The sequence below is a fragment of the Streptomyces sp. NBC_00984 genome (assembly GCF_045162475.1).
In the GTDB taxonomy this organism is placed as follows: domain Bacteria; phylum Actinomycetota; class Actinomycetes; order Streptomycetales; family Streptomycetaceae; genus Streptomyces.
Window position 1 is genome coordinate 748,961 of sequence record NZ_CP108734.1, and the last position, 57,671, is coordinate 806,631.

The 57,671-nt window shown below is 70.7% G+C and carries 40 protein-coding genes, 2 pseudogenes and 1 riboswitch (2 of these 43 running past the window's edge); of the genes and pseudogenes, 15 read left to right on the forward strand and 27 right to left on the reverse strand.

Annotated elements, in window-relative coordinates; translation table 11 throughout:
- The 3 genes from OG520_RS03140 to OG520_RS03150 form a co-directional block, all read left to right on the forward strand.
- Window positions 1-191 carry the final stretch of an MFS transporter gene (locus tag OG520_RS03140; RefSeq protein WP_406012082.1) on the forward strand. Its footprint begins 1,060 nt before the window's first position, so 191 of the gene's 1,251 nt are visible here — the last part of the coding sequence; its start codon lies off the left edge, out of view; the stop codon is at window positions 189-191.
- An 84-nt stretch (window positions 192-275) separates the two neighbouring features.
- Entirely contained in the window at window positions 276-2,102 is a 1,827-nt protein-coding gene (locus tag OG520_RS03145) for a protein kinase domain-containing protein (protein WP_406012083.1), read from the forward strand.
- A gap of 45 nt (window positions 2,103-2,147) precedes the next feature.
- The gene (locus OG520_RS03150) at window positions 2,148-3,026 is read left to right on the forward strand and encodes an NmrA family NAD(P)-binding protein (RefSeq protein WP_399330022.1); all 879 of its coding nucleotides are present in this window, start codon (window positions 2,148-2,150) and stop codon (window positions 3,024-3,026) included.
- A 24-nt stretch (window positions 3,027-3,050) separates the two neighbouring features.
- On the opposite strand, the gene OG520_RS03155 is transcribed toward OG520_RS03150, so the two are convergent.
- The 6 genes from OG520_RS03155 to OG520_RS03180 form a co-directional block, all read right to left on the reverse strand.
- Window positions 3,051-4,253 carry a cytochrome P450 gene (locus OG520_RS03155; RefSeq protein ID WP_406012084.1) on the reverse strand — a complete coding sequence of 401 codons (1,203 nt, stop codon included), beginning with the start codon at window positions 4,251-4,253 and terminating at the stop codon, window positions 3,051-3,053.
- Window positions 4,254-4,319: 66 nt separating this feature from the next.
- Complete coding sequence (locus OG520_RS03160; RefSeq protein ID WP_399330020.1) at window positions 4,320-5,375, reverse strand: MDR family NADP-dependent oxidoreductase; 1,056 nt, start codon at window positions 5,373-5,375, stop codon at window positions 4,320-4,322.
- Window positions 5,372-7,096, reverse strand: coding sequence for a phytoene desaturase family protein (locus OG520_RS03165; protein WP_406012085.1), 1,725 nt, complete (start codon window positions 7,094-7,096; stop codon window positions 5,372-5,374). The genes OG520_RS03160 and OG520_RS03165 overlap by 4 nt, the downstream gene beginning before the upstream one ends.
- 20 nt (window positions 7,097-7,116) lie before the next feature.
- Entirely contained in the window at window positions 7,117-8,799 is a 1,683-nt protein-coding gene (locus OG520_RS03170) for a phytoene desaturase family protein (RefSeq protein WP_406012086.1), read from the reverse strand.
- On the reverse strand, window positions 8,789-18,226 hold the full coding sequence (locus OG520_RS03175) for an amino acid adenylation domain-containing protein (protein WP_406016411.1): 9,438 nt from the start codon (window positions 18,224-18,226) through the stop codon (window positions 8,789-8,791). The genes OG520_RS03170 and OG520_RS03175 overlap by 11 nt, the downstream gene beginning before the upstream one ends.
- 99 nt (window positions 18,227-18,325) lie before the next feature.
- Complete coding sequence (locus tag OG520_RS03180) at window positions 18,326-19,183, reverse strand: sterol desaturase family protein (protein WP_406012087.1); 858 nt, start codon at window positions 19,181-19,183, stop codon at window positions 18,326-18,328.
- Between the two features lie 479 nt (window positions 19,184-19,662).
- Between OG520_RS03180 and aroQ the strand changes: the two genes are divergently transcribed.
- Window positions 19,663-20,301 carry a gamma subclass chorismate mutase AroQ gene (gene aroQ / locus OG520_RS03185; RefSeq protein ID WP_406012088.1) on the forward strand — a complete coding sequence of 213 codons (639 nt, stop codon included), beginning with the start codon at window positions 19,663-19,665 and terminating at the stop codon, window positions 20,299-20,301.
- Between the two features lie 157 nt (window positions 20,302-20,458).
- On the opposite strand, the gene OG520_RS03190 is transcribed toward aroQ, so the two are convergent.
- A complete protein-coding gene (locus OG520_RS03190; protein ID WP_406012089.1) occupies window positions 20,459-21,967 on the reverse strand; it encodes a glutamate synthase subunit beta in 1,509 nt (502 codons plus the stop codon).
- 256 nt (window positions 21,968-22,223) lie between these two features.
- Between OG520_RS03190 and OG520_RS03195 the strand changes: the two genes are divergently transcribed.
- Entirely contained in the window at window positions 22,224-22,814 is a 591-nt protein-coding gene (locus OG520_RS03195) for a lytic polysaccharide monooxygenase (protein WP_399330015.1), read from the forward strand.
- 198 nt (window positions 22,815-23,012) lie between these two features.
- Here OG520_RS03195 and OG520_RS03200 read toward each other — a convergent pair whose 3' ends face one another.
- Window positions 23,013-24,695, reverse strand: coding sequence for a hypothetical protein (locus tag OG520_RS03200; RefSeq protein ID WP_406012090.1), 1,683 nt, complete (start codon window positions 24,693-24,695; stop codon window positions 23,013-23,015).
- Window positions 24,696-24,792: 97 nt separating this feature from the next.
- The gene (locus tag OG520_RS03205) at window positions 24,793-28,158 is read right to left on the reverse strand and encodes a glycosyl hydrolase (protein WP_406012091.1); all 3,366 of its coding nucleotides are present in this window, start codon (window positions 28,156-28,158) and stop codon (window positions 24,793-24,795) included.
- A 212-nt stretch (window positions 28,159-28,370) separates the two neighbouring features.
- Between OG520_RS03205 and OG520_RS03210 the strand changes: the two genes are divergently transcribed.
- Window positions 28,371-29,387 carry a LacI family DNA-binding transcriptional regulator gene (locus OG520_RS03210; protein ID WP_406012092.1) on the forward strand — a complete coding sequence of 339 codons (1,017 nt, stop codon included), beginning with the start codon at window positions 28,371-28,373 and terminating at the stop codon, window positions 29,385-29,387.
- Window positions 29,388-29,414: 27 nt separating this feature from the next.
- Here OG520_RS03210 and OG520_RS03215 read toward each other — a convergent pair whose 3' ends face one another.
- Window positions 29,415-30,290, reverse strand: coding sequence for an EamA family transporter (locus tag OG520_RS03215; protein WP_406012093.1), 876 nt, complete (start codon window positions 30,288-30,290; stop codon window positions 29,415-29,417).
- Between the two features lie 3 nt (window positions 30,291-30,293).
- On the opposite strand from OG520_RS03215, the gene OG520_RS03220 reads away from it, so the two are divergent.
- Window positions 30,294-30,425 carry a hypothetical protein gene (locus tag OG520_RS03220; RefSeq protein ID WP_406012094.1) on the forward strand — a complete coding sequence of 44 codons (132 nt, stop codon included), beginning with the start codon at window positions 30,294-30,296 and terminating at the stop codon, window positions 30,423-30,425.
- A gap of 139 nt (window positions 30,426-30,564) precedes the next feature.
- Here OG520_RS03220 and OG520_RS03225 read toward each other — a convergent pair whose 3' ends face one another.
- The 3 genes from OG520_RS03225 to OG520_RS03235 form a co-directional block, all read right to left on the reverse strand.
- Window positions 30,565-31,218: an HD domain-containing protein gene (locus OG520_RS03225; protein ID WP_406012095.1), complete on the reverse strand. Its 654-nt coding sequence runs from the start codon at window positions 31,216-31,218 to the stop codon at window positions 30,565-30,567.
- Between the two features lie 77 nt (window positions 31,219-31,295).
- Window positions 31,296-32,375, reverse strand: a complete 1,080-nt coding sequence (locus tag OG520_RS03230; RefSeq protein WP_406012096.1) for an NAD(+)/NADH kinase — start codon at window positions 32,373-32,375, stop codon at window positions 31,296-31,298.
- 234 nt (window positions 32,376-32,609) lie between these two features.
- On the reverse strand, window positions 32,610-34,007 hold the full coding sequence (locus OG520_RS03235; protein ID WP_399330008.1) for an APC family permease: 1,398 nt from the start codon (window positions 34,005-34,007) through the stop codon (window positions 32,610-32,612).
- A 359-nt stretch (window positions 34,008-34,366) separates the two neighbouring features.
- Between OG520_RS03235 and OG520_RS03240 the strand changes: the two genes are divergently transcribed.
- Window positions 34,367-34,684 (forward strand): hypothetical protein, encoded by a 318-nt coding sequence (locus OG520_RS03240; protein ID WP_266430696.1) that lies wholly within the window; start codon window positions 34,367-34,369, stop codon window positions 34,682-34,684.
- Window positions 34,685-34,701: 17 nt separating this feature from the next.
- On the opposite strand, the gene OG520_RS03245 is transcribed toward OG520_RS03240, so the two are convergent.
- The gene (locus tag OG520_RS03245; protein ID WP_406012097.1) at window positions 34,702-35,265 is read right to left on the reverse strand and encodes a TetR/AcrR family transcriptional regulator; all 564 of its coding nucleotides are present in this window, start codon (window positions 35,263-35,265) and stop codon (window positions 34,702-34,704) included.
- Window positions 35,266-35,351: 86 nt separating this feature from the next.
- Here OG520_RS03245 and OG520_RS03250 point away from each other — a divergent pair, with 86 nt between their 5' ends.
- Window positions 35,352-36,509, forward strand: coding sequence for an FAD-dependent monooxygenase (locus tag OG520_RS03250; RefSeq protein ID WP_406012098.1), 1,158 nt, complete (start codon window positions 35,352-35,354; stop codon window positions 36,507-36,509).
- 39 nt (window positions 36,510-36,548) lie between these two features.
- Here the strand turns inward: OG520_RS03250 and OG520_RS03255 are convergent, their stop codons facing one another.
- Entirely contained in the window at window positions 36,549-37,037 is a 489-nt protein-coding gene (locus tag OG520_RS03255) for a transglycosylase SLT domain-containing protein (protein ID WP_406012099.1), read from the reverse strand.
- A gap of 4 nt (window positions 37,038-37,041) precedes the next feature.
- Window positions 37,042-37,228: riboswitch (cyclic di-AMP (ydaO/yuaA leader) on the reverse strand.
- Between the two features lie 647 nt (window positions 37,229-37,875).
- On the opposite strand from OG520_RS03255, the gene OG520_RS03260 reads away from it, so the two are divergent.
- Window positions 37,876-39,546 carry an ABC-F family ATP-binding cassette domain-containing protein gene (locus OG520_RS03260; protein ID WP_406012100.1) on the forward strand — a complete coding sequence of 557 codons (1,671 nt, stop codon included), beginning with the start codon at window positions 37,876-37,878 and terminating at the stop codon, window positions 39,544-39,546.
- Between the two features lie 84 nt (window positions 39,547-39,630).
- On the opposite strand, the gene OG520_RS03265 is transcribed toward OG520_RS03260, so the two are convergent.
- The 3 genes from OG520_RS03265 to OG520_RS03275 all read right to left on the reverse strand — a co-directional run bounded on the left by OG520_RS03265 (window position 39,631) and on the right by OG520_RS03275 (window position 41,499).
- On the reverse strand, window positions 39,631-40,305 hold the full coding sequence (locus tag OG520_RS03265) for a DUF305 domain-containing protein (RefSeq protein ID WP_406012101.1): 675 nt from the start codon (window positions 40,303-40,305) through the stop codon (window positions 39,631-39,633).
- 105 nt (window positions 40,306-40,410) lie between these two features.
- The gene (locus OG520_RS03270) at window positions 40,411-40,746 is read right to left on the reverse strand and encodes a hypothetical protein (RefSeq protein ID WP_399330002.1); all 336 of its coding nucleotides are present in this window, start codon (window positions 40,744-40,746) and stop codon (window positions 40,411-40,413) included.
- Window positions 40,747-40,947: 201 nt separating this feature from the next.
- On the reverse strand, window positions 40,948-41,499 hold the full coding sequence (locus OG520_RS03275; RefSeq protein ID WP_399330001.1) for a DinB family protein: 552 nt from the start codon (window positions 41,497-41,499) through the stop codon (window positions 40,948-40,950).
- A gap of 60 nt (window positions 41,500-41,559) precedes the next feature.
- Here OG520_RS03275 and OG520_RS03280 point away from each other — a divergent pair, with 60 nt between their 5' ends.
- A complete protein-coding gene (locus tag OG520_RS03280; RefSeq protein ID WP_406016412.1) occupies window positions 41,560-42,543 on the forward strand; it encodes a helix-turn-helix transcriptional regulator in 984 nt (327 codons plus the stop codon).
- Window positions 42,544-42,564: 21 nt separating this feature from the next.
- On the opposite strand, the pseudogene OG520_RS03285 reads toward OG520_RS03280, so the two are convergent.
- Window positions 42,565-42,798: pseudogene (locus OG520_RS03285) on the reverse strand (heavy metal translocating P-type ATPase); the annotation flags it as partial.
- Here OG520_RS03285 and OG520_RS03290 point away from each other — a divergent pair.
- Window positions 42,794-42,928, forward strand: a pseudogene (locus OG520_RS03290) (transcriptional regulator); the annotation flags it as partial. The pseudogenes OG520_RS03285 and OG520_RS03290 sit on opposite strands and share 5 nt — an antisense overlap.
- Window positions 42,929-42,944: 16 nt before the next feature.
- Here the strand turns inward: OG520_RS03290 and OG520_RS03295 are convergent.
- The gene (locus OG520_RS03295) at window positions 42,945-43,784 is read right to left on the reverse strand and encodes an alpha/beta fold hydrolase (protein WP_399330000.1); all 840 of its coding nucleotides are present in this window, start codon (window positions 43,782-43,784) and stop codon (window positions 42,945-42,947) included.
- 57 nt (window positions 43,785-43,841) lie between these two features.
- Between OG520_RS03295 and OG520_RS03300 the strand changes: the two genes are divergently transcribed.
- The 3 genes from OG520_RS03300 (at window position 43,842) to glpK (ending at window position 46,862) form a co-directional block, all read left to right on the forward strand.
- Window positions 43,842-44,315: a MarR family winged helix-turn-helix transcriptional regulator gene (locus OG520_RS03300; RefSeq protein WP_406012102.1), complete on the forward strand. Its 474-nt coding sequence runs from the start codon at window positions 43,842-43,844 to the stop codon at window positions 44,313-44,315.
- A 137-nt stretch (window positions 44,316-44,452) separates the two neighbouring features.
- Entirely contained in the window at window positions 44,453-45,298 is an 846-nt protein-coding gene (locus OG520_RS03305; protein WP_399329998.1) for an MIP/aquaporin family protein, read from the forward strand.
- 46 nt (window positions 45,299-45,344) lie between these two features.
- Window positions 45,345-46,862 (forward strand): glycerol kinase GlpK, encoded by a 1,518-nt coding sequence (glpK, locus tag OG520_RS03310; RefSeq protein WP_406012103.1) that lies wholly within the window; start codon window positions 45,345-45,347, stop codon window positions 46,860-46,862.
- Between the two features lie 60 nt (window positions 46,863-46,922).
- Here the strand turns inward: glpK and OG520_RS03315 are convergent, their stop codons facing one another.
- The 7 genes in view from OG520_RS03315 to OG520_RS03345 are tightly spaced (at most 59 nt apart) and all read right to left on the reverse strand, a layout consistent with a single transcriptional unit that may run on beyond the window.
- Window positions 46,923-49,196, reverse strand: a complete 2,274-nt coding sequence (locus tag OG520_RS03315) for a M20/M25/M40 family metallo-hydrolase (protein ID WP_406012104.1) — start codon at window positions 49,194-49,196, stop codon at window positions 46,923-46,925.
- Window positions 49,193-50,947 (reverse strand): AMP-binding protein, encoded by a 1,755-nt coding sequence (locus OG520_RS03320; RefSeq protein ID WP_399329995.1) that lies wholly within the window; start codon window positions 50,945-50,947, stop codon window positions 49,193-49,195. The genes OG520_RS03315 and OG520_RS03320 overlap by 4 nt, the downstream gene beginning before the upstream one ends.
- Window positions 50,944-54,255, reverse strand: a complete 3,312-nt coding sequence (locus OG520_RS03325) for an amino acid adenylation domain-containing protein (RefSeq protein WP_406012105.1) — start codon at window positions 54,253-54,255, stop codon at window positions 50,944-50,946. Before OG520_RS03325 ends, OG520_RS03320 begins: the two co-directional genes overlap by 4 nt.
- Window positions 54,252-55,067, reverse strand: coding sequence for a class I SAM-dependent methyltransferase (locus OG520_RS03330; RefSeq protein ID WP_406012106.1), 816 nt, complete (start codon window positions 55,065-55,067; stop codon window positions 54,252-54,254). Before OG520_RS03330 ends, OG520_RS03325 begins: the two co-directional genes overlap by 4 nt.
- Before the next feature lie 11 nt (window positions 55,068-55,078).
- Window positions 55,079-56,152, reverse strand: coding sequence for an ornithine cyclodeaminase family protein (locus OG520_RS03335; RefSeq protein ID WP_406012107.1), 1,074 nt, complete (start codon window positions 56,150-56,152; stop codon window positions 55,079-55,081).
- A gap of 59 nt (window positions 56,153-56,211) precedes the next feature.
- Window positions 56,212-57,438 (reverse strand): MFS transporter, encoded by a 1,227-nt coding sequence (locus OG520_RS03340; protein ID WP_399329991.1) that lies wholly within the window; start codon window positions 57,436-57,438, stop codon window positions 56,212-56,214.
- A gap of 2 nt (window positions 57,439-57,440) precedes the next feature.
- Window positions 57,441-57,671, reverse strand: the final stretch of a protein-coding gene (locus tag OG520_RS03345) for a pyridoxal-phosphate dependent enzyme (RefSeq protein WP_406012108.1). The gene runs 837 nt beyond the window's last position; the window shows 231 of its 1,068 coding nt (coding positions 838-1,068); the start codon falls outside the window, past its right edge; its stop codon occupies window positions 57,441-57,443.

Sequence of the window (57,671 nt, forward strand, 5' to 3'; positions counted from 1 at the left end):
CCGGGATCTCCGTGCCGGTGGTCGGGGTCGGCGCCATGGCCACCTGGCTCGGACTGCGTCAGGCCGGGCTGATCTTCACGGGCTGCGTGATGCTGCTGGCGGCGGGCGCGGGCACGTACGCCGCGCGCAGGCTGCCTCGGAACCCGGATCTGCAACCGGGCCCGTCGCCCACAACGTCCTCCCGGTTCTAGGCACTTGGTCGGAACGGGCGCCGACAGTCCGTCCTTGTATAAGGTGCCGTTCGATATCGGCGTTCTGCGTGGGAGACGTAAGTGATGAGTGGTCAGCAGCCAGACCCGGGAAGGGCCTCTCAGGTCTTCCAACCGCTCGATGGAGACGACCCGACCACCATCGCCGGATACCGGCTCGCCGCCAAGCTCGGCGCGGGCGGTATGGGCAAGGTGTACCTGTCGTACACACCCGGCGGGCGGCCCGTGGCCATCAAGGTGATCCGGCCCGAGTTCGGCGAGGACGCCGAATTCCGCCGCCGGTTCGCCCAGGAGGTGCAGTCCGCGCAACGCGTGCAGGGTTTGTTCACCGCACCGGTCATCGACGCCGCCACCGACGCCGCGCAGCCGTGGCTGGCGACCGCGTACGTGCCGGGCCCCTCGCTCGCCGACGCGGTCGTCGCGCATGGGGCGCTGCCCGTCGAGACGGTGGTGCTGCTGATCGCCGGCATGGCCGAGGCACTGCACGTCATCCACGGCGCGGGCATCGTCCACCGTGACCTGAAGCCGTCCAATGTGCTGCTCGCCGCCGACGGTCCCCGCGTCATCGATTTCGGTATCGCCCACGCCGCCGACGCGACCTCGCTCACCGGCAGCGGCGTCACCATCGGCACCCCCTCGTTCATGGCACCGGAACAGGCCGCCGGCCGCAAGGTGACCCCGGCCACCGATGTCTTCGCGCTCGGCCAGGTGGCGGCGTACGCGGCGACGGGGGCCCCGGCATTCGGCGAGGGGACCTCGCACGGCGTTCTCTACCGGATCGTCCATGAGGAGCCCGACCTCACCGGCGTCCCGGAGCGGCTGATGGAACTGGTCGCCCGTTGCCTCGCCAAGGACCCCGCGGCCAGGCCGTCGATCGCCGAGGTCATCGCGCTCTGCCAGTCCGCGAACGCGGAGACGGTGCTGCGCCGCCCCGAGGACTGGCTGCCGGCCCCGGTCACCGCCGACATCACGGTGCGCGCGGCGGCCCCGGCGCCCGTCCAGACCCCGCCGCCGCCGGCCTCCGCGCCGCCCGTGGCCTACTCGCCGACCACGCCGGTGGCCCCGAACACCCCGCCACAGGGCTACGGTCCGCCCGTGGCGTACCAGCCCACTCAGCCGGCTCAGCCCTCTCAAGTCCCGCCCCAGCCCCACTACCAGACGCCCAATCCGGCCCAGGCCCAGGCCCAGGCTCACGCCCATGCCTACGCCCCGACCCAGATGCCCACGCAGGCGCAGACGTACCCCGGTCACCCCGTGCCTCAGGCTCCCCGGCCTCCGGAGAGCTCCGGCAAGCGGCGTGCGGTCATCGCGATCGCCGCCGCGCTGGTCTTCGGTGTCGTGGGCGGCGGCACGCTGTATTTCCTGCTCAAGGACAGGGGCGAGCAGACGAAGGCGGACAGCTCCTCGCAGGGCAGTCGGACGAGCGACGGAGCCAAGGAGGGGAACAAGGGCGGAAACGAGGAGACCGGCTCCAAGCCGAGTACCGAGCCCGAGCCGAAGCCCGTCGAGTACAAGGGCATCGATCTGACGGCCGGCTACCACCTGACGCTCGGGGACGACGACGTGCGGCCCCAGCAGGGCGAGGACGGTGGGTACGAACTCTCCTACGACACCGGTGGATATCTCGACGCGGAGACCACGGGCGGAAGCCTGGTGCTGCTCGATCCCGGGCAGGAGGGATCCCTCGAGGCCTGCCGCGCGGACACCCGGTTCACCGAGACGATCTACCTGAACACGATCTCGAAGGGGCGGCAGATCTGTGTCACGACGGGGACGGGGCACATGGGCCTCGTGACGGTCCAGGGGCTCTCGGGCGAGGAATCGCCCAGTCAGTACATGACTCTGGACCTCACCGTCTGGCGCAACGCGGCCGGCTCCGGCTCCGGCGGCTGAGCCCTCCCGGTGGCAGCTCCGGCCGGCTCTGGTCAGCATGGACACATGTCGCTCGATCAGGGAGACCTCATGTCCATCGCGGTACTCGGCGCGACCGGTGGTCAGGGTGGCGCGGTGGCCGCCGCCCTGCTGGAGGCGGGACGTGGTGTGCGGGCCGTGGTGCGCGATCCCGGCAGCGGGCGGGCCCGTGCGTTGGCCGCGGCCGGGGCGGAGGTCGTGCCGGGGGATCTGTCCGACGCGGCCTCGCTCGCCGATGCGTTCCGGGGCGCGACGGCCGCGTTCGCCGTCACCACCCCGTTCCAGGACGGACTCGACGCCGAGGTCGCCCAGGGCGCGGCGATCGTACGGGCGGCCGCGGACGCCGCACTGCCGCATCTGGTGATGGCCTCCGTCGCCAGTGCGGACCAGGACACCGGTGTCCCGCACTTCGAGACCAAGGCCAGGACCGAGGAACTGCTCGCCGCCTCGGGACTGCCGGCGACGGTGGTGGCACCGGCCTACTTCTACGACAATGCCCTGGGCTCCGTGGACGAGGTGGCGGCCGGCCTCCTCACCATGCCGGTCCCCGGCGACACTCCCCTGCAGCAGGTGGCACGGCAGGATCTGGGCCGTGTCGTGGCCGCGGTCGTCGCCGATCCGGACCGCTGGATCGGGCAGCGGATCGAGGTGGCGGGCGACGATCCCACACCGGTCCGGATGGCTGCGGAGATCGGGCGGGCCGCAGGCGGCACGGTCGCGTTCCGTCAGTCGTCGCTGGAGGACCTGCGCACCACCAACCCCGATATGTTTGCCATGTACAGCTTCCTCGCGAACACCGGTTACCGGGTGGACATGGCTGCGCTGCGGACACAGTTCCCCACCGTCCCCTGGACCTCCTACACCGCGTGGGCGGACGCCCAGGACTGGCCGAAGCCCCCCGCGTGACTCCCGCACCGCGTACGAGCGCTCCTACCAGGTGACGACGATCCGCCGCGGGCTGCGGGAGGTGGTGCCCAGGTGCCATTCGACGGTGTCGGCGGGCTGTGCCAGGCGCAGGCCGGGAAAGCGGGCTGCGAGCCGGTGCAGGGCGAGCTGGAGCTCCAGCCGGGCCAGCCAGGCGCCCAGGCAGTAGTGCGCGCCCGCGCCGAACGCCAGGGTCGGCGCTTCCAAGGGCGCGAAGAGGTCGTCGAGCTGCCGGGGTGCGAACACATCGGGATCGCGGTTGGCCATGCCGCAGTCGGCGAGAACCACCGAACCTGCCGGAATCGCCACGCCGCCGACCTCCGTGTCGGTGGCGGTGTAGCGCGCGGTCCCCCGGTCGTCGCCGAGCGGAATCAGGTGCAGCAGACGCTCCGCCAGTGTCCCGGCGGCCTGTTCGTCCGCCCCGAGCCGGGGCCAGACCTCCGGCCGTTCACCGAGCAGATAGAGCAGCGAATTGCCGAGCATCGTCATGGTGCTGTCGTGACCGCCCACGACCAACCCGCATACGAGATCGACGAGTTGTCCTTCCGGGACACCGCCCTCCGCATCGGCCGCGGCGACCAGCACGCTGGTCAGGTCCTCGCCCGGCGCGCTGCGTCGCTCGGCCAGCAGCTCCGCTCCGAAGGCGGCGAACTCCGCCAGCGCGGACGCCATTTCCTCCTCGGGGTGGGAGCCGTCGGAGAAGGCGTACTGGCTCCAGTGGCGCAGCCGTTCCCGCGCCTCGGTGTCGAGACCCATCAGTCTGCTGATCACCGCGACCGGGAGCGGGAGGGTGAAGCCGGCCACCAGGTCCATCGGGTGTGCGCTGTCCGTGAGTTCGTCCAGGCACTGTTCGACGATCGTCGCGATCCAGGGCCGCCAGCGGGCGACGGCCCGCGGCGTGAAGGCTCGCCGCATGGTGCGGCGCAGGCGCAGATGGTCCTCGCCGTCCTGGTTGAAGATCAGGTCGGCGCTGCTCACCAGGCCGGATTCGCCGGACAGGGACGGGGAGTCCGGCGTATGGAGCTGTGCGCGCCCGAATCGGCTGTCGTTCAGGACCTTGCGGACATCGGCGTAGCGGCTCACCAGCCAGGCCCGAGTCCCATCGGGTAGCTCAACGGGCCGGGGCGGTCCGGGCGGATCGAACGCCAGACGGTGCAGCGGGGGCGTGGAGGGGCCGGGGCGGACGTGGGCGTCGGCGGGGCAGGACACGGGGCCTCCTGGGTACGGCGAACGGCTGGACGGGGACGGGCGGGAAGCGGTGTTGCGTGGCCGGCGTCAGAGCTCGACCAGTACCTTGCCCCGACCGGCTCCGGTGCCCTGGTAGAGACTCCGGTAGGCGTCGGGGATGTTCTCGAAGCCGTGGTGGAGGGTGTGTCCGCAGCGCACCTCGCCCCGCCGGATCAGGCCGCCGAGCTCGTCGTGGAGCGCGCGCCAGTTCTCCTCGGTGAACCATTCCAGCGAGAAGATGCCCCGCACGTGCGCGCGCGGGAACATGATGTACGGCAGCAGCCTCGGTCCCGTGACGTCGCGGCCCACCTGGGTGGCCCACTGCCAGCACACTGCCACCTGGCTGTCGATGTTGAGCATGGAGAACACCGCGTCGGTGACGGTGCCGCCCAGATTGTCGAAGTACTTGTCGACGCCGTCCGGCGCGGCCCACAGGAGAGCGTCCCGTACGGCCTCGCGGTTGTCTCCGTGGCGATAGACGACGACCGCGTCGAATCCCAGCTCGTCGAGGTAGTCCGCCTTCGCCGTCGTCGACGTGGTGCCCACGACCCGGGCGCCCGCGCGCTTGGCCAGCTGGCCGACCAGCGAGCCGACGGAGCCGGAGGCGCCGCTGACCACGACGGTGTCCCCCGGGCGGACCGACATGAACTTGGTCAGGGTGCCCCAGGCGGTCATGCCGGGGCCGCCCATGGCGCTGAGCGCGGTGGGAAGTGGCAGCGCGTCGTCGTACCAGCCGGGGTCCAGGCGGCGGAAGGCCGGGAAGACCATCGGGAACGTCCCGGTCTGCCAGGGGGTGGGCGCGCCGTTGCTCACGAGATGGGTGCGCCAGCCGCCGAACCCCTGCACCAGATCACCGGGGCGGTGGGCCGCCTGCGGACCCGCTTCCAGCACTTCCATGATCGAGTCGGCCCCCATGTGCGCACCGAGCGGGGTGTCCAGCGCGATGCCCTGGAGATAGGGGTCCACCGATACGTAGCGCGTCCTCAGGAGCATCTCGTCCGGGGCCAGCTCGGTGTCGATGTCCTCCTCGACCTGTCCGTAGACCCTTTCGACGTCGGGGACGCCCTCGATGTGCTCGCGCACCACCCATTTCCTGGCCCTCATCCCGTTCCCTTCCTCTCTGCGAAGGCTGGGCGGCCCTCCGCGACGGACCGTGACACCGGCCGGGGCGACACTTCGATGACCCGATGGGTCGGTGGCGGACCGCTCTCGTCCATGGACGCGGTGAATGCGCGGCCGTCGTCACGGCAGACGAACTGCACGACGTGCCGGCCGGCCGCCGCCGCGCGGATCAGGCCACCCGTGGTGGCCCAGACGCCGGACTGGTAGAAGTTGCGCAGTCCGGGCAGGCCGGGGCCGTGCTTCTTGATGAGCTTCTCCAGCGTTTCCCCGCTCTCCACGAAGGGCTGCCAGCCGAGCACCGTGCCGTCGTAGTTGCCCGTGTAGCGGACCTGGGTGAGCGGGCTGGACACATCGCGTACGGCGATGGCGTCGGCGATGCCGGGGTGCTGCCGTTCCAGGAACGCGACGAGTGTCTCGCGGGCCCGGCGCTTGGCCGCGTAGTAGCCGCGTCCGTGACGTACCGGAAGCGTGTGGAGTTCCTGCCCGCCGCGGGTCCGGGTCGCCTGTTCGGGGCCCTCGTCCAGGGCGCGCCAGGGTGCGATGTCGCAGAAGTAGGTGACGTACGCGACGCTCGTCCCGGGCGGGGACAGCTCGGGGTAGTGCCTGTTACGGAACTGGACGTTGATGCTGGGATGCCGTATGCCGGTCAGTCCGGCCGCTTCCGTCTCGTCGAGCAGGTAGGTGGTGCAGGGGTCGGCGTCGGGGAATTCGCGGCGCAGGCCGAGGAAGAGCGTGAAGTATCCGGGGAACACCATGCCGGGCTGTTCGATGGTCCGGGTGTAGAGCCGTCGGTACGCCTCGTTGAGGTAGCGGCCCTTCAGCAGGTCCATCATCGTGGTACGTCCGTCGCAGGCCGACACGATGATGTCGGCGCGCAGTTCACGCCCGTCGCTGAGTCGCACGCCGACCGCGCGGTCGTCCTCGACCACGATCTCCTCGACCTTGGCGTTGTACGTCACTTCGCCGCCGAGCCTGCGGTAGCGCCGCTCGATCGACTCGGCCAGTCCGAGCGATCCTCCTTCGGGGACGCCCGCGGAGAGGTTGGCGTGCGAGGCGAGCTGGAAGTGGAACGGCAGTACGGGGAAGGCCGGATGCTTTTCGTACAGGATGAAGTTGAACGCCTCGCGCAGCAGGGGGTCCTTGAACCTCGCCGAGTAGTCGGTCATGAGTACGCCGATGGATTTGCGCACGACGTTGAAGTACGGGATGAAGGAGGCCAGCATGCGCCAGCGCTCCATCACCGGCATCAGTCCTACCGGTCTGAGGAACGGATAGACGGCGAGGCATTCACGGAAGGCGCGCAGTTGCTTGCAGAAGTCCCTGATCAGGGCGGAGTCGGCGGGTGAGAGCTCCGTGAGGTGGGCCTGGAGCCGGTCGGGGTCGGAGTAGAAGTACACCGCCCGGCCGCACGTGCCGCGTACGACGTTGAACACATCGAAGTGCCGGACCTCCTTGCCCTGCAACGCGCCGAGCTCCAGCCAGATCCGGTGCATCTCGTTGCCGGGGCCGCTGCCCAGGAGCCAGCTGACGCAGGGGTCCAGCCTGAAGTCACCGCGGTCCCAGGCCGTGCAGCAGCCGCCGGGCAGTTCGTGCATCTCCAGGACATGGGTCCGGTAGCCGTTCATCCGGGCGTAGCAGCCGGTGGAGAGACCGCCCAGCCCAGCGCCGATAATGATCATCGACTGTCGTTCGGAAGGCGGCATGAATCTGTTCTCCTCGGTGTTCATGTGCGGCTGTCACCACGCATGGACCACTTGTCGAGCTGGGGCAGTCGGCCCAGCTTCCCGGGGTGCCAGGGCTCGGTGCCCCGGCTTTCGGACGCCGTGAACCCGCGTCCCAGCTCGTCGCAGAGGTACTGGACGACGAAGCGCCCGGTGGACGCGGCGCGGATCAGTCCGCCCATGCCGACCCACTGCCCGGCCATCGAGAATCCGCTCAGACCGGGCAGGCGCATGCGGTCCTTTCCGACCAGCTCGGCCGCGATGTCGTCGGCCTCGGAGAACGCCTTCCAGGCCAGGATGGAGCCGTCGTGGTTGCCGGTGTAGCGCCGGGTGGTCGCCGGGGACGCGACGTCGACCAGCTCGATGCGCTCGCCCACTCCCGGCATCCGCTGTTCCAGGAATCCCCTGACGAAGTCGGCCACTTGGCGCTTCTTCGCGCGGTATTCCTTTCGGTCGGCGGCGCGCAGCTCCTTCCAGTACGCGAAGTCGCTGAAGTAGGTGCAGTGGACGACCGATCTGCCGGGCGGGGCGAATCCGTCCGAGTAGTCGGAGCGCAGCTGGACCACCACACTGCTCTGGAGCGCGCCGGGCAGTTGTACGGCGTCCTCGGGGGTGAGCAGATACGTGGTGCTGTGGGGCCGGCCGGGGCCCAGCTCGCCCCTGATCCCGACGAAGGCGGAGACCACCGCGGGGAACAGGGTGCCGGGGCGGTGCAGCAGTTCGTTGTACAGCTTGTCGATCCGGGGGCCGGTGAACCGGCCCTGCAGAAGTCCGTGGATCGTGGTGTGGCCGTCGCAGGCGGAGACGACGTGGTCGGCGTAGTACCGTCTGCCGTTGCGCAGTTCGATCCCGACGGCGCGCCCGTCCTCGACCAGGATCCGTTCGACGCGTGCCCGATAGCTGATCCGACCGCCCAGCGATGTGTAGCGTTCCTCGATCGACCGGGACAGGCCCAGCGAACCTCCTTGCGGGAAACCGGCGTTGTGGTGGTGGGCACCGGCCATGTTGAACAGGTACGGGAGGAGCGGGAAGCCCTCCGGGTCCTGGAAGAAGATGTTGCGGAACGCCCGGCGCAGCAGCGGGTCCTGGAACCGGTCGGCGAATTCGTGCATCGGCGTCGAGGCCGTGCGCCAGAACAGCCGGAACGCGGGCAGGACGGTGCGCAGCAGCGCCGCTCTCTCGCGTACGGTCCGCAGGGCGGGTGCGGTCAGGAACGGGTACAGCTCGATGTCGATGAAGCGGCGCAGGTCGCGGCAGAACGAGCGGATCAGCCGGGCGTCGGCGGGCGAGACTTCGAGCAGGTGGCGTTCCAGCCGGTCCGGGTCGTTGTAGAAGGTCACGGAACGGCCGGTCTCGTCGACGACCCGGTTGAACATCTCGAAGTTGGTGATGGTCTTGCCGTCGAGCGCCCCCAGTTCGCGCCACACCTGGTTGGCCTCGTTGCCGTCGGCCGTGCCGATCAGCCACTCGATGCAGTAGTCGAAGATGTAGCCGTCGCGCGACCAGGCCGTGCAGCAGCCGCCGGGCAGCACGTGTCTCTCGAAGATGCGGGAGCGCATCCCGTTCATCTGCGCGTAGCACCCGGTGGACATTCCCGCGACGCCGGCGCCGATGACGATGACCCGGGGGCCGCCGTCTCCCGCCAGGTCACGGGTGCTCCACTCGTCCTCCGCCTCATCGGACATCGGTGCCGCCGTTCTGGAGGATGCCGCGCACCAGATCGGCGTTGCGGGCCGCGTGCTTGGGGTCGAGCATGTCGGCGTGGATCCCGGAACCGCGCAGCACGGCCGTGGCCGTGATCGAGCTGCCGTGCCAGGTGCCGCGCGCGTCGGCGGCGTAGAGATCCGTCTTCTCCTCGTCGGTGACCACGCTGACGGTCGCGGAGACCGTTCCCAGGTTCGGTGTGCGGCCGCAGAAGGCCAGGTACTCCGCGGCGTGATCGAGGGTTTCGCGGGCGACGGCGTCCGATCCGGTGTGCTTGCGCAGGTGTTCGGCCAGTTCCGCCTCGAAGAACTCGATGTGCTCGGGGCCGGGTACGTACGGTTCGAGGATGCGGTGCGAGTCCAGCACGATCACATGGGCGACATCGCGTCCCCGGCCTTCGAGTTCCTTGGCCACCTCGAACGCGAGGTTGCCGCCGAGCGAGTAGCCGAGCAGCAGGCATCTGCCCTCGGGCCGGTGGGACTCGACGAGGTCGGCGTAGTGGGCCACCTTGTCCGGGCCGGGGACGTAGTTGAAGGCGATCAGCCGGTACTCGGGCAGTTTGGCGGCGAACTCCCGGTAGACGAGTCCGTGGCCGCCCGCCGGCGGGAAGGAGAACACGGTCCGTTCCTGATCGCTGTTGAAGCTGAGGCAGGGCAGGTCGTCGAAGTCCGAGCCGGTGGCGATGCGCTCCAGCGACGCGGCCATCCCGTGCAGGGTCGTCACCCGGTACAGCAGGCTGACGGGGATGCCGACGCCGTACTCCTTGCGCAGCCGGTGGATCAGCTCGATCAGTTTGATGGAGCTGCCGCCGACCTCGAAGAACTCGTGCGTCAGGCCGACCCGCTCCAGTCCGAGCAGTTCCTTCCAGTGCCGGGCCATGCTCACCTCGAACGGTGTGCGCGGCTTCTCCTCGGGCTCGTCGTCCGCGTCGAACCGGGGTGCCGGCAGGGCGGCGGTGTCGACCTTGCCGTTGGCGGTCAGCGGCAGTTCCGGCAGGGTGACGAAGTGCGCCGGAACCATGTACGCGGGCAGCCGGTCCGCGAGGTGCCGGCGCAGGGCGCGCCGGTCCGGTGCCGCCCCTTCGGCGGGTACGCAGTAGGCGCAAAGGACGTCCTCGCCCCGGGCGTCGGGGCGCACCGTGACGACCGTCCGGGTCAGTCCGGGCCACTGGGCGAGGTGTGCCTCGATCTCGCCGAGTTCGATCCGGTGGCCCCGGAGCTTGATCTGGTCGTCGGCCCGGCCGAGCAGATGGACCCGGCCGTCCGCGTCCCAGCGTGCCGCGTCACCGCTGCGGTAGAGGCGTACGGGGCCCGCACCCGGCTCCCGGCCCAGGGTCCGGGTGACGAAGCGCCGGTCCGTCAGCGCGGGGTCGCCCGCGTAGCCGAGCGCGACGCCGTAGCCGCCGATCCACAGCTCGCCCGGCACGCCGGGCGGCACCGGTTCGCCGTGCCGGTCGAGCACATGGAGCGTGCTGTTGCCCAGGGGCCGTCCGATCGGCACCGTCCGCCCGGGTTCCAGGTCGTCGACGGGTCCTTCGAAGCAGGCGCTGTCGATGGTCGCCTCGGTGACCCCGTAGGAGTTGATCAGACGGGTTTCCGGGCCGCACAGTTCCTGCAGCCTCCGGTACTCCCCCACCTTCCACACATCGGATCCGACGACCAGCAGGCGCATGAAGTCCAGTCGCAGTCCCCGGCGTTCGCAGTGGTCCATGAGGCCGCGTACGACGGCGGGCACGAACTCCGCGCAGTCGACGCGCTCCTGGCGCATCGTGGTGTACAGGCGCTCGGTGTCGAAGAGCAGATCGCGGTCGACCAGCACCAGGTTGCCGCCCGAGCAGAGCGCGCGCACGACGTCTCCGGTGAAGACGTCGAACGACGGGGCGGCCATCTGGAGGTGCACCCGGACGTCGCGGTCAAGCCGGTACTCCTGGAGCCAGGCTCCGTACGCCGAGGCGAGATTGCGGTGGCTGACCCGCACGGCCTTGGGGAGGCCGGTCGAACCGGAGGTGTGGATGATGTACGCGGGCACGTCGGGACCGACAGGGTCCTCGGCGCCGGAGCCGGTCCCGCTCCGGTCGTCCGCCGCGGGCGCCGCTTCACGCAGTTCCCGCAGCGTCAGCGTCCGGGCCGGCAGCTCCGCCATCCGGTCGCGGCAGGCGTCGTCCTCGGCCACGACGAGGGTGGCACCCGCGGCGCGTACGGTGTGGGCGACGCGGTCGGCCGGGTGGTCGGCCGGGATCGGGAGATAGGCGCCGCCGGCCTTGAGGACCGCGAGCAGTGCGACGACGAGGTCGGGCGACTTGTCCAGGCAGAGCGCCACCACCGACCCGGCACGGACCCCGAGCCCGCGAAGGCTCCGGGCCAACTCATCCGACCCGCGGTCCAGCTCCGCGTACGTCAGCCGGTGGGCCGGCCCGTGGAACGCCGGGACCGTGACGGCCACCGCGTCCGGGCAGCGGGCGGCGGTCTCACCGATCAGCCGGTGCACCGGGCGGAAGTCGTCCGCCTCGCCGTCCCCCGCCCCCGCGGGCAGGGCGGTGCGCCCGGCACCGCTCCACTCGCCGACCAGCCGCTCGCGCTCCTGGGAGCCGAGCATCTCCAGCTGGGAGACGGGCCGGTCCGCCGGAGCCCGGGTCATGCTGTCGAGCAGTTCGGTGTAGTGCGATGCCATCCGCCGCATGGTCTCCGGCAGGAACAGGTCGGTGTTGTATTTCAGGACGCAGTGGAAACGGCGCTCCGCCTCGTCCTCGTACACCGACAGCGTCACATCGAACTGCCCCTCTTCCTCGGGAAGTTCGATGTACTCGAGCCGATAGCCGTACTTCTCGGTGGCGACCTTGTGGGTGAGCAGGATGAACATGGCCTGGAACACCGCGGAGCGGCTGGGGTCGTGCTGGAGCCCCAGCTCGTCGACCAGCAGGACGAACGGGTACTCCTGGTTGTCCAGGCCACCCAGCACGGTGGTGCGGACCTCTTGCAGCAGTCGGGCGACCGAGGGGTCGCCGGACAGATCCGCGTGCAGCGGGAGCGGGTTGACGAAGTAGCCGTAGACGGAGGCGAATTCCTGCTCGGTACGGCCGGTCACCGGGCTGCCCACGATGACCTGGTCCTGGCCGGAGTAGCGCTGCAGCAGCACGTAGTAGGCGCTCAGCAGCACCATGAACGGGGTCACGTCGTGCTCGCGGGCCAGGGCATGCACCCGGGCGGTGAGCGCGGTGTCCAGTACGAAGAACTCCGAGGCGCCGTTGTGTGTCTGCACGGCGGGACGGGGCTTGTCGACGGGCAGTTCCAGGGTCGGGACCTCGGCCGGCAGGTGCGAGCGCCAGTAGTCGAGCATGCGCGGCGCCGCGGGTCCGGCCAGGAAGCGGTTCTGCGCGTTGAGGAAGTCCAGATAGCGGGCGGTGACGGGCGGCAGCGAGGGGGCCTGGCCCTGGCGCAGCCCCTCGTACACCGCCAGGAGCTCCTCGATGAAGGTGAACGTCGAGATCGCGTCGGAGACGATGTGGTGCACCGCCTTCATGATCACCCAGCGGTCGTCGGCGCGCTTGAAGAGGCGGAACCGGAACAGCGGGTCGTGCTCCAGGTCGTACGGCCTGCGGTACTCGGCCACGATCGTGCGGTGGATGTCCTCCCACTCCTGGTCCTGCACGTCGAACAGCTCGACGTCCGCGCTCGCCTCCGGCGACACCTGCTGCAGCGGAACGCCGTCCACCGTGAGGAAGTTGGTACGCAGGGCGGGGTGCCGTGCCACCAGACGGCGGACAGCCTCGAACATGAGGTCGGGATCGAGTGCGACCCGGACCTCGACCGCGCCGCCGATGTTGTACGCGTAGCCCTCGGGATTGAGCTGCCTGAGGAACCACAGGGCCTTCTGGTTCTGCGTCAGCGGGTGACGGAGTTCGTCCTCGAACACCTCCACCGCGGCCGTTTCGGCACCGACGGCCTCGTGGGCGACCAACTCGGCCAGGGCATCGTGGAGTTGGGTGATCAGCTCGACGACGGGCGTTCCGCTGAGCAGCGCCACCACGGGTGGCGCGACGCCGAGCTCGGAGCTGATCCGGGCGCGCAGCTCCATCGCCAGGAGCGAGTCGAGTCCCAGCGCGTTGAGTCCCGCCTGCGGATCGATCCGGTCGGGGCCTGTCCGCAGCACCGAGGCGGTCAGCGTGATGAATCGCCCGGTCACCAGGGACAGACGTTCCGCCGGGTCCGCGTCGCGGAAGGTGTCGAGGATGCCCTCGCCCGGCCCGGTGGCCGTTCCGGCGGGGGCCGCCGCCGCCAGATCGGTGACCAGTGAGGGCGGTGACGCGTACCAGGCCAGGAAGACCGGCCAGTCGACGACCGTGGCGACGAGCAGCTGGGCGCGGTCCTGGCCGATGACGCGTTCCAGCACGGCCATGCCGACGTCCGGTGCGAGCGAACTCATCCCCCGGTTGTGCAGGTAGTGGTCGACGAGTCCCAGCTCTTCGATCATGCCGGTGGCCCACGGGCCCCAGTCCACGCTCAGTCCCGGCAGCCCGAGTGCCCGGCGGTGCTGGGCCAGCGCGTCCAGGAACGCGTTGCCCGCGGCGTAGTTGGTCTGGCCCGCGGTGGTCAGCAGAGAGGCGATCGAGGCGAACAGAACGAAGTGGTCCAGCGGTTCGTCCCGAAGGTGGCGGTGCAGGAGGTACCCACCGACGGCCTTGGGGTCGTGCGCCTCGGCGAACGTCCGACGGTCCATGTCCTCGACGAGGGTGTCGCGGACCTGACCGGCGAGATGGAACACGCCTCGGACGGGCAGCGGATCGGTGCGCCGATGAGCATCCAGCCAGGACGTGAACGCGGCTTCGTCGGTGATGTCGAGCGGTGCCAGGACAACCCGTGCCCCGAGCGCCTCCAGCTCCTTGACGAAGGCGGTGGCACGGCCTTCGGCGCTGCCGGAGTCCAGGTCCCGCCAGGCGGAGCGCTCCGGCAGTGCGGTGCGTCCGATCAGGATCAGGCTGCGCGCCCCACGGCGGACGAGCGTGCGGCAGAGCAGTCGGCCGAGCGCTCCGAAGGCACCGGTGACCAGGTAGTTCGCATTGGTGCGCAGGCGCAGCGGAAGGGGGTGCGTCAGCTGTTCGGCCTGCCGGATCCGGCTGGTGAGGCGAGCCGCGCCACGCAGCGCGATCTCCTCCTCGTCGTCGGTCAGGAGCTCACGCAGCAGCGCCCGTGCCTCGGCCCGGCGTCCCTCGTCGCTCCGCGCGCCGGGATCCAGGTCGATCAGCTTGCCGGGGTGGGAGAGCAGCTCCTGGTGTCTGAGCACCCGGCCGACTCCCCACGCGGGCGCTCCCAGCGGCTCGACGGTCTCGCCCGGCTCGACGTTCTGCGCGCCGCGGGTCACGATGTGCAGCCGGCCGGCCGACTCGCGGCGGAGCAGCGTCCGGGCGAGGGCGATCAGCGAGTAGGCCCCGGTGCCGCTGTGCCGTGCGAGGTCCTGCGGTGAGGCGTCGGCGATGTGGGGCAGGTCGAGGTTCCACAGATGCACGATGGGGCCGACGGGTCCCCCGCCACCGTCTGCGCCGTCCCTGTGCTCGTCCAGGTCGGCGAAGAGCCGCTCCAGGTCCGTGACGGACCCCGGTTCGACCGTGAACCCGCTGCCTTCGCCGCCTTTTCGGTACGTGTCACCCGGGCGCACCAGCTGGCAGCGCTCGCCGCGTGCGGCGAGCAGTTCGCTCAGGGCGTCGCCGACGCCCTGGCGGTCCGCGAACACCAACCAGTCGCCGCCGGTGGACACGGGGCTTGGGGAGTCGGGGCCGACTCCGCCCTCGTCCGCGGCGGGATCGAAGGGGCTGTCGATCCACGCGGTCTCGGCCAGCCAGGAGTCGATCGTGCCGAGGCCGACCGTGGTGGACGCCTTCTCCACGTCGGCTGCGCGGAAGCCATGGATGCCGCCGAGGGGCTCACCGCCGTCCGCGTACACGGCCATGTCCCCGACGAGCTCGTCCGCGTCGCCGCGGGTCACCGTCGCGTGCACCCAGATCGGCCGGTCTCCCACCGGGGCGAGGCACAGCTCGTCGATCGACAGGGGCAGGCGGATCCCGGAGGTCTGCCGTTCCGATTCGTCCGTGCCGTAGAGGCCGGCTTCGGTCTCGGTTTCGTTTTTGTTTTCGGGCAGCTGTGTCGTCAGCAGCGACTGGAAGCAGGCATCGAGCAGCACGGGATGGATGTGGTGTCCGGCCGCGTCGTCGCCGATCGCCGCAGGCGGACGGAGTCGGGCGAGGACCTCTCCGGAACCGATCCACACCTCTTCGATGGCCCGGAACGCGGGCCCGTAGTGGTAGCCCAGGGCGGCGAGCGCCGCGTAGCAGTCCTCGCCGTCCAGCCGTCGCAGGGCGCACGCCCGGAGCGCTTCGGTGTCGGCGGGGCGCCCGGCCGGGCGCGGCTGCCCCGAGCGCACGACGCCGCTGGCGTGCACCGCACGGCCGCCCTCCTCCTGCCCCGCCGACGCGATGGTGAACGCCGCGTTCTGCGAGGAGAGGGTCAGGCGAACGGCCCGGTCCTCGCCCTCGGGCAGGAACAGTGCCTTGCGGAACTCGATGTCCGTCAGCACGACATGGGTGCCGCCGGTCAGGGAGCGGACCGCCTGCGTGGCCATCTCCAGGTACCCCGCTGCCGGGAAGACCACTGTGGACTGGATGCGGTGGTCCTCGAGGTAGGGCAGCCGCTCGGTGTCCAGCGTGGTGTGCCAGGTCGGCTCGGTGTCCACGGTGCGGCGGCCCAGCAGAGGATGGTCGGCGCGGCCGAGGCGGACCTGGGCGACGGGTGCGGGCTCCGTCCAGTAGCGGTCGCGCCGCCACGGGTAGCGGGGCAGGATCACCGGACTGCCCGCCGGGTGCAGGGTGTCCCAGTCGATGGGGACGCCGAGGTTGTGCAGCTCCGCCAGCGAGGCGGCGAAGCGCTCCGGTTCGTTCTCCTGGCGGCGGATCGACGGAAGGGTCCGCGCGGCCGTCGCCTTGCCTTCGAGGCACTCGCGGATGGAGTGGCCGAGCACCGGGTGCGGGCCGATTTCCAGGAAGAGTCCGTACCCGTCGTCGGCGAGCCGGTCGACGGCGGAGCGGAACCGAACCCGGTGGCGGACGTTCTCCCACCAGTAGTCCGCGTCCAGTTCGCTGCCGTGCGCCGTACCTTCCTGCCCGGTCAGGTACACCGGAACCTTCGCCGCCCGGGGGGCGAGACCGTCCAGCGAGGCCAGCAGTTCGTCCTTGATCGCCTCCATGCCCGCGCTGTGGTACGGAACCTGCACCGTGAGGAACTTGGCGAAGATCTGCTCGGAGCGCAGCCCGTCCGCCAGCTCGGCCAGTGCCTCGCGGTCGCCGGCCAGTGTGACCGCCGAGGGGCTGTTGACCGCGGCCACGGACACCCGGTCCCCGAACGCGGCCGCCCGGTACTGCGCCTCCTTCTCGGGCAGGCTCACGGCGAGCATGGTGCCGGTGCCGGTCAGCTTCTGCTGGAGCCGGCTGCGGTGCACCACCACGCTCACCGCGTCCTCCAGGGTGTAGACCCCTGCCTCGTAGAAGGCGGCGACCTCCCCGGTGCTGTGACCGACCACGGCGTCGGGCCGCACTCCGTACTGGCGCCACATCGCCGCGAGGCCCACCTGGACGGCGAAGTTGGCCGGCTGTGCGAGCCATGTCTCGCCCATGCGCGATCCGGCTTCGTCGGCCCTCATCTCCTCGAGCAGGGACCAGCCCGCGATCGAGCGGATGGCCCGGTCGCAGCGGGTGACCGCGTCCCGGAACACCTCGTCGCCCTCCAGCAGCTGGCGGCCCATCCCCCACCACTGCGGCCCCATGCCGGTGAAGACCCAGACCAGCCCGCGCTGTTCGGCTTCGAGCTGCCTGCCGTGGACGACTCCCGGGTGCGGTTCACCGCGCTGGAAGGCGGCGAGTGCCTCGTCCAGTCCGGCCCGCGAGGAGTACACGACAGAGAGCCGCGACTCCAGGTGCTGACGGCGGTGGGCCAGTGTGTGGCCGAGGTCGGGCAGCGACACCCCCGGCCCGTGGACGCCTGCCAGCTCGCGGCGGATGCCGGACACCAGCTCCGGCAGGGCTTCCGGGACATGGGCGGTCAACGGGAGGAGATTCCAGGCTCGTTGGCCGGGCGCGGCCGGTGGTGCGTCCCTGTCCGGTGCCTGTTCCAGCACGACGTGCGCGTTGGTGCCACCGAATCCGAAGGAGTTCACCCCGGCCCGTGCGGGTCCCTCGTGTTCGGGCCATGCGGTCGGCTCGGTCGGGATGCGGTACGGGGAGGAGCTCTGGTCGATGGCGGTGTTGAGCTGCTCCAGGTTGATGTGGGGCGGGATGAGGCGGTGCTTGAGGCAGAGCACGGTCTTGATCAGGCCGGCGATGCCCGCCGCCGCTTCGGTGTGCCCGATGTTCGTCTTGACCGAGCCCACGTAGCAGGGCGCGTCCGGTCGGCGGCCCACGGCCAGCGCCCGGCTGAGTGCGTTCGCCTCGATCGGGTCGCCGACGGGCGTGGAGGTGCCGTGCGCCTCCACGTACTGAAGGTCGCCGGGTGTGATGCCGGCCTCGCCGCAGACGCGCCGGATGAGGGAGACCTGGGCATCCGCGTTGGGCACGGTGATGCCATTGGTCCGGCCGTCCTGGTTGACGCCCGCGCCGAGGACCACCGCGTGGATGGGGTCGCCGTCGCGCAGGGCGTCGTCCAGTCGCTTGAGCGCGACCAGACCGACGCCCTCGGCCCGTACGTAGCCATTGGCCGCGGCGTCGAACGCACGTGAACGGCCGTCGGGCGAAAGGAATCCGCCCTTCGTCTCGGCGATGGTGTACTGCGGCGCCATGTGCAGCAGGACGCCACCGGCCAGCGCGAGATCGGTCTCCCGTTTGTTGAGGCTCTGGCAGGCGAGGTGCACCGCCACCAGGGAGGAGCTGCACGCGGTGTCGATCGACAGGCTCGGTCCGCGGAAGTCGAAGCAGTACGAGAGACGGTTCGAGACCATCGTCATCATGGTGCCGGTCGCGGTGTGGGCGGCGAGTGACGAGAAGCTCAGGTCGGAGAATTGAAGGATCTTGTAGTCCAGCGTGAACGCGCCGACGAACACGGCGGTGTTGCTGCCGGCGAGCTCCGCGGGCCGCTGGCCGCCGTCCTCCAGTGCCTCCCAGGCGACCTCCAGCAGTTTGCGCTGCTGAGGGTCCATGTGGTCGGCCTCGCGCGGGCTGATCCCGAAGAAGGCCGGGTCGAACTCGTCGAAACCGTCGATGTATCCCCCGCGACCGCCGATCAGGCGTCCGGGTTTCTCCTTGTGTCTGCTGCCGAGGCTGCCGACGTCGTAGCGATCGACCGGTGTCGGTGTGATGCAGTCCTTGCCCTCCATGAGATTCTGCCAGTAAGCACGATGGTCCGACGCACCGCCGGGCATTCGGCACCCCATGCCGATGATCGCTACTTTGTCGCTCACAGAGGCACTGTTCACGTCGGGCAAGGCTGTACTCCTAGATCGTGGCGCCGCGGCACGGCATGGAAGGGCAGTTCAGGCAGAACCGGTCCCGGGCCCCTTCGCACGGCTCAAGGGGTGAAGAAGGCTGGAAACGATCTCCCCCGTACGGGGGAAGGACGCGGGATCGCCCAGGCCGATCGCGACCGGTTCGCGGCCGGGCCGCCAGGTGTAACTGCCGAAGAAGTGGTCCCAGATCGACAGGTCCGAGCCGTAGTGGCCCGCCTCGGACAGATCGGTGCTGTGATGCAGGCGGTGCTGTTCGGGGCTGGCGAGCACATGGTTGAGCCGCCCGATGCGCACGTCGATGTTGGCGTGGACGAAATAGCCCTGAGCAGCCACGAAAAGGCCCACCACGAACACGGAGTCACGGGAGAACCCGACCAGCACCAGAGCCAGCTGAACGGTTCCCTGCGCGAGAACGATATCGAGGACGTGATTGACACCATTACTGGCGACGTTGACCTTTTCCGGCACATGGTGCACACCATGCAGTCGCCACAGTATCGCGTTGGTATGACCGAGCCGGTGCACCAGATAACTGGCCAGTGAACCGGTCAGCAATGCAGCGGGTATTTCCGTCCAGAGATTGAGCGTCGACTCGTTCGGCGACACCACGGAGACGACCGCGGAAACCAGATATTGCGCAAAGGCGCTGGCCACCATCGTCAACAGGAAATAGACCCCGTACCAACGCCACTCACCGGCGCTCGGGTGCCAGGCCCACCGGTGCGGAATCAGACGTTCGAGCACGGTGAGATAAGAGATGACGCCCAGCAGGAAGAGCGGGCTCACACGGTCGGGATCCCAATCGAGACACAACGCCGCAGCGGCCACCGAAACCGTGCTCGCCAGCAGAAATGGGTACGCCGACACACGCAGGACAGCGCGCACGGACGGTACCGGCACCACTTTTCCCCGGACCCGACGGAAATTCACCTCCGGATCACCGCCGGGCAGCGGTTCACAACTTTCCACTCACAGCACCCTTACGAAAGGAACCAGCACGGAGCAGTGCACAGAAGGGTGCACGGACCGTGAAAGAGAAACTGAATACTAACCGCGGACGCGCGTGACCGGCACACCGGACGTCATCTGTCACGCGCGAGGAGGATGGACTGAAGGATGATACGAGCCGCCTCATGGGCCCCGCGAACCCGAGTGTCGTCACCGGGGGCCGCCCTACTTATTTTTCCCCGATCGGCTACCTCAACCGTCGAATTCAAGCCTCGTGGCGATACGCTGCGGCGAGCATGGCGAGAATCGCGGGTGACACCCCGACCATTCAGGATGCCATGAATATGAATTATCAGTAATATCAATTAGCTTTTTCGATTTTTCGAGCATCTGCTCCCGGATCGACAGGAACACCTGTGCAACGGACCTCGCCCTCACGCCCCGTGCTGACCAGCACGGCGATCACAGCGGCGCTGCTCGTCGCAGTGGCGGCCGCCCCGCTCTCCGCGGCTGCGACGAGTCCCGGCGGTTCGGCCCGGCGACCTCCCCTGTTCCCCGTGGCCGAGCTCTCCGCCCGGCTCATCGCCACCGGTGACCTGGTCGCCGCGGCCACGTGGGGCACCGGAAGCCCGGTCGACGACCCCGCCAGGGAACAGCGGGTACTGGACTCCCTGGCCGAGCAGGCCAGGAGGCTCGGAGCGGACCCACGGCTGACGAGGCTGGTCTTCCGGGACCAGATCGAGGCGAACAAGGCGGTGCAGCGCGGGTTGCACCGGCTGTGGCGGGACCGGCCGTCCGAGGCACCCACCGAGCGTCCCGGCCTCGACGAGGTGCGCAAGGAGGTCGACCACCTCAACAAGGCACTCGTCCGGGCCGTCGCCGACGCGGCACCGTACCGCCGCTCCGCTCCACTGTGCCGCGTCGCACTCGCCGCCTCGGCGGAAGGCGTGAGCCACGAGAGGCGCCTCGACGAACTGCACGCGGCCGCGCTGGCCGATTCCTTGACGTCCGTCTGCGGAGCGTCCACCGGCGCGCCGGACAAGCGAGGGGTCTGAAATACCCAGCGAGCAAAGGGTGTTGATGGCGGCCGGTCCGCACGCCGGCGGATTCGCGCGGCCGGGCACAAGCCACCAGAGCCGGCCCTGTGATGTGTTCGCGGCCGGGCGCACAAGTCACCAGGGCCGGTCCTGCGGTGCGATCACAGCCGGGCGCTCAAGTCATCAGAGGCCGGTCCTGTGGTGCGATCGGGGCCGGGAGCACCGTGGAGCCGGTCAGGTAGCGGTCCGTCGCGGCGGCGGCGGACCGTCCCTCCGCGATGGCCCACACCACGAGGGACTGGCCGCGCCCCGCGTCACCGGCGATGAAGATCCCGTCCGTGCTGGTACGGGCCGCCCGCCCGGACGGCTCCGCCGTCTCGGCCCCGAAGCCCGCGTTCCGGGCGAAGTTGCCCCGGTCGTCCAGCGTGAGCCCGAGCTGCCTCATCAGCCCCGTGCCGTGTTCGGGGCCGTAGAAGCCGAGGGCGAGCAGCACCAGATCCGCCGGAATCCCCCGCTCGGTCTCCGGACGCGGCCTTCTGGCCTCGGGTTCCACTTCCGCGAGGCGCAACGCGTGCACCCGCCCGGACCGGTCGCCCTCGAAGCGGAGGGTGGCCGAGGAGAAGACCCTCGGATCGGCGCCCTTCCGCCCCCGCGCCTCCTCATGGGCGTGGGATATCCGGTAGACCTTCGGATACGTGGGCCAGGGCTCGTTGTCCCGCCGGGTGTCGCCGGGCTCCGGATTGATGTCCAGCTGCACCACGGAGGCGGCCCCCTGGCGCAGTGCGGTCCCCATGCAGTCCGAGCCGGTGTCCCCTCCCCCGATGATCACCACGTGCTTGCCCTCGGCAGTGACGACAGGCGCGTCGCAGTCGCCCTCGGTGACCCGGTTGGCCAGGGTCAGATAGTCCATGGCCTGATGGATGCCGCACAGCTCGCGGCCGGGGACGGGCAGCTCCCGTTGGCCTCGCGCACCGACGGCGACGACGACCGCGTCGTGTCGCTCGGCGAGCTCGGCGGCGTCGAGGTCGCCGCCTATGTCCACCCCCGTGCGGAATTTGGTTCCCTCCGCCCGCATCTGCTCGATGCGGCGGTCCAGGTGGCGTTTCTCCATCTTGAACTCGGGGATGCCGTAGCGCAGCAGTCCGCCGATCCGGTCGGCACGCTCGTAGACGGCGACGGTGTGGCCGACTCTCGTGAGCTGCTGCGCCGCGGCCAGACCCGCCGGCCCGGAGCCGATGACGGCGACGGTCTTCCCGCTGAGGCGCTCCGGCGGTCGCGGTGACGCGTACCCGCGTTCCCAGATCTGGTCGGCGATGGCCTGCTCGACGTTCTTTATGGTCACCGGGTCGGCGTTGATGGTCAGTACGCAGGCGTCCTCGCACGGGGCCGGGCACAGTCGCCCGGTGAATTCCGGGAAGTTGTTGGTCGCGTGCAGCCGCTCGGCCGCGGCCCGCCAGTCCGACCGCCTCGCGTAGGTGTTCCACTCGGGGATGAGGTTTCCCAGCGGGCAGCCGCTGTGGCAGAACGGGATGCCGCAGTCCATGCAGCGCCCGGCCTGCTCGGACACGAGGGGGAGCCGCGCCTGTCCCGCGTAGACCTCGTTCCAGTCGCTCAGCCGTTCCTCGACGGGGCGTGCCGGGACGGGTCGGCGGGGGAATTTGAGGAAGCCGTGTGGGTCGGTCATGGGCCGCCTCGATCGCTCATTCGCGGTGTACAGGCGTTTTTGCCAGCCTACGCCTGCTTTGTCCGCCGGCCACCATGCCGATGACCCCCTTCGGTCCGATCGGAAGGGTTACCGGCTGGTCACCCGGCGGTGCATTGCTGGTATGGACATGACCAATTGCCCTGGCTAGTCTCGAAGTTGGTCTAGACCTAGCGGGGTGGAGCGCGCCCTCCCCACTCGTCTCGCAGCGCCCCCACACCTCCCTCAGGAGCGAAGCATGCGCAGAAGGATGACCTCGTTCGTTCTCGGCCTCGGAATCGCCGGAGCCTCCCTCCTCGTCACCACCGGCAGCGCCCAGAGCCACGGCTACACCGATGCTCCCGTCAGCCGTCAGCAGCTCTGCGGCGACGGCACCGTGCGCAATTGCGGCCAGATCCAGTGGGAGCCGCCGAGCGTCGAGGGCCCGAAGGGTTTCCCCGCCCGCGGCCCGGTCGACGGCACGATCTGCGCCGGCGGCAACGACCGGTTCTCCGAGCTCGACGACCCACGCGGCGGCGCCTGGCCGGCGACGCAGGTCACCGGCGGGCAGAGCTACACCTTCCGCTGGCGCATCACGGCCCGGCACGCCACGACCGACTTCCGCTACTACATCACCAAGGACGGGTACGACCCCGCCAAGCCCCTCACCCGGGCCGACCTGGAGCCGCAGCCCTTCCTGACCGTGCCCTTCGGCGGCCGCCTGCCGGCATCCACCGTGACCCATGCCGGGGTCCTGCCGCAGAAGTCGGGCAAGCACCTGATTCTCGGCGTCTGGACGATCGCCGACACCGGCAACGCGTTCTACGCCTGCTCGGATGTCACCTTCTGAGTCGGGTCCGCATCCCGCACGACTTCCGCCACCCGGGGTGGTGGGCCCACCACCCCGGGTGGCGGAGGTCGTCCGGCGGCGTCCTGTCCGACAAGGGCCTCGGCGATCTGGCGGGTGGTCTGTGGGCGCGGCGGGCGGGTACCGGCCATCACAGCGTGCCCGGCACTCGCCCGTCCACCCGTTTCCCGACCGGCCTCGCTACGGCGTTGCCGCTGCGACGCCGGTGACAGGGCCCTCGACGAACACCGGTGACGGACCGGCCTCCAGGGGGAAGCGGCCGTCCGTCGGTTGCCTGACGGAGCGTCGGCCCCAGGAGTCGACCAGAGTGACCGGGCCGGTCGCCGACACCGTGAGGTTGCGGGCGGTGGTGGCCCACACCACGCGGGTCGTGCCGCCGCCGGTGAAGCGGACGGAGTAGGCCGGTGCGGTCAGGCCGTCGTTCCCCTCGTACGTCTTGCCGCCGAGCATCCGGGCCACCACGGCCTGGGCGACCGCGGCCGGTTTGGGTGCGTTGGCGGTGACCGAGACCGGGTTCGCGGTGGTGGCCGTCACGGGCTGCCGGAGCATGCCGAAGTTCTGTTCCTTGTTGGCGGGGTCGCTGCCGTCGTCGACCAGGTCGTACCAGTAGACCCGGGTCACACCATTGGCCAGGCCGATGGCGTAGAGCCGGATCAGGTTGTCGGCCTGCTGGCGCTCGGTGGTGCCGTGACCGGTGTCGGTGGGCCAGCCCATCTCGCTGAGAACGATCGGCTTGTCCTTGCCGTCGTTGGCTGCGCGGATCCGCTGCCGCAGGCCGGCGATGGTGTCGCCGGAGCTGCCCAGCCACTCCGGTCCGCCCGGGTAGTGGTAGGGGTGGACGCTGTAGGCGTCCATCGCCTTCAGTCCACCGCGGTCGATCAGGTCCGGCGCGAAGCACTTGGTGCCGTCGGCGTGCACGCAGTTGCCGATGCCGATGGTGGCCGGGCCGACGACCGAGGCGCCCGGGTCCGCGGCCTTCACGGCCTGGTGGACCCCTTTGAGCACCTCCAGGTAGCAAGCGGCGCTCGTCCCGCAGGCGCTGTTGTTGAAGGTGCCGCCGTTGTACTCGTTGAGCACCTCGACGTCGCTCCGGTCGTACTGCTTCAGCACCGCCGCGGCGAACTTCCCGAAGGCCGCGATGCCTTCGGGGCTGCTCGGCGTATGACCCTTGTCGTACAGGGGGTTGGCGCCGTTCGCGATGACGAGCGGGGTGATGCCCAGCGCGCGGGCACGTGCCATTTCGGTGGAGAAGGCAGCCGGGAAGGTGTAACTGCCCTTCGCGGTCTCGAACCGGTCCCACCAGGCGTCCTCGCGGATGTGCGCGATGCCTGTCTTCCGTGCCTCGTCCAGCACATCGAGGCCCCAGCCGGCGCGTCCGATGTGCACGGCGGCGCCGAACGGCGAGGCCGGGGCGATCACACCGGCCGGCACCGGTTCGATGACGGCGAACGAGGTGCGCAGGTCGGTCGGATCGGTGGAGGAGCCCGCGTGCAGGGCGAGTTCGAAGTAGCCGGGGGCGAGGTCGGCGACGGGGATCGTGGCCTTCCCGCCGGACAGCCAGCTGGTGCCGCCGCGCACCCGGGTGCCCTGTTCATCGGTGACGGTCCAGGAGACCGAGGCCGCCGAGGAGCCGAACTCCACGGCGCCCTGGCCCCGTTGGAAGATCAGGCTCGGCGAGTTGACCGACAGGGTGTGCGTCGCGGCGGGGGCGGACGGGGGGAGGGCCACGATCAGGGTCAGTGCGAGGGCCGGCGCGAGAGCGAGAGCCGGCACGCGGGCAACGGGTGAGCGCCGTCGTAGACCTGCCCGGTCGCGGCGCCGGGAGCCGGTCGCATCGCCCGTGCCGATGGAGGTGTTGGTCATGGTGGTTTCGCCCTCTCGCTGCTGATTCGACGTGCCGGTTGTCGGGAACGACGGCCGGTGGGCGTCGCATGTCGCGGCGCCCACCGGCCGGGGCAGGTCAGCGGGTCAGCTGTACCTGCTGGTAGCGCACCAGCTTCCAGTTGTTGAGCCCGTCGCCCCAGGTCTGCCATCCGTCCAGACCGAGCGAGCGGTAGTTGTCCCGTTGCACACCGTCGTTCTTGTTGACGGTCAGGGTCAGCGAGAACGAGGGGTCCTCGGGCGACAGCGGGGCGATCCGCTTCCACGGCACGGCGACCAGGTAGGTCGTCGTCCCGGCCTCCTCGTCGCGGGCCACCCGGACATCGGCACCTTCCACGGATCCCACCGGGTAGTCCTTCGGCAGGGATTCGACGAAGACACCCGGCCCCTCCGTCACGGTGTCACCTGCGTAGAGCATGTACCACACGGCCCCCCAACGCCCCAGCCCCTCACCGGGTTTGCCCGGCTGGACCCCGATGCCGATGCTGTCGCCGGCGGGCAGCCAGGCCACCTTCTGTGCCGTCCGGTGGTCCTTCTCCCGGACGACCGCGGATACGTAGAGGTTCTTGTCGTCCCAGGTCGCCCACATGTCACCGTCGGCGACGGAGGGTTCGATGCCGTTGTACGAGCCGACTTCGGAGAGGTCCACCTTCGGGGCGTTCCCCAGACCGGTGAGCTTGCCGTCCACCAGGTGCGGGGTGGCCCTGGCGATCGGGCTGAAGCCGAAGGAGTCGCTGTCGTGCGCGGTGCGTCCGTCCGTGAATCTCGCGGTCACCCCGACGGGCTGTACGGCGTAGGGGGAGGCTCCGTCGACGGTGGCGCGGAAGGTGCGGGTGGCGAGCGGCGGGACGGTGCCGCCGTCGCCTGTGCCGCGGCCCGCGATGGTTCCGCTGCGGTCGCCGAAGGACCAGTCGATCCCGGTCACCCGGACCGGCGCGTCCGGCGAGTGGTTGGTGACGGTCACCGCCAGCCGGTCGGTGCGGGCGGCGCCCTGCACCGACATCTCCGGGGACACGTCGACCGTCACCGGCTGCGTCGTCACCTCCGTGCCGGTCGCGACCGCGCCGGCCCGCTTCCCGTCGAGGGTGACCGCCGCGGCCAGGCCACGACTGCCGGGCGTGTCACCGGCCGGGACCTTCAGCACGGCGCCGGCCCGTCGGCCGGGCGCCGCCGAGACGGTGACCCGCCGGCCCTCGATCTCGAAGACCGCGGTGCGCTTGTGTGTCGATGCCCCCTCGCCATGGCCCGTGGCGCGGTTGTCGAGTGTGGCGGTCACCGGAACGTCCGCGCCCGCCGCGATGTTCTTCGGTGCGGACAGCGAAAGCAGCGGTGACTCCTCCACCTTGTCGACCGCGGCCCGCAGATAGACCGGGGCGCCGGTGGCCGTGAGGTGCACCCAGCCGTTCACCGGCTCCAGCACCCGCTCCGAGCCGAGCATGTCCACCACGGTGACCGGCTTCCCGGTCCGCACTCGGACCGGTTTGCCGGTGCGGTCACTGCTCCACAGGGCCGTGGTGACCGAGCCGTCGCCGGGCGAGCCGGACGCGGACCTGAATGTGTACGCGTGCAGGTCGCTGTCGCCGGTGCGCAGCCGTCCGGTGAACGCCGCTTCGGTCAGTTCGCGGGCGACGGTGGAGTAGGCGAGGTAGGCGGGCTTCGGGTTGAGCCCGTTGGCCTCCGGGCCCGTCTTGCGCAGCAGGCCGAAGTTGTGTTCCCCGTTGCTCGGCCCGTTGCCGTCGTTGATCAGGTCGTACCAGTAGTAGCGGGCGACGCCTGCGGCCTTGGCCTCCAGCAGGGCTCGTGCGGTGGCCTGTGCCTGGGTCTGCTCGCTGACGCCGATGCCGTCCCGGTCGGCGGAGGTCCAGCCCTGCTCGGTGATCCAGATCGGGAGTTCCCTGCCGTCGTTGTACTGACGCATCAGCCGCTTGAGGCCTGCGATGTCGAGCTCGACGCCCTCGGGGTCGCCCGGGGCGCGGTAGGGGTGGACGGAGATCGCGTCCATGTGCTTGAGCCCGCCGAGCTTGAAGAGCTCCTCGAACCAGTCCAGGGGCACCTTGAACGACGAGGCGCCGACCACGGTGACCTTCGGGTCGGCGGCCTTGACCCCCGAGTACGCGGCGGCCAGCATCCTGGCGTAGCACTTCGCGCTCTGCGAGCACACGCCATTGGAGAAGCCGCCGTAGTACTCGTTCCAGACCTCCAGTGACTCGATCCGGCCACCGGCCTTCTCCGCGACCTGTCCGGCGTACTTCCCGAATGCCTGGTACGCCTCGTCGGTGCTCGGGATGTTGCCGTAGTCGGAGTTGCCGAAGCCCAGCAGCATCAGGCCGTTCTGGCCGCGTGCGCCGAAGTCCGCGGTGACACGTTCGCTGGCCTCGGGCCATTGGTACTCGCCCTTGGGGTGCTCGATGCTGCTCCAGTAGACGGAGTCGACGCGCAGTGCGTCGGCACCGGCACGGGCGGCGAGCCCGGTGCTGTCGTCCCAGGCGTCGCCGGGGGCGGAGCGGTGGTGGTGGTTGACGCCGAAGAAGGAGTCGGTGGTGCGCTTCGGATCGGGGCCGGGGTGCTGCACCGCGAAGCCGGCCGTACGGGCGACCGGGGCGCCGTCCGCGGCGGTCCCCCGAAGCGTCAATGTGTAGTAGCCGACCGGGAGTTCACCGGCATCGACGGCGCCCTCGCGGGTGGCCGGGTCGATGGCCGCGGCGCCCTGCCGCACGGTGCGGCCCCGGTAGTCGCGGACGCTCCAGGGCACGGTGCGGTCGCGGGCGGAGAGGACTCCGAAGCTCGCCCGCGCGCCCGGGTCGAAGAGGTTGCCCGGGGTGGTCACGTCGATCCGTACGTCATCGGTGTCGACCGGGGACGGGGCGAAGGCGTAGCGGGCGAAGCAGACCGGTTTCTCACTGGATCCCATGTCCTGCGCCCAGGAGGCGATGCGCATGTCCCGGCCGTACTGCCCGCCGGCGAACGCCCCGTCGGGGATGTAGAAGTGAGCGGTCTTCCAGGTGTTGGTGCCGGTGGTCTTCACGATCCGTGAGGTGCTCCACGGGTTCGCGCCCGCGTCGTAGACCAGCGCGAACTTGGCACCGGGCGCGTCGAAGTAGTCGATGTCGACGGCCGCGTGGTTCGCCCCCTCGTGCTTGAGGCGGGCGTCCACGGTGACGTACAGGTACTGGCTGGGGCGGCCGGGGCCGATCTCCCAGCAGTCGCGGTCGCCGTACGTCTTGACGTTGGCGCTCGCCTCGTCGCTGCCGGGAGACGCGTCGATGGTGGCGCCTTGGTCCTCAAGTGTCTTCCCGAACACGGCGGTTGCCGAGTCGTCGGTGCGCGTGGCGATGGATCCGGCTCTCTCTGCGGAGGCGGCGGCCGGGCCGAAGGCCAGCAGGCCCAGCAGTATGGAGAAGGCCACCGCCGCGCGGGACAGGCGTCTGCGTGGTCGATGTCGCATGGCGTGAAACTCCCTGATCATCGGGCGCGGGGGGCTGCGCGGGATCTCTGCGGAGAACGTGGACGGACTGAGCCCGATGCGGCTCCGGGCCGTTGCGCAACCGCTTGCTCAAACGCGGCACAGACTGGTCCCGCAAACAGACCCTGTCAAGGGTTCGCACAGTAACCGACGTAATCGCACAAGCAGTTGCGCACCATGGATAGGCTGATGCCATGTCGGAACGAGGCAGGGTCACACTGAGCGATGTCGCGGCGGTCGCCGGGGTGTCGCTCTCCACGGCGTCGAGGGCGTTGAACGGCGGCGGCCGGGTCTCGACGGCGACGCGATCACGCATAGCCGAGGCGGCGCGCAGGCTGGACTTCCGCCCCAACGCCCTGGCGCAGTCCTTCGCGTTGGGGCGGAGCCGGACGATCGGCATTCTCGCCCAAAATGCCCGGGGAGCCTTCACCGAGCCGGTACTGGTCGGGGCGTTCACCCATCTCGGCAGCCGGGAACAGGCCTGCCTCCTCTACGACACGAGTTTCGACCCGGACTCGATGGCCGACAGCATCCGCAGGCTGCAGGCCCGGCGCGTCGACGGACTGCTGGTGCTCGGCGACGACCTCCGGGCCGAAATGCGGTCCGTCACGGCCGAGTTCTCCGTTCCGGTCGCCTACGCGTTCGGGCTCACCGACCGGGCGGGTGACTCCTGCTACGTCCCCGACAGCCGGATGGCCGGCCGGCTGGCGGGCGAGCACCTGCTGTCGCTGGGCAGGCGACGCATCGCGCACATCACCGGCGAGGCGGCCGACACCGCCACGACGGGACGTGAGCAGGGGCTGCTGTCTTCGCTCGCCGAAGCCGGGCTCTCCCCCGCGACCGGCACGCTCGGGGGCGACTGGAGCCGGGCCTGGGGGGTCACCGCCTGTCGCCGGCTGATCGATTCCGGCACCCGGTTCGACGCCGTCTTCTGCGGCAACGACCAGATCGCGCTCGGCGTGGAGTCGGTCCTGCTGGAGTCGGGAAGGCGGGTCCCGGACGATGTCGCACTGGTCGGCGTGGACAACTGGGAGTACGTGATCAGCGGCCAGCGCACCCGCCATCTCACCACCGTCGACATGGGGTTGGCCGCGCTGGGCGCCGCCGCAGCGGCCCAGGTGGCCGACGGGCGCGACGCTCCCGGGATGCACGCCCACCCGTGCACGCTGGTGGTCGGCGCGACGACGGTCGGGGATCAGGCCGGGACCTGAGCCGCTTCGGCCCCGACTGTCCCGCGGTCATTCGGCGGCGGCGAGTCGGGCCTGCGGCTGGACGGTGACGAGCGCGATGCCCCCGCAGCACACCGCGAGGAGCAGCAGCTCTGCGGGAGAGGGCGCGGGCGCGGTGTCCAGTGCCCAGTCGCCCAGCCGCACGGTGAAGGGAACGGCCAGTTGCACGGCGGCCGTGAAGACCGGCCCGCGGAGCAGGATGAGCCGGTGCTGCACGAGGTAGGCCGGCGCGTAGACGGCTGCGCCCAGCACCACTGTGCCGCCGATCGCGGCGGGTGTCGGCGGATGGGCGATCAGCGCGGGCAGGGCCATCGGGAGCAGCAGACAGGTGGCGGCGGCGAGCAGCACGGGCAGCACTGCGAGCGGTGGCAGCCCCGACAGCCGCTTCCGATACAGGAACCCGTACACGGCAAAGGCCACGGTCGCCGCCGCCACCAGCAGCAGCAGCCCCATGCCGTCCGCATCGCCCGCGTCCGCACCGAGCGCCGCGTATCCGGCGGCCGCCGCGCAGGCGAGTGCCGCCCCCGCCACCTTGCGCGGTCCGGACCGTTCGCCGAAGAACATCGCGCCGACCGCCACCGAGGCGCACGGCATCAGCGCGACGACGAGATTGGTGAGCGAGGTTCCGATGCGCGGGATGGCGAGGAGGGTCCCTGCCGCGTACCCGGCGAATCCGAGCAGGCCCAGCAGCCATACGGTGCCCGGCCTGGCGGCGGCCCGGCGCAGGTCGGCCCGGCCGTCGGCGGTGGATACGGCGACGGCGGTGAGCACCGCGCAGCACACGGCGGTTCGGCCCACGGCGACGATCAGCGGATCGGTCCCGGTGACCAGGGCGCCGGAGAGCAGCCAGGTTCCGGAGAGCAGCAGGACGAGGACGGCCGGCATCGCATGACCTTTCCGTGGGTGGCGGAGGAACGGGCGGAGGGTGCGGAGCCGTTCGCCGGCCGGACCGCCCGCGTCACCGAGGTGCCCATCGGCGCCATCGGCGTTGGGCGCACGCCCACTTGGCCGGAACGGTGAGCCGTGCGAAGAGCGCGACGACGCTGCGGCCGAGCTCGCTGATCCCGCACCGGCCCCCTCTGCACGGTCACTTTCCTGTAGGCGCCAACTATATCGACGGGCGCCGTCTCCACCAGGTCATGGGGGCTGCTCGTCCGCGTCACTCCGGCCAGGCGGAATCCAGGATGGTGTCCACGAAGTTGCCACGCTCGAACCCGGGTGCGTAACGCTCCAGGACATCGGCTTTCACATTGCCGAACGTGGTGTCCGGCTTGGGTTCGATGCCTTCGGTGAAGGCCCTGAGGATGCGCCGCTTGAAGTCGGGGCGGGGGTGGAGGGCGACGATCGCCGCACGGTCCGCTTCACTGATGTCGTCGTACCCGATGCCCAGTACGTCGTACTCCACACCGGCCGTCACCAGTGCGACCTCGGGCTCCATGAACGACGGGATTCCCGGCGTCGTGTGGAGTGCGATGGCCGTCCAGACGCGACGGATGCTGTCCTCGGGCACACCGCGGCCCTGCAGGAATCGCCGTGCCTCGTCGGCGCTGTCCACCTCGAACCGGCGCCCGCTGCCGCGGAATTCCTCGTTGAGCCCGAGATCGTGGAACATGGCTGCGACGTAGAGCAGCTCCGGGTCGAAGCTCAGCCCGCCGTTGTGTCCCTGGAGCCCGCCGAAGAGGTAGACGCGGCGGGAGTGGTGGTAGATCAGGTCGTCGGTCGTGTCACGCACCAACTGGGTCGCGGCCGAGGCCAGTTCGGTGTCGGGAACCGTCACGGTGGTGAAGGCGGGAAGATCGGCACTGCTGGGCATGGGAACTCCTTTGTCGTACGGCACTTCGGCCTCGTGGCCCCGGTTCCCCGGCGGGAAGCGGGTGGAACCCGGCGCGATCAGGCACCGGCCGCCCCATCCCTGTCCGCCGGGGAGAGATGGAGATGGGCCAGGTCGTGCGGGACCGGTCCGTCCGGTCGGAAGAGCGGCGCGCTCTCCCCGTCGGCCGCCGTGGCCGGCGCGTCCGTGAGGCGCAGGCGGGTGCGCAGCCGCCCGTAGAAGTCGTGCGGGCCGAGCCTGATGACCCGCAGACGGCGCGGTGCCGCGTACACCCCGAGCCAGTCCCCGGCGTCCAGCACGCCGCGCAGCTGACCGTCGATGGTCACCGCGCCCTGGCCCGAGTGCGGCAGGACCCGTACGGCGATCGGTTCGTCGGCCGCGGCGACCACGGTGCGGTCGAAGGTCATGTGCGCCGCCACGGGCGTGAAGAGTACGGCGTCCATGCGCGGTGAGACCACCGGACCGCCTGCGGCGAAGCTGTAGGCGGTCGAGCCGGTGGGCGTGGCCATGATGACCGCGTCGGCCGAGTACGAGGCAAGGAGGCGGCCGCCGATGTAGACGCCGAGGCTCACCTGCCGGTCGCGGGCGAGCTTCTCCACGACGACGTCGTTGAGCGCGGTGACGTCCAGCGCCACGCCCCAGCCCTCCGCCGCGGCCTCCTCGTCCAGGGCGACCTGGGGAGGCGGCAGCATGGGGCGCCGCCCGTAACCCATCAGGGCATCGATGTCCGGGGGCACTTCGAGTACGCGGGAGGCCCGCATGGTCAGGGTCATGCGCTCCTCGACCTCCGCCCGGCCCCGGTGGACGGCGTCGAGCGCCCGGACCACGTCGCCGGCCGGCACCTCGGTGAGGAAACCGACGCGGCCCAGGTCGATCCCGAGGACGGCGCCGTCGTTCTTGGCGGCGATCCTGGCGCCGCGCAGGAATGTCCCGTCGCCCCCGAGCGTCACGATGAGATCGGGGTTGCCCGCGACATCGGCCTCCTCGCGCCCGCCGCGCCTGCGTTCGTCGTCGCGCCACACGTCGATGTCCGTGCACGGGATGCCTTCGCGGGCACACCAACCGCGTACGACGCCCGCCGCGACGACGGCCTCGGGATGACCCTGGTGAACGACGACTCCGACCCGCTCGACACTCATCCCGCCACGACTCCCCGTGTTCCGACGACGCATTCACCCCACTGTGAGGGAATCAGGGGTGTGTCCGCCCGTCGCCGGGCCGACACCGCGCCCGGTCGGGCGATCGGGTCCGGTGACGGGCCCCGGATGGCCGGATCCAGGCCCTCGCACCGGGGCGTGGCGGGCGGCACGGGCGCGGCCCGCCGGCGGATGATCTCCACCGACGGGCCGGGCACCGCACGGAACACGTCCGGGTCAGGACTGCGCGTCCTCCGGAATGCTGACCAGCCAGCGGGTCTCCCGGCGGGGTCGCAGGTAGAGCGCCCAGTAGAGCGTGGCGACCGCGGTGATCCCGCCGGTCCACAGCAGGTACTCGGTCTCCTGCTGGGTCAGGATGTACGCCAGCACGGCGATCAGCAGCACGGGGATCGCGGGCCACAGCGGCATGCGCCAGGCCGGCGCCTCGCGGTGCGTGCCGCGGCGGCAGAGCAGGGCCGCGACGGCGACCAGCAGGTACATGGCGGTGACGGATACGCCGGTGACGCCGTACAGGGTGTCGAGGTTGACGAAGCAGAGCGCCGCTCCGGGAACGCCGACGACCAGGGTCGCGACCCACGGGGACCCGAACCGGCCGAGTCGGGACAGGGCATGGTTGATCGGCGCGGGCCATGCCTTGTCACGGGCGGAGGCGAACAGCACCCGCGAGTTCTGGATGACCATCACGATGCCCGCGTTGATGATCGCGAGGGCGACGCAGAGGCTGACGAAGGTACCGACGGCCGAGTTGGACCAGGCGGCGACCATGGTGTTGAGGTCGCCCGAGGTCAGGGCCGCCAGGTCCGGGGCGCCCAGCGTGATGGCGATGACCGGGACGAGGATGACCGCCGTGGAGATGGCGAGGGTGGCGAGCACGGTGCGGGCCACGTTGCGCCGCGGGTTCTCCAGCTCCTCCGAGAGGTAGACCGCCGTGGAGAAGCCCTGGGTGATGAAGAGCGCGATCGCGAGACCGGAGACCACCATCATCGCGGTGACGGTCGAACTCGTGCCGCCCGGCGAGGCGACCGACCCGTGCACCAGCGCCGACGCACCGCGCTCGGAGTGGGCGAAGCCGAGAACGGCGACGACACCTGCCGCGATCACTTCGAGGACGAGGAAGATTCCGGTGATCCACGCGTTGGCGCGCAGGTCGAGGAGGCCGGCGAGGGTGGCGAGCACCATGACGCCGGCACCCGCGACGGGGGCCGGAATGTGCACGATGGGTGCGAGGTAGTCGGCCGTTCCCATGGCGATGACCGGTGGCACGATCATCACGACCAGCAGCGAGAGCACGAAGACGAGCCACCCGGCGAGCCGCCCCGCCATGGTCGACACCATGGCGTACTCGCCTCCGGCACTCGGAATGAGCGTGCCCAGCTCCGAGTAGCAGAAGGCGACCGCGATGCAGAGCAGTGAGCCGATGGCGATCGTGAGGGCCGTGTACGTGCCGAGGCTGGAGAACAGGTCCGGGACGACCACGAAGAGGGTCGAGGCGGGCGTCACGCAGGAGAGCGTGAGCAGAGTTCCGCCCACGACGCCGATGGAACGCTTGAGCTTCTGTGGAGTGGGGCCGGTCGCTGGGGCGAGCGCCTGGGGAGCGCTGAGCGTTTCGGTCATCGTGCGGTTCCGATCAACAGGTGCGGTGTCTGAGCACGGGAGCGGTATCGCCTCCAGACGAGGACGTGGTGAGTGGTTTCGTCGCTCCCAGCGCGACATGCAATCCTGACGTGTTCCGCAGGTCAAGAGGTATTCACCTTCGGAATTCGTTGTTCCGAGGGGCCGATGCGACGATTTGGCGTTAACAACGCGTCATAGTCCGGGGATCGGCGGGTGCGGGAACCGCAGCCCGGCCCGATGGAAAGTTTCCCCCATATCCAGCATCCGGAAGGGCGGGGCGGTGTCCCGCACGAGCGGGCGCGATCGGGGCGTGGAGCCCGCGGGTCGCGCATCCGCGGTCTTGGTGCCAGCCTGGAGTCATGGCTTGGGCGTCGTGGACGACTTGCGGTGTGTTCTCCGGGCACGGTGGCGTGCTCACGGAGGAGGTCGGTGTCCTGTCCGGGGACCTGACCGTTCACACGACTTGGGCGGATGACCTGGCCCAGGTGACCGTGCAGTACACGGGTGCGATCGACTGGTTCACCATGTCGGGCAGTCCTGTGCCGTGTTGTTCGGAGGAGGACAGCCGTCGCCTGCACGATGCGGTGGTGCAGGCGGTCCGGAAGGGTGAGGCGGCCACCGTTCCCGTGCCGCCCCGCCCCGCCCGGGAGCAAGCGGCGGAGCCCGCCCAGGAGTGACGCCGGCGCGTCGACGATCACGCCTCGCGGAGCGCGGCGGCGACCACCCCCGCGATCTCGTCCCTCGGCACTCCCCCGCCGCCCACCAGCCGGTCGAACAGCAGCCCGTCCACGCAGGCCAGCAGCGTGAGCGTCCGGCCCTCGGCGTCGGCCACGCCCTGCGCCTCCAGGAACGCCCGCACGGCCTCGCGTGCCGCGTTCTCGCGCGGCACAAGGATCTCCCGCAGCTCCGGGTGACGCACACTCTCGACCGCGCACGCGTAGCGGGCGAGCGACCTCTGCCGACCCCGACCGGCCAGCCGCCGCCCGACGAAGCCGGCGAGCCCGTCCGTCAGTTCGTCGGCGTCGCGCGGCATCCCCGCCTGCTCGCCGGCCGCCTGCAACTCCGCCTGGTCGAGGGCGACGAGCCGCCGGACGAGCCCGGTGAGCAGCGCCTGCCGGGTACGGAAGTACGCCGAGGTGGTGCCCGGCGGCAGGTCCGCCGCCCGGTCCACGGCCCGGTGGGTCAGGCCGCGCATCCCTGCCTCGGCCAGCACGTCGATGGCGGCATCGGCGAGGAGGGTTCGTCGATCTGTGGTCATCCCCCTTTCTACACCTGTAGAGACTGCGTAGTACTCTCCTTCTACAGGCGTAGAAGGCCTGGGCGGCGCAGGAGAGGGGACCCGGCATGGGCAACAGCGCGGTGGTTGTCGGCGGAGGCATCGGCGGACTGGCCGCCGCGATCGGGCTGCGACTCATCGGCTGGGAGGCGACGGTCGTCGAGCGCGCCCGCACCCTCGACGACGCGGGCGCGGGCATCTCCCTGCATGCGAACGGCCTGCGCGCACTGGACGCCCTCGGCGTCGGCGGGCCGGTGCGTGCGGCAGCACGGCCGCAGTACACCGGCGGCACCCGCACCCCGGGCGGACGTCTGCTGGCACGCATGGACGGAGCCGCACTGGAGCGCGAGCTGGGGACCCCGATCGTGGGCATCCCCCGGGCCACGCTGCACCGGCTGCTGCGCGAGGCACTGCCTCCCGAGTCCCTGCTCGTCGGAGCCGAGGTGACGTCCGTCGACCGCTCCGACGCCTCGCGGGTGCGCCTCACCGCCGGTGACACCCTCCTCGACGCGGATCTGGCCGTGGCCGCCGACGGCATCGGCAGCGGATTGCGCTCCCGGCTCTTCCCGGGGCACCCCGGTCCGGCCTACAGCGGCTCGACCGTGCTGCGCGCCATCACCGAGTCCCCGGTCGGCCTGAGTACCGACTTCGAGCTCACCTGGGGGCCGGGGGCCGAGTTCGGCCACATCGCCTTCACGGACGGCCGGGCCGAGTGGCACGCGGTGCTCAACGCCCCTGCCGGTGTGCGCCATCCGGATCCCCTTGCCGAGGTCCGCCGCAGGTTCGGCGGCTGGCACGACCCCATTCCCGCGCTGCTGGCGGCAACCCGGCCCGACGCCGTCCTGCACCATGACGTCGACGAACTGGTCGTCCCGCTCCCTTCCTACGCGGTGGGCCGGGTCGCCCTGCTCGGCGATGCGGCCCATGCCATGACACCGCACCTCGGCCAGGGGGCGTGCCAGGCCCTGGAGGACGCGGCGACACTGGCCGCCGCACTCCGCACCGAGCCCACTGTCGAGTCGGCGCTCGGCCGCTACGACGCCGAACGCCGGCCCCGCAGCCAGTCGGTCGCCCGAGCCGCCCGCCGGGCCGGTCGGATGGGTCAGCGGCTGTCCCGGCCGGCGGCCGTCGCGCTGCGCAACACGGCGCTGCGCCTCGCACCGTCCCGCGTCACCGTCCGCACGATCCTGCGCCATGCCGACTGGACGCCCCCGCGGCTGGGGTGACCGCGGGGGCGACGGCCCGGAGACCGCCCGTTCCGTATGTCAGTAGGCCCCGGAGACGTTGTCGATGGAGCCGTACTTGGCGGCCGCGTAGTTGCACGCTGCCGTGATGTTGGCGACGGGGTCGTAGCTGTCCATCGCCGTGCCGGGCACGTGGTAGGCCCGGAACGTCGGATCGATGATCTGGAGGAGGCCCTTGGACGGCGTTCCGGCGGCGGCGTTCGAGTCCCATTTGTTGATGGCGAGGGGATTGCCGGAGGACTCGCGCATGACGTTGCGGTGGATGCCGTTGTAGCTGCCGGGGATGCCGTGCTGGGCCATGACGGCCAGCGACTCCTTGATCCAGCCGTCCAGATCGTCGGTGTACGCCGCGGTCGGCGCGGCGGCACGGACGGTCTGCGCCGGCGCCGCCGAGGCGGCGTGGGCACCGATCAGCGGAAGCACGAGTACGGCGGCACCCGTGCCCAGGGCGATGAAGCCCCTGGTCAGCGAGGTGGGCCTGCGACGACGGTACGTACCCGTTGAGGTCATGATGGATTCCTCTCCGTCGCCTGCGAGGTGAGCTGTCGGGTTCGGGCTGGAGATGCCTGGCCGCACACGAATGCGACTTCACCCCGAGCCGTTCCGGATACCGGATCGGCGGCTTACCTGGGTTCCCCGCTCCTGCCGTACACGAGTGGATGGGAATGCCGGGCGGCGGCAGGATTCGGCGTTCCGTCCGGATTGACGGTGACCGTAGGCGAGAAGGACCGAAAGGGACAAGCCCCTGATTTCCGAACGCAATTCACTTACAAGATCGAGTCATCGGAATCGGGGTAATCCACCTCACATGGAACGGTTCGCTTTCCTTGCGCGGAAAGGGAACCGAATTGCACGGTGCGACATTCGAGGGCTCGAACGTGACTCGCGCCACGAAATCCCAAAAGGGGCATATCGCCCTATGCCCGAAAGCAACAATTGCATCAAATGCCCCCTAATCGCCCAAAAGGGCAACTGCCCTGGATCGCACACACAGCGCTTACGCGTCGTCGTTCGAGGCCCACGCCCAGGCCCCACCCGAAACCGCGAGGCATTGCCATGGCATTGCCATCGCTCCTCCCCGTGGTTAAGGTTTTGATGTCCTGTTGTCTCCGATAGAGGTGGACGTTGCGCATCTGAGGTTCGCGAACATCGCGCCGTACGGCACAGCCCGTACGCCCGTCACGCTGTAGCAGCGCTCCGCGCTGCCCGTGACCCCGCGTGGATGCGACCTCGGTGCATGAACCGTCCCTCTGTCTTCCGGACGCCGCACCTTTCTCTGCTGCTCGGTCGCCGCGTGGTGCTCGCATACGAAGCCCCCATCACTGCGCTTGCGAATGCGAGGAACACCATGGCGACACCCACCACCCCCCACGCCTCCCTCACCTGCTCGGCCCTGTCCTTCCGGTGGCCGGACGGCACGACCGTCTTCGACGGCCTCTCGCTCAGCATCGGCCGGGGCCGCATCGGTCTCGTCGGCACCAACGGCGCGGGCAAGTCCACACTGCTGCGGCTGCTCGCCGGTCGGCTGCGCCCGTCCCAGGGCTCGGTGACCGTGGGCGGCAGCCTCGCCCACCTTCCGCAGAACATCACCCTCGACACGACACTGCGGGTGGACCGGGCCCTGGGCATCGCCGAACGGCGCGACGCGCTGCGTGCCATCGAGGCCGGCGACGTCGACGAGAAGCACTTCGAGAGGATCGGCGACGACTGGGACGTGGAGGAACGGGCCCTGGCGACACTGGGCTCACTCGGACTCGGCGGCGTGGAACTGGACCGCACCGTCGGCCAGTTGTCCGGCGGGGAGACTGTCCTGCTGCGCCTGGCAGCGCTGCTGCTGGAGCGTCCCGATGTCCTCCTCCTGGACGAGCCCACCAACAACCTCGACATGTTCGCGCGCCGGAGGCTCTACGAGGCCGTCGACTCCTGGCGCTCGGGCGTACTGGTCGTGGTCAGCCATGACCGCGAACTGCTGGAGCGCATGGACCGCATCGCCGAACTGCGCGCCGGGTCCGTGAACTGGTACGGCGGTGGCTGGTCCGCGTACCAGGAGGCCGTGGCCACCGAACAGGAGGCCGCCGGACGGATGTTGCGGGCCGCGGAAGCCGATGTGCGCCGCCAGAAACGCGAGTTGGAGGAGACCCAGGTGAAGCTGGCCCGACGCCAGAGGAACGGCAGGAAGATCGAGGCCGAGGGGAGCCTCCCGAAGATCCTGGCCGGCCGCCGCAAGCGGTCCGCGCAGGAGTCGGCGGGCAAACTTCGCGGCGTCCACGAGGAGCGGCTCGGCGAGGCGCGCGAGCGCCGGGAGGAGGCCGCGGACGCGATCCGCGACGATGCCGAGATCCGCGTGAGTCTTCCCCACACGGCGGTGCCCGCCGGACGCAGCGTGTTGAACCTGCACGAGTTGCGCCCCCGGTTCGGCAGGCTGCGCGAGGGCAGTCTCCGGGTGCAGGGACCCGAGCGGATCGCGCTCGTCGGTCGCAACGGCGCCGGGAAGACGACACTGCTGCGCACGATCACCGGTGAGCTGGCCCCCTTGTCCGGCGAGGCCAGGACCTTCGTGCCGACGCGGTTCCTTCCGCAGCGGCTCGATGTGCTGGACGAGGAGCTGAGCGTCGCGGCGAACGTGGCCCGCATGGCGCCCGGGGTCACCGACAACCACATCCGTGCCCAGCTCGCGCGCTTCCTGTTCCGGGGGAAGCGCGCGGAGCAGCCGGCGGGCACGCTGTCGGGCGGAGAACGCTTCCGTGCCGCCCTCGCGGCGACGATGCTCGCCGCACCGGCCCCGCAACTGCTGATGATGGACGAACCGACCAACAACCTCGACATCGCCAGCGCGCGGCAGCTGACCGGTGCGCTGGAGTCCTACGAGGGCGCACTGCTGATCGCCAGTCACGATCTGCCGTTCCTCGAATCGGTCGGCATCACCCGGTGGCTGCTGGTCGCGGAGGAGCTCCGGGAGACCACCGCACAGGAGGTGGGTGATCTGCTGGCGGCGCCGGAGCACGCGAGCCCGGCCTGATCGGGACGAGAGGCCCGAGGGTGCGGGCCTTCGCATGACGGCATCCGGACCGTCATGCGAGGGAGGCCCGCACCCCTGCCGGGATCAGAGCCGGTCGATGATCTTGTTCATCTGCTCGATCTCGGCGGTCTGAGCCGTGACGACAGCGCCGGCGAGCTTCTTCGCGTCGACGTTGTCGCCGTTCTTCTGCTCGTCCTCGGCCATGGTGACCGCGCCTTGGTGGTGGCCGATCATGAGCTGGGCGAACTTCTTGTCGAAGTCCCTGCCCTTGGCGGCCGCCAGGTCGCCCATGTCCTTGCCGGACATCATTCCGGGCATTCCCGAGCCGTCCGAGCCGTGGTCCATCCCGGGCATGTCACCCATCGAGGACGAGGACGCGGGCAGCGGCCTGCCCCACGAAGTCAGCCAGCCCTTCATCGTGTTGATCTCGGGGTCCTGGGCCTTCTCGATCGCGGTGGCCAGCTTCTTGATCTCGGGGTCGGAGGCGCGGCCGTCGGCCAGCTTCGCCATCTCGATGGCCTGCTGGTGGTGCGGGATCATCTGCTGCGCGAACGTCACGTCCGCGTCGTTGAACGCACCGCCGGGGGTGGCCGGTGCGGAGGCGTTGCGCGAGCCGTGGTTCATGCCGGGCATGGACGAACCGTCGGACTTCGAGCCGTCGGAGGAACCGCAGGCCGCCAGCGTCAGAGCGAGGGCGGCGACGGTACCGGCGGCCGCGAGCGTGCGGCGGCGGACAGCAGAGGACAGGGAAGCGGACATCACGGATTCTTTCCAGGTGGATGCGCCACGTCCGTGGCGCGCGAAAGGGGCAGGGTCGTCCGGCCGGTCCGGCCCCGGGGGGGGCCGTGGACCGGCGGATTCCTGTCACGTCCGCGCGATGCACACCTGGAGCAGCAGATCTCTGCCGGCGAACGGCGGTCCCCGCCGCGCCGGTCCGCGTACGGCCGTACGGCGCCCGGCGAGCGCCCGAACGGCCAGGAGCACCAGACCCAGCGCCATCAGCAGCGGCAGCACCCGGTCACGGGCATGGGTGAATACGCACGACTCGCCGTCCGTCGCCGGCCTGGCGGCGGCAACGCGAGCGGGGTCGTGCTCGCCCCGCACCGCGGGGTGACCGGCAGTCGTGGTCATGGACACGGGCGCGGTCACGGCCGTCGCGTCGTGACAGCCCTCCGCGGCGCTCGCCGGTGCGCCGTGCATGAGGAACAGTCCGCACAGGACGGCACACAGCACGAGCAGCCGGGACCCTCCCGGTGTGCGCGTCCGTCCGCGATCCACGGCTGCCTCGAATGCTCGGTCGTACGGGTCCTGCGGTCCGGGCCCGACGATACCCCCACCGGGTTTCCCGTTCCGTGGCTCCCCGCCCTCCGCACCGGTGGCGGCCGTCCGGCGGACACGATGTCACCGCGGCGGGTCCTCTCCCACGAGACCGTCCACCGACTCCCGGATGAGGTCGGCGTGGCCGATGTGACGGGCGTACTCCTCGATCATGTCGATCAGGACGCGCCGCAGACTCGGGGACTCGCCGCTGGACGTGGTGTACCGGCCGATGTGCCCCGGGCCGCCGTCCGCCAGCGCCTCGGCGACCATGGCGCGGGAGCGCTCCACGGCTCCCCGCCAGAGCGCCGTCAGTTGCTCGGGGGTGTCCTCGGCGGCCGTCCGCCACTCCCAGTCGGGATCGGCGTCCCAGTCCACCGCGTCCCACGGAGCCCCCGGTTTCCGCGCGAGCAGCAACCGGGCGAAATGCGTGTCCTCGACACAGGCCAGGTGCTTGAGCAGCCCGCCCAGGGAGACCGTCGACGTGCCGAGCGTCGCTCGCAGACCGGCTGCGTCCAATCCCCCGCACTTCCACGCCAGGGTCGCGCGCTGGCGCTCCAGCGAACCGAGGAGGGTGGCGGTTTCGTCGCCCGCGAGCGGAGGTTCCGGAAAGACCGACTCGTTGTTCTCACTCATGGCGAGGAGAGTACGGTCCATTGCGGACGTTCCACTTCCGGAATGGGGACTGATCTGCCGATGGTGCACGACGCGAGCCCGACCGCACGGGCGCTCCTGGCTCTTGAGCTGATCCAGGACGGCCCGGGGATCACGGCCGACCGGCTGGCGGACCGGCTCGGCGTCTCCGGACGGGCGGCCCGCCGGTACGTCGGCATCCTGCGGGAGGCCGGTGTCCCGGTCGAGTCCGTGCGGGGCCCTTACGGGGGCTACCGCGTCGGCCGGGGTCTTCGGGTTCCGCCCCTGATGTTCACCACCCCCGAGGCCCTCGGGCTCGTGATGGCCGTGCTGGAGCGGCATCGGGACGCGGCCGGCACGGCCGAGAACCCGGTGGAGAGCGCGCTCGGCAAGATCATCCGCGTGCTGCCGGAGCCGGTCGCCGAGCCGGCCCAGGCCGTCCGGAGAGTGAGCGCACCGGTTCCGGACTCCGGCGCCGCGAGCCCCGGCCCCGAGACCACGGCCCTGCTCGTCCAGTCCTGTGCCGCGGGCCGCCGGCTGCGGCTCGGATACCGGTCGGGTCCGGGGGCGGAACGGACGATGGAGGTCGATCCGTGGGCCGTCGTCGTACGTCGTTCCCGCTGGTATCTGCTGTGCTGGTCGCACACGAAGAACGCCAGACGCGTCCTCCGGGTGGACCGGGTCGCCACCGTAGACGTGCTCGGGGAGACGTTCGCGCCTCCGGCCGGTCTCGACCCGGTACGGACGCTGGAGGAGCACCTCTCCGAAGGCTGGAAGTACGAGGTGGAGGTCGTCATCGACGCCCCCGTGGCCGACGTCGCTCAATGGCTGCCGCGCAGCCTGGGGCGCTTGGAGGAAGCGGACCCGGACCGCACCCGCCTCGTCGCCACCACGGACGAACCGGACTGGTACGCCGAACAGCTCATGGCGGTCAGGGCGGCGTTCCGTATCGTCGGGCCGCCCGAACTGCGGGAAGCCGCCCGCGTTCTCGGCGAGCGGTTCCTGCTGGCCGGCGCCCTGCCGCCCGAAGAGGACCACGAGGGCTGAGCCGGTCGCCCGCCGGCGGGTTCAGCGGTGGCCGACGGCGCGCGTCCAGGCGGCTTCGCGCACCAGGCGCAGGCCGTTGAGGCCGACGACGGCGGTGGAGCCCTCGTGCCCGGCGACACCCGGCGGGAGCGGCAGCGTGCCGACCAGGTCCCGGACGACGAGGCCGGTGATGAAGACGGCCGCGATCACCAGGTTCTGCACGACGAGTCGGCGGCACCGGCGCGAGAGCGCCACGGCGGTGGGGATGGTGGCGAGTTACGACAACCACGTGGCCGAACTCCTCGACCAGGCCCTCTTCCACGTCGACCACCTGAGGCTCGGCCTCCACGACGCCCCGGCGGAGGAAGTCGCGGGGGCCGATGACACAGTGGCCGCCCTGCGCTGAACCCCGGGACCACCCGTCAGACGGCGCCGCCCTCCCGGGCGGACACGGCCGTCAGGAATTCCCCGAGGATCTCGCCGAAGGCATCCGGCCGTTCCATGGGGGGATAGTGCGCGGTCCCCTCGACGATCGCCTCGCGCCCGTCGGCGACCGTCCGTGCGAGGCGCTGGACCATGGCGAGGTGATCGTCCGAATCGATGCCGCCCGCGACGGCCAGCACCGGGACGTCGATCTTCGCCGCCCGTGCCCAGGTGTCGGAGACGGGCACGAGCCGGTCGGGTTCGTCCGCGGTGTGCTTGGCCAGCGTCCGCTCGGTCATCGCGCGCAGGCGTCGCACCACAGCGCCGTCGACGTCGTCGAGCGTGCGGTGCGGCCCCGCCGCGAAGAGCATGAAGGCGTCGATCCATCCCCCGATGTCACCGGCGGCCAGGGAGCGGGCCTGCTCGGCCAGGACCTGACGGGACCAGGGGTCGTGGAACTCGGGCTCACTCGTCCCCGCCCCGCTGACGACCAGCGCACGTACCAGATCAGGGTGTTCGAGCGCGGTGTCGAGCGCGGTGGCCCCGCCCATCGACACTCCGACCAGGACCGCGGGGCCGGCGTCGAGATGGCGCAGCAGGGCGGCCAGGTCGTCCGTGTGCCGGAAGGGCCTGCTCGCGTTGGACGATCCGCCGTGCCCGCGGGCGTCCGGCACGATCACCCGGTGATCCCGCGCGAGCTCCGGCACCTGGTCGTCCCACATCCCGTGGTCCAGGAATCCGCCGTGCAGCAGCACCAGCAGCGGGCCCTCCCCGGTGTCGCGGTACATGAGGCGGCCGTCGTCGGTCTCGAAGAATTTCAGCTCGGAGGCAGCATTCATGACAACCAAGGTGCCATCTACTCCCCGCATTGACAACCAAGGTGTCATCATGGCCGCATGACCGACAACGATCCGCCCCTGGCACCCGAGGAACTGGCCCACCGGCTCACGGAGGTCTTCGCCCTGGTCGGCCCGCTCTACCGGCGTGTGCAACGCAAGGTGGAACAGGCCGCACCGATCGAGGGCCTGTCCGTCGGCGTGCGTGCCGTACTGGATCTGCTGCGTGAACACGGACCCATGACGGTCCCGCAGATGGGCCGGGCACAGGCGCTGAGCCGGCAGTTCGTGCAGCGCATGGTCAACGACGCCGCGGCCGGGCAACTGGTCGAGATCATTCCCAACCCGGCCCATCAGCGGTCGTCCCTGGTCCGGCTGACCGAGGGCGGCAGCGCGGCGATCACCGCGGCACTGACCCGCGAGCAGTCCCTGCTGCGCCAGGTGGACGGGGATCTGACCGATGCCGATGTGACGGCCTGCGTACGGGTGCTCGGCAGGATGCTGGACCTTTTCGACCACGTCGACGTGGACTGAGACCGCGCAGGGCTCCGGCTCCGGCGGGTGCGGAAACGGCGCGTCCGCCACCGAGTGCGGAACCAATTTCCGCCATTTACGCTCAGATGTGGATCTATGCCGCCAGGAGTCGTTGATCGACAGGAAGCGAGACCCCTATGGAGCGGCTCAAGAAGTCCGGAATCGTCGGGGAACTCTCGGCGGAGTTTCTCGGCACGATGATTCTGATCCTCTTCGGCTGCGGTGTCGTGGCCCAGGTCGTGGCCGGCGGTGCGCTCACCGATCCGGCGGGCGGCCTCGGAAATCACGACAGCATCGCCTGGGCGTGGGGTCTCGGAGTCACTCTGGGCGTCTATGTGGCGGCCAGACTGAGCGGAGCCCATCTCAATCCGGCGGTGACTCTCTCGCTCGCCGCTTTCAAGGACTTTCCCTGGAAGAAGGTGGCGCCCTACTCCCTCGCGCAGCTCGCGGGGGCGTTCGTCGCGGCACTGCTGGTGCGCTGGAACTACACGGAGGCGCTGGCGAAGGCGGACCCCGGGCACACGATCAAGACGCAGTTCGTGTTCTCCACCCTGCCCGCCAACGGAAACCCCGCGCTTCCGGTCCACGAATGGGGGGCGTTCCGGGACCAGGTCATCGGCACCGCCATCCTCGTACTGCTGATCTTCGCGGTCACGGATCTCCTCAACACCCCGCCGGGCTCCAACCTCGGTCCTTTCGTCGTGGGCCTCATCGTGGTGGCCATCGGCATGGCGTTCGGGACCAATGCCGGGTACGCGATCAATCCGGCCCGTGACCTCGGCCCCCGTCTCGCGAGCTTCCTGACCGGCTACGGAGGGGCGTGGCGCGATCAGTACGGGAACTTCTACTTCTGGGTGCCGATCGTGGGACCGCTCGTCGGCGGCCCGCTGGGAGCCCTCGTCTACAAGATCTTCATCAGCAGCTTCCTGCCCACGGCCGAACCGGAGCCGGAGGGCAGCATCCCGCTACCGCCGGAGAAGTGACGCCCGGTTCCATCACCGGGTCCGGACTCAGGAGAGGCAGCACGCCATGGCGGACTTCATCGGCGCAGTGGACCAAGGCACCACCAGCAGCCGCTTCATGATCTTCGATCACGGCGGAAACGAAGTGGCCCGACACCAGTTGGAGCACGAGCAGATCCTGCCCCGGTCGGGCTGGGTGGAGCACGATCCGGTGGAGATCTGGGAGCGCACCAACTCGGTGATGCAGAACGCTCTGCGCACCGGTGGTCTGAGCGCCACCGATCTCGACGCCATCGGGATCACCAACCAGCGCGAGACGACGGTCGTCTGGGACCCCCGCACCGGCCGTCCGTACTGCAACGCCATCGTGTGGCAGGACACCCGCACCGACTCGATCGCCAAGGCCCTGGAGAACGAGGGGCACGGCGAGGTCATCAGGCGCAAGTCGGGGCTCCCTCCGGCCACTTACTTCTCCGGCGGGAAGATCAAGTGGATCCTCGACAATGTCGACGGGGTCCGCGCCGCCGCGGAGCAGGGGCACGCGGTGTTCGGGAACACGGACTGCTGGGTGCTGTGGAACCTCACCGGCGGACCCGACGGCGGTATCCACGCCACGGATGTGACCAACGCCAGCCGGACGATGCTGATGAATCTGGAGACGCTCGACTGGGACGACGAGCTGCTGGACATCTTCGGCATCCCCCGGGCGATGCTCCCGGCCATCCGGCCCTCCTCCGACGCGGAGGCGTACGGCCGCACGCGCACGTCCCGGCCGCTGCGTGCCGCGATCCCGATCACGGGGGTGCTCGGCGACCAGCAGGCGGCCACGGTGGGACAGGTGTGCTTCGAGCCGGGCGAGGCGAAGAACACGTACGGCACCGGAAACTTCCTCGTACTCAACACCGGGACGGAAGTGATCCGGTCGAAGCACGGCCTGCTCACCACCGTCGCCTACCGATTCGGGCAGAGTCCGCCGGTCTACGCCCTGGAGGGCTCCATCGCGGTCACCGGGTCCGCGGTGCAGTGGCTGCGGGACCAGATGAAGATCATCACGAACGCGGGCGAGAGCGAACACCTCGCCCGGACCGTCGAGGACAACGGCGGGATGTACTTCGTGCCAGCCTTCTCGGGTCTCTTCGCGCCGTACTGGCGCTCGGACGCCCGGGGCGCCATCGTCGGCCTGGCCCGCTACAACACCAACGGCCATCTGGCGAGGGCCACTCTGGAGGCCATCTGCTACCAGAGCCGGGATGTGGTGGAGGCGATGGAGCAGGACTCCGGCGTCCACCTCGACGTGCTCAAGGTCGACGGCGGGGTCACGGCCAACGACCTCTGCATGCAGATCCAGGCGGATGTGCTCGGAGTCCCCGTCAGCCGCCCGGTCGTCGCAGAGACGACCGCGCTCGGTGCCGCCTACGCGGCCGGGCTGGCCACCGGATTCTGGCAGGACCAGGGCGAGTTGCGAGAACACTGGCAGGAGTCGAAGCGCTGGGAGCCGCAGTGGAGCGAGGACCAGCGGGCGGAGGGGTACGCGAACTGGAAGCGGGCCGTGGAACGCACCCTGGACTGGGTCAGCGTGGGATGACGGTCCGACGCACCGCGCGGGCGCGCATGCCTGGGCACGCCCGCGCGGTGCGTCAGGGGCTCAGGCGTCGGTCCGCAGCCCGGCCAGGAGTTGGTAGACGGTCTCGGTGCCCTGCCGCAGTGCTTCGACGCCGATGTGTTCGTCGGTGCCGTGCATGCGCTTGAGCATGTCCCGGTTCACGGTGAACGGATACATGCCGTACACGGGTACGTTCTGTTCCCGGAACGGCACCGCACTGGTGACCGCCTCGAACTGGCAGGCGGTGGCCCGTACTCCGGGGTGGGTCCGGCGTACGGCGCTCTGCCAGGCGCGGAAGACGTCCGTGTCGTAGTCGGAGTCGGGCGTGGCCAGATAGCCGCGCAGCCGGTCCAGGGCCTGTTGCTCGGTCTCGCCGGGGTTGCCGACGACACTCAGCGTCGCCCGGTTGCCGATCAGCGAGCGCAGTTCGGCGACGATGCGTCCGGGGTCCTCGGCCCCCGGCAGGAAGGCGGCCCGGAACTCCGCGGTCGCCGTGCCCGGCACGATGCTCGGGTAGTAGCCGGACTGGGCGGCGGTGAAGGCGAGCGTGGTCCGCAGCATCGCGTTGTGCAGCTCCGGGGTCTCGCTGAGCCGCACCACCGCTTCCCCCGCCCTGTCCCGCTGCCGGTCCGTGCGGGCGCCGAGCATCTCCCGGAGAGCCTTGGCGAAGGGCCGGTCGGTGGTGGCCTCGGCCAGTTCGGAGAAGTACCGCCGGGACAGTGCGTTCGGGCGGATGTGGGCACGCCACTGCCCGAGCTGGTCGAGCACCTCGCCCAGCCGGATCACCGCCTGTCCGCTGAACGGCTTGGACGTGTGGGTGGCGTACGAGGCCGTCTCCAGGCGCAGCAGCAGGGAGCGCTTGTCGTTGCAGGTGAGCGAGGCGATCATGGGCGTGGTGCCGTCGCGCTGGTCGAGTACCCAGCCGCCCTCGGTGATGACCGCACCCGCCGTCACCTTGCCGGGGTGTTCCGTGAGGAACCAGCGCACGCCGTAGGGGCCCTGTTCCTCGTCGCAGTCGGACCAGAAGACGATGTCGCGGTCGAAGGCCGCCCCCTCGCGGACATGGCGCAGCAGAGCGGCGACGAAGGCGGCGTTGACGCCCTTCATGTCCAGCGAGCCGCGGCCGTACAGCTTGCCGTCCCTGATCTCGCCGGCGAAGGGGTCCGTCTCCCAGGTGTCGCCGATGGCGGGCACCACGTCGGAGTGGCCGAGCAGGACCAGGGGCTTCTTCGTGGCCGGTCCGCTGCCGGGGACGCGGGCGAAGAAGTGGACGTTGCCGTCCTTCGGAGTGGGCACGATCTCGGTGCCGACCCCGGCGGCCCGGAAGATGCCCTGGAGCATCCGGGCGAGCGGCAGGGTGACCGCGCCGTCGCCGGGGTTGCTGGTGTTCTGACGGATCATGGCGACGGCGAGGCCCACGGGGTCGGTGGGGTCGCCGTCGAAGGAGACGCTGCCCCTCCCCGTCGCCGCGTCGGCCCGCGCTGCGGGCGCCGACGAGGCCACCGCGCCGAGGCCCAGCACCGTGGACGCGACGGCCGTCGCCCCGGCACCGAGCACGGAGCGCCGTGACGGCCGGGTACCGGGGAGTCCGTCGAGGCAGGCGGAGATGACCGCGGCCGGGTTCTCCTGGTGGGCGTAGTGGCCGCCCTCGACGGACATCAGGGTGCAGTCTCCCCGGGTCCACTCGGCCCAGCGGCGCACGGTGACCTCGGGCACGTGCGGGTCGTCGGTGGCCCATACCGCGCGCAGCTCGACCTGCGGAACGGCTCCGAGGCGGCCGTTGTACCCGGCGGCCAGCCGCAGGTCGGCGATGACGGGAGGCAGCAGCACCTCCTCGAACTCGGGGTCCGCCAGCAGCTCCGGGTCGGTCAGTCCGGTCCCGGCGACGAAGGCACGGGCGTCCTCCACGGTCACTTCCTCGCCGCGGCCGTGGAAGTCGCCGGGGCACTGTCCGGCCACGGCGCACAGCCGTGCGACGGGCACCCCGGAGTCGAGCAGCCTGCGGCAGGTCTCGTACGCCAGCAGGGCGCCGAGGCTGACTCCGATCAGCACCAGCCGCCGCCCGCCCCGCAGTTCACGGATCCCGGCCGCCGTCGCCTCTGCGTAGGCGGCCATGTCGGTGACGGGCTCCTCGTCGACGCGGGTGCCGCGGCCCGGCGGTGCGACGAAGGCAAGGGTCGTGTCCTCGGGAAGCCGGCCGCGCCAGCTCGCGAATGTGGAGCCGTGGGCGCCGGTGGGTGCGAAGCAGACGGCGAGGGTGCCGGTGGCGGCGCCCTGCGGCTGCTCGCCCGGCACGGTCAGCCATGGGACGTTCATATCTGCTCCTCCTGCTGGATGTCGCGGCACAGGGCGGCTATCGCGGTGACGGTGGGTGCGCCGAGGATGCGGCGCAGCGGCACCCGGCGGCCCGCCGTCGTCGCCAGCCGGTTGGCGAGCCGTACGGCGAGCAGGGAGTGGCCTCCGGCGTCGAAGAAGTTCTGGTCCGCCGACGCGGGCGGGGCGCCGAGCAGTTCCTGCCAGAGCGCGGCGACGGCGGTCTCGGTGGCGTCGGACGGGGTGAATCCGGCCGCCTGTTCCTGCCCGATGCCTGCCACGAGTGTGCGCAGGGCGGTGCGGTCCAGCTTGCCGTTGGTGCTGCGCGGGAGCTGCGGGACCTGCTGGATGCGGGCGGGCAGCATGTAGTCGGGCAGCCGGTCGCGCAGATGGGCGCGCAGTGCGGCGGCGCCGGTCTCCTCGTCGGCGGTGACGCAGGCGACGATGCGTGTCTCGCCGTCCTCGTTCTCCGCGTAGGCCCCCGCGTCGGTGACGTCCGGTGCCTTGCGCAGGGTGGCCTCGATCTCCTCCAGCTCGACGCGATAGCCGCGCACCTTGATCTGGTTGTCGGCGCGGCCGGTGATCTCCATTACGGAGTCCGGGAGTTGGCGCCCCCGGTCACCGGTGCGGTAGTGCCGGACCCCGGCGTCGTCGGTGGTGAAGCGGTCCTCGTCGTCGCCGCCGACATAGCCGAGGGCCAGTGGCGTTCCGGAGACCCACACCTCGCCGCCCACACCGGTCGGCAGCCGTCGGCCGAGCCGGTCGCGGACCGAGAGCGAGGCGCCCGCCACGGGGCTGCCGACGGGGACGCGTTCGGCGTCGGCGGGCAGTCGGGCGGTGTCGTACGCGGCGACGTTGGAGGCGGTCTCGGTCATGCCGTACAGGTTGAGCAGGGTGGCGTCGGGCCAGACCTCGCGGAAGCGCAGGACGGTGTCCACGGGCAGGGTGTCGGCGCCGCTGGTGACCAGGACCGGCCGGTGCCCGCCGGGGCGATCGGCGCTCTCCTCCAGCAGCCCGGCGATGAGCTGCGGGGTCAGGAAGAGATGAGTGATCCGTTCCTGCTCGACGGCGGCGGCGAAGAGCGCCGGATCGAGGAGTTCGTCGGTGGCGAGCACGACGGACGGGACGCCCTTGAGCAGCCCGCCCAGCAGCTCCCAGGGCGAGGCGACCAGTGCCAGGGACTTCTGGACGGCGAGCACCGCGTTCTCCGGGAACGGGTGGTCCTGCCACATCCACTCCAGTCGGCCCCGGACAGAACGGCGGCTGATGCGTACGCCCTTGGGGTTTCCGGTCGTCCCCGAGGTGTAGACGATGTGGAACAGGGCGTCCTCGTCGGGCTCCTGCTCGGGGGCCTGGTGCAGCGGGCCCTCGGTAAGGGGCGCCAGGGTGACGCGCGGCGCGTCCAGGGTGGGGAACTGGTCGAGTCCGGGCTCGGCCAGCACGCAGTGCGGTCCGGTCTCCTCCACCATCCGGCGCTGCCGTCGCACGGGTATCGCGGGGTCCAGCCCGAGGTAGGCGGCGCCGGTCTTCAGTACGGCGAGGACTCCGGCGACGGCGGCGGGGCCGCGCTGGGCGGCGAGTGCCACCAGCGAGCCGGGACCGGTGCCCTTGGCGGTGAGCCGGGCGGCCAGCCGGCCGCTCCATTCGTCGAGTTCGCGGTAGGTGACGGTGGTGCCGGTGTGGCGCAGGGCGACGGCCCGGGGGTGGGCCGCCACCTGCTCGGCGAAGCGTTCCAGCAGGGTCGGCGTGTTCATCGGTGATCGTCTCCGGGCAGCAGATCGAGGGAACGAACGGTGGTGTGCTCGGCGCGCTCCGGGTCGGTCAGGGCCCGCAGCGCGATCAGTGTGGATTCCAGTACGTTGCGGGCGGCCGGCGCGTCGAGCAGCTCCTGCTGGTAGGCGTACTGGAGCAGCAGGCCGCCGGGGCCGTGCGGCTGTACGTACAGGGCGCAGTCGTACTTGGTGTAGCCGGTGTCCAGTTCGACGAAGCGGAACCGGACGTCCGACGCGGTGGTGGCGCGCGCCGGGTAGGGCAGCATGTTGAGCATGGTCTGGAAGACCGGGGTCGCCGATGAGCTCCGCGAGGTGGCCGGAAGCCGCCGCAGCGTCCAGCCGAAGGGGTGCTCGGCGGCGGCGTAGGCGTCGTACACCGTCTCCCTCACCTGTGCGGTGAACTCCGTGAGGGTGGCGGCCGGGTCGATGTCCAGGCGCAGTGGCAGCATGGCGAGCATGAAGGCGGGCACGTCGGCGGTCTCCGGCCGCTCCCGCCCCGCCATCGGGGCGCCGATGATCACGTCGTCGGCGTCGCTGTAGTAGCTCAGGGCCAGTGCGTAGGCGGCCAGCAGCGGTACGAAGGCGGTGGCGGAGGCGGCCAGCGCGGTGTCGCGCAGCAGCCGGGAGAGTTGCTCGTCGAGGACCGCCTCGGTGATCTCGCCCCGGTAGGCGGGTGTGGCGGGCCGCGGTTTCTGGGCGATCCGGAGTGCCGGGAGGTCGCCCGCGAGGCGGCGCAGCCAGTACTCCCCCGCCTCGGCCACCTCCTCGCCGGCCAGCCGCTCCGCCAAGTGGTCGAGATAGCGGTCGTAGCGGGTGGCACGTTCGGGGTCGGGCCCGGCGGGGCGCTGTTCGTAGAGTTCGGCCAGCCGCTGGAACAGCACGGTCGCTCCCCAGCCGTCGAGGAGCAGTTCGTGCATGGTGACCAGGAGTCGGTGCTGTCCGCCGGGCAGCCGGAACAGCCCGGTCCGCAGGGCCGGTTCGGTGAGGAGGTCGAAGGGCCTGGCCGCCTCCTCGGCGGCCACCGTGCGGAATGCCTCCGCGGTGATGTCCCGGGCGCTCGCGGGCAGCGGCACCTCCCAGTGCGGGTAGTGGTGCACCACCTCGTGCCCCGTTTCCCGCCCGTCCGCCTCGTCGGTCTCGGCGAACCGGGCGAGGAGCAGCGGATTCTCGGCGAGCAGCAGCTGCCAGGCCCGTGCCAGCCGTGCCACGTCGAGGGGCCCGTCGAGTTCCAGGGATCCCTGGTAGCTGTAGTAGGGGCTGAGCGGGTCGAGCCGCCAGTGGAAGTAGACCCCGGCCTGCTGCGGGGTGAGCGGCCGGGTGCGGGGCGCGTCGTCCGGTGCCGTCGCCGTGCGGGCGGCGGTCGCGGGCCTCTGCACGTGGCCGAGCGCGGCGAGCGCGGCGGGGCTGCCGTCGCGCAGCACGTCACGCAGACCGGCCACCGATCCGGTCTCGCGCAGGGCGGCGACCAGCCGCATGGCTAGCAGCGAGTCGCCGCCCAGTTCCAGGAACCTGTCGTTCCTGCCGACCCGTCCGGTGCCGAGGAGCCCGGCGACGACCGCCGCGATGGCGGTCTCCGCCCCGCCCCGCGGTGGGGTGTACGGGCGGATGTCGGGGCGGCTGCGGCGCGGTGGAGCGGGCAGGGCCTTGTAATCCGTCTTGCCGTTGCGGGTGAGCGGGAGCCGGGGCAGGACGACGAAGGTGTGCGGCACCATGGGGGCGGGAAGCCGGTCGCTCAGATGGGCGCGCAGCGATGCCTCCGTCGGCTCGTCGCCGGAGGCGGTGACGTAGGCGACGAGCCGGGGCGGCTGCGCGGCCGCCGGGGTGTGGGCGCTCTCCCGGACGACCAGGGCTCCGGTGTCGTCGGGGGTGTGGACGGTGACGGCGCAGGCGGCGATTCCGGGGTGGCCGGCGAGTACCGCCTCGATCTCGGCGAGCTCCATGCGTACGCCGCCGACCTTCACCTGCCGGTCCACCCGGCCCAGGTACTCCAGTTGGCCGTCCGGCAGTGCGCGTACGGCGTCCCCGGTGCGGTAGAGGCGTCCGCCGTCGGCGCCGAAGGGGTCGGTGAAGAAGGCGAGCGCGGTGCGCTCCGGGTCACCGAGGTACCCGCGTCCCACGACGAGTCCCCCGACGAACAGCTCCCCCGTCTCCCCGTGCGCACAGGCGTGCCACTGCCCGTCCTCCTCGCGCAGTACGTACAGTTCGGCGTTGCCGATGGGCGAGCCGATCGGCAGATGGCGTACTCCGGCGGCCGGAGGGCCGAGTTCGGCATGGGTGACGTCGTCCGAGCACTCGGTGGGGCCGTACGCGTTGAGCAGCCGGATCCCCGGTAGGGTGTCGTGCCACCGCCGGGCCAGCGCCGGTGGCAGTTCCTCGCCGGTGGCGATCATCCAGCGCAGCGCGCCGGGCCGGATTCCCGCGGTCTCCTGGGCGTCGAGCAGGAAGCGGATCAGTGTGGGCACGGTCTCCAGCACCGTGGTTCCGCGTCCGCGCAGCTCCTCCAGCAGCAGGGCGCCGTCCTGTGCCTGTTCGTCGGCGAAGATCTGTACCCGGCCGCCCACGAGCAGCGGGGCGAACATCTGCCAGACGGAGATGTCGAAGCTCAGCGGTGCGGTCTGGGCCAGCCGGTCGTCCGCGGTCAGCCCGAGGTCGTCGATCTTGGCCCGGAGGTGGTTGAGCATCCCCCGGTGCTCGACGATCGCGGCCTTGGGGCGGCCGGTCGACCCCGAGGTGTAGAGGACGTAGCGCACCTCGTCGGGGGCCGGCGGCAGGGTCCGGGTGTACGGAGGGTCCGCCGGTCGCGGTGTCGTGGTGGGCACGCCGGCCGCGCCGGCGCCCTTGACCAGTTCCCCGCTGTCCGCCGGTGCGCCGGTGGTCAGCATCAGTGCCGTACCGCTGTCGGTGAGCAGGGACTCGACGCGTGCGGCGGGCCAGCTCGCGTCGACCGGCAGATAGACGGCGCCGAGCAGCTCCAGGGCGAGGAAGGCCACGACGACGTCGGCGCCGCGCCGGCCGCCGACCGCGACGATCTGCCCGTCCCGGATCCCGGCAGCCGCCAGCTGCGCCGCGGTGCGACGCATCAGGTCGGCCAGTCGGCCGTATCCGAGGGAAACGTCGCCGTCCTCGATCGCGGTCCGGTCGGGGTCTGCGGCCGCGAACCTCTCGACGTGGGTGTGGACTGCTTCGCCCAGCTCGTACGGTTCATGGCGGGTGAGTGCCGCGGCGACGGCGCTCTCCCGCGCCCCTTCGGCCAGCGAAAGCCGCGGGTAGTGCTCGGGCAGGCCGATCACCGGGCCGTCCGCTTCTCGGCGACGACCAGCAGGTACTCGACGGGCACGCCCGTGCCGCGTTCGTCCGAGGTGTGGAATCCCTCGGTCATCTCGACCATTTCCGCTCGCAGTTCCTTCCATCGCGAGGGCGGCGAAATGGTGTTTCTCGCCGCGATGCAGGGGCCGAAGCAGTTCTCGAAGAAGGTCACCAGGTCCTCGGCCGCGGCGAACGGGTAGAAGAGTTCCCGTCGTTCGGACGTGATCGTGAATCCGGGACCGAGGAGTTCGGCGAGGTAGTCCGGTGAGCCCCACAGCATGGGCTGTCCCTGATGGCCGTTGGGCGAGGGGAAGTAGGCGGAGAGGATCTCCTGGAAGTGCGCGGTCCAGCTGCGTGCCGTCCAGTTGCACATGCCGATCCGGCCGCCCGGCCGCAGCACCCGGGAGATCTCCCCGCCCGACGCGGCGTGGTCGGGCGCGAACTGGATTCCATAGGTGGAGGTCACCAGGTCGAACGAGGCGTCGGCGAAGGGGAGTTCCTGGGCGTCGCCGCGGCGCAGTTCCACCGTGACACCGGCCTGTGCGAACCGTTCGCGTGCGTCGGGGAAGAACTCGTCGGTCAGGTCGAGTCCGGTGACGAGGCAGCCGCGCAGGGCGGACAGCAGCGCGACGTTGCCGTTGCCGGTGGCGACATCGAGATGGGCGGTATCCGGCGCGGGGGCGAGCCGGTCGACCAGCTCGACGGCGCCCGGCCGCAGCAGATCGGCGACGTGCCGGTACTCGCCGTACGACCACATGGTGCGGTTGATCTCCTGGATGTTCTGATCGATCGTCATGCGGATCCCCCTCAGAGCGTGAGCCGGGCGCCGAGACCGGCGGCTTCGGCGTGGGCGTGGATGCGGTCCGCCACGGCGACGTCGAGGATCGACATCCCGAACGGGTTGCTGATCACGATCCCGTCCTGGTCGCGGCGGCCCGGGTGCCGCCCGGCGAGCACATCGCCGAGCGTGCCGTCGACGGGGCGGGCCCCTGGCCGGGCGGTCACTCCTTGCCGCGGGGTGCCGTCGGGGCCGAGCAGGGTGCCCGCCCGGTGCATCCGGCCGAGCAGCCGTCGCGGGTCGTCACGGACCAGGCTCCAGTCGTCGACGATCACCGTGCCGGCCGAGAGCACGGCCGCCTCGGTGAGGTCGTCCAGCGAGACATGGCAGACGAGCGCGCCGGGCCGCAGCCAGTCCGGCTCGATGTATCCCTGGGTCACCGTGGTGACGGGCACGACGAGTTCGGCGTCCCGCACCGCCTCGCGCGGCCCGTCGGCGACCACCGTCTCGATGTCCGCCGCACCGGGCAGCGAGGCGATGTGGTGGGCGACGGACTTCGCGCGGTCGGGTGCCACGTCGTACAGCGTGATGCGGCGCAGGGTGGGGACGGTGCGCAGCAGCAGCGCGATGTGTGCCTGCGCGAGGGCGCCGCAGCCGAGGAGTGCCAGTCCGCGCGGTTCTGCCACCGCCAGATGGCGCACCGCGAGCGCGGTCACCGCAGCGGTGCGCATCGCGCTGATGTAGGCGGCCTCCATCAGGGCGAGAGGCCGGGCGGTCTCCGGGTCGAGGAGCAGGGTGAAGCCCTGGGAGCGGGGGATGCCGCGCCCCGGGTTGCCGATCGAGGCGTTGATGGTCTTCATGCCGACGACCGGCGGCCGCCCCTCCTGGGCGAGGGCGCCGGGCATGGCCAGCAGCCTGGCCGAGTCGCCCTGCGGGGTGGTCCAGCCGAGATAGGCCTCCTCGGGAAGGACGGACTGTCCGGCGGAGTGCAGCCTGAGCGCCTCGGCCACCGCCGCCACGATGTCCACGTCGCGGGCGGCCTCGATGACGTCCGCGCGGGTCAGATAGCGGAAGTGGCTGTCGGGGTATTGCTCGAAGTCCATGACGGGCGGGGCTCCTTGGAGAGTGGGTCGGTTGCGGTGGGGACGGTGCGGGGGCGGGTTCAGCCGCCGGTGGCGTGCGCTGCGCGGAGCATCGCGAAGGGGACGAGCGCGCCGAGCAGCAGTACGCAGGCGAGCGCGATCCAGCCGGCCGTGCCGAGGGCGAGGACGACGCCGGTCATCAGCACCGGGCCCGCGACCCGGTTGGCCACCGTGCGGCTGGTGTTGAACAGCACCAGATAGGCGCTGCGCGCCTCCTCCGGTGCCAGGTCGAAGGAGAGGGTCCACGAGGCACCGACCTGGAGCAGTTCGGCGAACGTCAGAAGGACGACGGCCGCGCCGAGCACCAGCAGCGCCTCCCGCGCCCCGAAGCCGGGCGCGGCGGCGAAGGCCAGGGCGCCCCCGCTCAGCAGCATTGCCGCGGCCGCGTACGAGCACCATGCCCGGCGCGTGGTGCTGTAGCAGCGGTTGAGCGGGTACTGGAGGGCGATGCACAGCACGGTGTTGACTGCGTACAGGATGCCGACATAGCGCTCCGGCACGTCCGTCTCGGTGACGAGCCAGAGCGGGAAGGCCACATTGAGCACCGGCATCCAGAGCGACACCAGCGCGTTGTACGCGGTGAAGCCCAGGAGCCGGCGGTCCTTGAGCAGATCCGCCACCCGGGCGCTCCCCACCGCCGTCACGGCTTCCTCCCGCCGCGCGGTGGCGTACACCGCGGCCACCGCCACATAGGCGAGTGCGCCACCGATCAGCAGCGGCCGGAAGGCTCCCGGCGCCCCGGAACCCAGGGCGACTCCGGCGATCAGCCCGCCCAGGCTGATGCCGAGGTTGACGACGGTGCGCTGCACGGCCATGACCTTCGCGCGCAGGCTCTCCGGGGCGCGTGCCCCGACGTACGACTGGACCAGTGGGGGTGAGGACTGCTCGGTGACGGCGATGACGGCGACCACGAGGAGAAAGCTCCACCAGCCGTCCACCCAGAGGTAGCCGACGGTGGCCAGTGCGCGCAGCAGCATCACACCGATCAGCACCGGCTTCGGCCCGAACCGTCCGGCCAGCCGGGCGATGGGCACGGCGGTGGCGATGGCGACGGCCCCGCCGATGGTCAGGCCGGTACCGACGGACGAGGTGCTGAGATGGGCGACCTTGACGAAGTAGATGGTCGAGACGGCGAGGAAGAGGCCCGTTCCCGTCCATTCGATCAGCGTGGCGCCCTGCACCAGCGGCAGGAACTGCCGGAGGCCGGGGCGCGTCCGCTGCCGGTCAAGGGTGGTGCTGGTGCCCATGTTCAGTGCTCCTGGTGCTTCCGGTCGAAGAAGAGTCCTTCGCTGCGCAGTCGTGCCACGGCGGAGGTGATCTCCTTGGCTACACCCTGTTCGGTCGCCCAGTCGTCGGAGTAGAGGGTGTCGCGGTACTTGGCGCCGCCGTCCGCGGCCAGGCAGACCACGAGGCGGCCGTCCGGCCCGGCCTCTTCCCGGTCGCTCAGCATCGCTCGCACGGCGCAACCGCTGGAGCCGCC

Excerpts from the sequence above, each read along its gene's own strand:
- OG520_RS03215 (WP_406012093.1), bottom strand. The coding sequence starts at position 30,290 with ATGCCGGCCGTCCTCGTCCTGCTGCTCTCCGGAACCTGGCTGCTCTCC.
- OG520_RS03235 (WP_399330008.1), bottom strand. The coding sequence starts at position 34,007 with ATGACCGAAACGCTCAGCGCTCCCCAGGCGCTCGCCCCAGCGACCGGC.
- OG520_RS03210 (WP_406012092.1), top strand. The coding sequence starts at position 28,371 with ATGTCGGAACGAGGCAGGGTCACACTGAGCGATGTCGCGGCGGTCGCC.
- OG520_RS03195 (WP_399330015.1), top strand. The coding sequence starts at position 22,224 with ATGCGCAGAAGGATGACCTCGTTCGTTCTCGGCCTCGGAATCGCCGGA.
- OG520_RS03265 (WP_406012101.1), bottom strand. The coding sequence starts at position 40,305 with ATGTCCGCTTCCCTGTCCTCTGCTGTCCGCCGCCGCACGCTCGCGGCC.
- OG520_RS03240 (WP_266430696.1), top strand. The coding sequence starts at position 34,367 with ATGGCTTGGGCGTCGTGGACGACTTGCGGTGTGTTCTCCGGGCACGGT.
- OG520_RS03275 (WP_399330001.1), bottom strand. The coding sequence starts at position 41,499 with ATGAGTGAGAACAACGAGTCGGTCTTTCCGGAACCTCCGCTCGCGGGC.
- OG520_RS03270 (WP_399330002.1), bottom strand. The coding sequence starts at position 40,746 with ATGCACGGCGCACCGGCGAGCGCCGCGGAGGGCTGTCACGACGCGACG.
- OG520_RS03295 (WP_399330000.1), bottom strand. The coding sequence starts at position 43,784 with ATGAATGCTGCCTCCGAGCTGAAATTCTTCGAGACCGACGACGGCCGC.
- OG520_RS03200 (WP_406012090.1), bottom strand. The coding sequence starts at position 24,695 with ATGACCAACACCTCCATCGGCACGGGCGATGCGACCGGCTCCCGGCGC.
- OG520_RS03315 (WP_406012104.1), bottom strand. The coding sequence starts at position 49,196 with ATGAACGTCCCATGGCTGACCGTGCCGGGCGAGCAGCCGCAGGGCGCC.
- OG520_RS03220 (WP_406012094.1), top strand. The coding sequence starts at position 30,294 with ATGACCTTTCCGTGGGTGGCGGAGGAACGGGCGGAGGGTGCGGAGCCG.
- OG520_RS03300 (WP_406012102.1), top strand. The coding sequence starts at position 43,842 with ATGACCGACAACGATCCGCCCCTGGCACCCGAGGAACTGGCCCACCGG.
- OG520_RS03305 (WP_399329998.1), top strand. The coding sequence starts at position 44,453 with ATGGAGCGGCTCAAGAAGTCCGGAATCGTCGGGGAACTCTCGGCGGAG.
- OG520_RS03230 (WP_406012096.1), bottom strand. The coding sequence starts at position 32,375 with ATGAGTGTCGAGCGGGTCGGAGTCGTCGTTCACCAGGGTCATCCCGAG.
- OG520_RS03190 (WP_406012089.1), bottom strand. The coding sequence starts at position 21,967 with ATGACCGACCCACACGGCTTCCTCAAATTCCCCCGCCGACCCGTCCCG.
- OG520_RS03255 (WP_406012099.1), bottom strand. The coding sequence starts at position 37,037 with ATGACCTCAACGGGTACGTACCGTCGTCGCAGGCCCACCTCGCTGACC.
- OG520_RS03205 (WP_406012091.1), bottom strand. The coding sequence starts at position 28,158 with ATGCGACATCGACCACGCAGACGCCTGTCCCGCGCGGCGGTGGCCTTC.
- glpK (WP_406012103.1), top strand. The coding sequence starts at position 45,345 with ATGGCGGACTTCATCGGCGCAGTGGACCAAGGCACCACCAGCAGCCGC.
- OG520_RS03145 (WP_406012083.1), top strand. The coding sequence starts at position 276 with ATGAGTGGTCAGCAGCCAGACCCGGGAAGGGCCTCTCAGGTCTTCCAA.
- OG520_RS03330 (WP_406012106.1), bottom strand. The coding sequence starts at position 55,067 with ATGACGATCGATCAGAACATCCAGGAGATCAACCGCACCATGTGGTCG.
- OG520_RS03250 (WP_406012098.1), top strand. The coding sequence starts at position 35,352 with ATGGGCAACAGCGCGGTGGTTGTCGGCGGAGGCATCGGCGGACTGGCC.
- OG520_RS03150 (WP_399330022.1), top strand. The coding sequence starts at position 2,148 with ATGTCGCTCGATCAGGGAGACCTCATGTCCATCGCGGTACTCGGCGCG.
- OG520_RS03165 (WP_406012085.1), bottom strand. The coding sequence starts at position 7,096 with ATGCCGCCTTCCGAACGACAGTCGATGATCATTATCGGCGCTGGGCTG.
- OG520_RS03160 (WP_399330020.1), bottom strand. The coding sequence starts at position 5,375 with ATGAGGGCCAGGAAATGGGTGGTGCGCGAGCACATCGAGGGCGTCCCC.
- OG520_RS03225 (WP_406012095.1), bottom strand. The coding sequence starts at position 31,218 with ATGCCCAGCAGTGCCGATCTTCCCGCCTTCACCACCGTGACGGTTCCC.
- OG520_RS03340 (WP_399329991.1), bottom strand. The coding sequence starts at position 57,438 with ATGGGCACCAGCACCACCCTTGACCGGCAGCGGACGCGCCCCGGCCTC.
- OG520_RS03170 (WP_406012086.1), bottom strand. The coding sequence starts at position 8,799 with ATGTCCGATGAGGCGGAGGACGAGTGGAGCACCCGTGACCTGGCGGGA.
- OG520_RS03335 (WP_406012107.1), bottom strand. The coding sequence starts at position 56,152 with ATGGACTTCGAGCAATACCCCGACAGCCACTTCCGCTATCTGACCCGC.
- OG520_RS03320 (WP_399329995.1), bottom strand. The coding sequence starts at position 50,947 with ATGAACACGCCGACCCTGCTGGAACGCTTCGCCGAGCAGGTGGCGGCC.
- OG520_RS03245 (WP_406012097.1), bottom strand. The coding sequence starts at position 35,265 with ATGACCACAGATCGACGAACCCTCCTCGCCGATGCCGCCATCGACGTG.
- OG520_RS03175 (WP_406016411.1), bottom strand. The coding sequence starts at position 18,226 with ATGGGGTGCCGAATGCCCGGCGGTGCGTCGGACCATCGTGCTTACTGG.
- OG520_RS03280 (WP_406016412.1), top strand. The coding sequence starts at position 41,560 with ATGGTGCACGACGCGAGCCCGACCGCACGGGCGCTCCTGGCTCTTGAG.
- OG520_RS03260 (WP_406012100.1), top strand. The coding sequence starts at position 37,876 with ATGGCGACACCCACCACCCCCCACGCCTCCCTCACCTGCTCGGCCCTG.